This is a genomic window from Sphingopyxis sp. FD7 (assembly GCF_003609835.1).
GTDB lineage: Bacteria > Pseudomonadota > Alphaproteobacteria > Sphingomonadales > Sphingomonadaceae > Sphingopyxis.
Genome location: NZ_AP017898.1, coordinates 1,191,798 through 1,249,468 on the forward strand (window position 1 = coordinate 1,191,798; position 57,671 = coordinate 1,249,468).

Consider the following 57,671-nt stretch of genomic DNA (forward strand, 5'->3'; position numbering starts at 1 on the left):
ATCTGGAAGCGCGCGCTCGCGAGCCAGATGGCGTCGGCGCGGCTCGAACGCACCAGCGTCGATCTGTCCGACGGCACCGGCAAGACGGTGCTGCGCGCGACAGGGCAGGTGGTGAAGTTCCCCGGCTTCCTCGCCCTTTATGACGAGGGCCGCGACGACAGTTCCGACGACGACGACGCGCGCCTGCTGCCCGCGATGGCAAAGGGCGACGCGCCGGCCAAAACCGGCGTCGAGGTCGAACGCCACGAAACGCAGCCGCCGCCGCGCTATTCGGAGGCGAGCCTCGTCAAGAAGATGGAAGAGCTCGGCATCGGGCGCCCGTCGACCTATGCCTCGATCCTCCAGGTGCTCAAGGACCGCGCCTATGTGACGGTCGAAAAGAACCGCTTCATTCCCGAAGAGAGCGGGCGATTGCTGACGGCGTTCCTCGAACGCTTCTTCACCCGTTATGTCGGTTACGACTTCACCGCGGGGCTCGAGGAAGAGCTCGACGATGTGTCGGGCGGCCGCGCGCAGTGGCAGGCGGTGCTCGAACGCTTCTGGCGCGATTTCAAGCCGCGCACGGGCGAGGTGATGGAGCAGAAGCCGTCGGAGATCACGGCGGCGCTCGACGAGTTCCTCGGCCCCTATCTCTTTCCCGACAAGGGCGACGGCAGCGACCCCCGGCTCTGCCCCAATTGCGGCACCGGCAAGCTGGCGCTGCGCGGCGGCAAGTTCGGGCCGTTCATCGCATGCAGCAACTATCCCGACTGCAAGTTCACGCGGAAGTTCGCGCAGCCGGGCGGCCATGGCGAGGCGGATAACGGCCCCGAGACGCTGGGCACCGATCCCGACAGCGGACTGGAAGTCACCCGGCGCAGCGGGCGCTTCGGCCCCTATATCCAGCTCGGCGAGGGCAAGGAGGCAAAACGCTCGTCAATCCCCAAGGACATTCCGGTCGAGGATTTCGACCTTGATTATGCGCTGCGGCTCTTGAGCCTGCCGCGCGAAGTCGGGGTGCATCCCGAAACGGGCAAGCCGATCGTCGCGGGGCTGGGACGCTATGGCCCCTATCTGCTCCACGACGGCAAATATGCGAAGCTTTCCAGCACCGCCGAAATCTTCGACATCGGCATGAACGCCGCCGTCGTGCGCATCGCCGAGGCGGCGAACGGCGGCGGGCGCGGGCGGACCAAGGCGGAACCGCTCAACAGTTTCGGCCCGCACCCGGTGAGCGGGGGCGAGATGAAGCTGATGGAAGGACGCTTCGGTCCCTATGTGACCGACGGCACGACCAATGCGACCTTGCCCAAGACCGCCGACCCCGCGACACTGACGATGGAGGAAGCGATCGCGCTGATCGACGCGCGCGCGGCGAAGGGACCGGCGAAGGGCAAGAAAAAGGCGGCAGCGAAGAAGAAGACCCCGGCAAAAAAGCCCGCCGCGAAAAAGGCGCCGGCAAAGAAGAAGGCCGGAGGGTAGCAGCGGTCTCGCCCCCGCGGACCGGAGCGGCCGGATGCGACCGGAAGCTGCCCTCAACTCTATCGTCATCCCGGCGAAGGCCGGGATGACGGATAAGGGAAAGGCCGGAATCCACCCCACACCGGCCACCAAAAACGCTGTCCTACATCGCCCGGCTGTGGCAGCCTTCATCCCGGCGCTTTCAAATGTGGACAAATGCCATGCCCGGCAGGCCTGTGGACGCGCGCAGGAACCGACTGCGGCCATCCGACGGGAGCCGCAGAACGGCGGCCGCATCGGGCTGACTTTTCCTGACATTTGAAAGGGCGGCGCGCCTCAGCAGGTAGAGTGCGGCGCCAACCTTAATCCACCCAGTCGAGCCCCATGTCGCGATAGACGCTGCGGTCCTCGTCCCAATTTTCCTTGACCTTGACGTGCAGGAACAGATGGACCTTGCGGCCCATCAACTCGCTCAGCTCGGCGCGCGCGCGGGCGCCGATTTCCTTGATGCGCGCACCGCCCTTGCCCAGCACGATCGCGCGCTGATTGTCGCGCGCGACATAGATTTGCTGATGGATTTCGGCGCTGCCGTCGGGGCGCGTCTTGAACAGCTCGGTCTCGACGGTCGATTGATAGGGCAATTCCTCGTGGAGCTGGCGATAGAGCTGCTCGCGCGTGATTTCGGCGGCAAGCATCCGCTCGGGGGCGTCGCTGACCTCATCCTCGGGGAAATGCCATGGGCCTTCGGGCATCAGCTTCGCCAGATGCGTCTTGAGTTCGTGAACGCCGTCGCCGCTGCTCGCCGAAATGAAGAAGGTTTCGTCAAAGGCGACCCTGGCGTTCAATTCGGTCGCGATGGCGAGCAGCTTGTCCTTCCTGGTCAGGTCGATCTTGTTCAGGATCAGATATTTCTTCTCGGACCGCCCCGCGACGCCTTCGAGCACGCGCTCGACGCGGCCGGTCAGTCTCGCCGCGGCATCGACCATGACAAGGATCGCTTCGGCTTCCTCGAGGCTGCCCCAGGCGGCGGCGACCATCGCGCGGTCGAGGCGGCGGGTGGGAGCGAATATGCCCGGTGTGTCGATCAGGATGATCTGCGTCTCGCCCTCCATCGCGACGCCCATCAGCCGCGTGCGCGTGGTCTGCGCCTTGGGGCTGACGATCGCCACCTTCTGGCCGACAAGCGCGTTGACGAGGGTTGATTTGCCCGCGTTGGGCGCGCCGACGACCGCGACGAAACCGCAGCGCTGGGTCATTTTTCCTGTCCTTCGAGTTCGGCGAGCAGCGCCGCCGCCGCTGCCTTTTCGGCGGCCTGTTTGCTCGCGCCCTCGGCTTCGGCGCGCGCCAGCTTGCCGACGCGAACGGCGACGCGGAAGCGCGGGGCGTGGTCGGGGCCTTCGCGCGACACGATCTCATATTCGGGCGGGCGGCGACCGCGCGCGAGCGCCCATTCCTGGAGCGCGGCTTTCGGATGCTTCGGTGCGGCCTGCTGCCCGTCGATCATTGCGCCCCACTCGGCGAGGATGAAGGCGCGCGCCGCGTCGATGCCCCGGTCGAGATACAGCGCGCCGATCAGCGCCTCGATCGCGTCGGCGGCGATATTGTCGCTGTAGCGGCCGCCATCGCTCCGCGCCTGCGCGCCGAAGCGGATGAGCGACGGCAGATCGAGCCGCTGCGCGATCGCGGCGCAGGTCGCGCCCGATGCCAGCACATGCAGCCGCGACGACATCTCACCCTCGCTCGCGGCCGGAAAGCGCGTGTAGAGTTCGGATGCCAGCACCAGCCCCAGCACGCGGTCGCCCAGAAACTCCAGCCGCTGATAATCGGCGCGCCCGGTGCTGCCGTGCGTCAGCGCAAGGTCGTAAAGCGTAGGGTCGTCCGGGGTGCAGCCGATGATCTCGGCGAGCGCCCTGGTGTCGAGAGGGTCGCTCAAAAACCGTCCCCGATGCGATTCCAGCGCGCCGCGGTGAACCAGCTGATCGGATTGATCCAGCTCGCCGAGCCGTCGGTCGAGAACATGCTGACGAGCGCGTGTCCCACCAGATTTTCTTCAGGAACCAGGCCGATGCCCTGATTTTCCATCGCCGGAAAGCGGCTGTCGGCGCTGCGGTCCCGATTATCGCCCATCAGGAACAAATGTCCTTCGGGCACGATGATGAGCGGCACATTGTCCTCGGCGATGGGCACGATGTCGAGGATCGCATAGCTCTTGCCGTTCGGCAGCGTTTCGCGGAACTGCCTGTAGCGGCACTGGCGCTGGCCGTCCGGCCCGACCTCCTCGAACTCCATCGCATAGCAGGGCAGCGTGCCGGATGCGCGCGCGGCTTCGATCATGTTCGGCGTCACCGGGATCACGAAATCGGGCATGGGCTCGCGTGGCAACGGCTTGCCGTTGAGCCAGACGATGCCGTCACGCAGCTCGACACTGTCGCCGGGAAGGCCGATCACGCGCTTGATATAGTCATTGTCGGCCGCCGGCGGCGCTTTGAACACCACGACATCGCCGCGTTCGGGTGTGCGCGGGAAAATGCGGCCAGGGATCAGCGGCAGGCTGAACGGCAGGCTATGTTTGGTGTAGCCATAGGCCATCTTGTTCACGAGCAGATAGTCGCCGATCAGCAGCCGCGGCTGCATCGATTCCGATGGAATGTTGAAGGGTGACAGGAAAAAGCTGCGGAACAGCAGCACGGCGATGGCGAGCAGCGCGAGGAAACGCACCGTGTCGACGGCCTCTTCCTTCGCCGACGCGGGCGCGGGCGTCGGCGCGGACGGCGAGGGGGAATTATCGGCGGCAAGGCTGGCTTCGGTCATGCCGCGGCATTGGCGATGAATAGGATGCCACGTCAAGCGAATATCGGCGGATGACGCTGGCGCCGTGCGAGTGGCGAGCCTAGAGAGGAGCCGACATCTCACCCCGTTCGCATCGAGCGAAGGCGAGATGCCCATCGTCGTGGCGCCGTGCTTCGGGTGTCCCGGCGTTGTTCGACGCGAACGGATAATCAAGGACGATTCCATGACGACCGCCTCCGACGCCTGGCAGGCCCTTGCCGACTGGCATCCGCAGAAACTGACAGATCTGGTCGCCGCCGACCCCGAAGCGCGCTTGCAGGTGCTCGTGCGCAACGTCGCCGACATCCGCTTCGACTTCGCCAAGACGCATCTCGACGGCGCGGCTCTCGCAATCCTGTCGGGCCTCGCCGAGGCGCAGGATTTCGGCGGGCGGCGCAAGACGCTCTTTTCGGGGGGTATCGCCAATCCGACCGAGAACCGCGCCGCCGAACATAGCGCCGAGCGTGGCGATGGCGCGCCCGAAACGGTCCATGCCGCGCAGGCGCTGCATCAAAGAATGCGAATGATGATCGACGCGATCGAGGCAGGGGCGTTCGGCGAGATCCGCCACCTGCTCCACATCGGCATCGGCGGCTCCGCGCTCGGTCCCGACCTGCTCGTCGATGCGCTCGGCCGCCACAGCGACCGCTATGACGTCGCGGTCGTCTCGAACGTCGATGGCGCCGCGCTCGACGAAGCGTTTGCGAGGTTCAGTCCTGAACATACGCTCGTTGCCGTTGCGTCCAAGACCTTCACCACCACCGAAACCCTGCTCAACGCCAATTCGGCGCTGCAATGGCTCGACGAGGCGGGGGTCGCCGATCCGGTCGGCCGTTTCATCGCGCTCACCGCCAATCCGGGCCGCGCGATGGAATGGGGGATCGACGAAACGCGCATCCTGCCGTTCAGCGAGACCGTCGGCGGGCGTTATTCGCTCTGGTCGTCGATTGGCTTTCCCGCGGCGCTTGCGCTCGGCTGGGACGCCTTCGCCGACCTGCTCGAAGGCGCGGCGGAAATGGATCGCCACTTTCGCCTCGCCGATGGCGCCGACAATATCTGCCTGCTCGCCGCCTTCGCCGACCAGATCTACGCCAACCGCCTCGGCTGCCAGACGCGCGCGGTCTTTGCCTATGACGAACGGCTGCGGCTGCTTCCCGACTATCTGCAACAGCTCGAGATGGAATCGAACGGCAAGTCGGTCACGCTGGACGGCAAGCCGCTCGCGCGGCAAAGCGCGCCGATCACCTGGGGCGGCGTGGGCACCGATGCCCAGCATGCGGTGTTTCAGCTGCTCCATCAGGGCACGCAGCTGGTGCCGGTCGAATTCGTCGTCGCGCGCGAGCCCGATCACCTGCTCGACGAAGCGCATCACGAAACGCTTGTCGCCAATTGCATCGCGCAGGGTGCCGCGCTGATGACCGGGCGCGCGAGCGACGACGGCGCGCGCAACTATCCGGGCGACCGTCCTTCAACCACGATCCTGCTCGATCAGGTCACCCCGCGAAGCCTGGGCGCGCTGATCGCCTTTTACGAGCATCGCGTCTTCGCCAATGCCGTGCTGCTCGGCATCAACCCGTTCGATCAGTTCGGCGTCGAGCTGGGCAAGGAGATGGCGAAGGGGCTTGCCGAAGGGACGGCCGACTTCGATCCGGCGACGCTAGCGCTGATGAAAGCCGCGCTCGGCGATTAGCCTGACCGCAGAAATCGATTGGCATCGCGCCCGCGCGTAACCACATAGGCGCGGGCCGCGAATGGCTGTGCGATCTATCAGGGGTTTCCTTCATGTCCGATTTCGACTTCGATCTCTTTGTCATCGGCGCGGGTTCGGGCGGCGTGCGCGCGTCGCGCATCGCGGCCTCGCACGGCGCGCGCGTCGCCGTGGCGGAGGAGCATCGGGTCGGCGGCACCTGCGTCATCCGCGGCTGCGTGCCCAAAAAGCTGCTCGTCTATGGCGCGCATTTCGCCGAAGACCTGAAGGACGCGCGCAAGTTCGGCTGGGACGTTCCCGATTGCCGTTTCGACTGGGACGTGCTGCGCGATAATGTGCTCGCCGAGGTCGACCGGCTCGAGGGTCTTTATGGCCAGACGCTCGACAACCACAAGGTCAGGGTCTTCAAGACCCGTGCGACCGTTGTCGGACCGCAGAAGGTCCGCCTCGCCGACGGGCAGGAACTCACCTCCGAACGGATCCTGATCGCGACCGGCGGCTGGCCGCACGTTCCGGATTTTCCGGGCAGCGAATATGCGATCACGTCGAACGAGGTGTTCCATCTCGAAACGCTGCCAAAGCGCGTCGTGATCGCGGGCGGCGGCTATATCGCCAACGAGTTTGCCGGCATCTTCAACGAGTTCGGCAGCAAGGTGACGATCGTCAACCGCGGCGACACGATCCTGCGCGGCTATGACGAGCAGATCCGCGACCGCTTGCTCCAGATTTCGATGACCAAGGGCATTGATTTCAAGTTCAACGCGCCGTTCCGCTCAATCGAAAAAAATGACGACGGGTCGCTCACCGTGCTGCTGGAGAATTGCGAGCCGATCGTCGCCGATGCGGTGCTGATGGCGACCGGACGTGTCCCCAACACCAAGGGACTCGGTCTGGAAGACGTCGGCGTTGCGCTCGATGCGGCGGGCGCCATCAAGGTGGATGAGCAAAACCAGTCGTCGGTACCGAGCATCTATGGCGTCGGCGACGTCACCAACCGCATTCAGCTGACTCCGGTGGCGATCCGCGAGGGGCAGGCCTTTGCCGACAGCGTCTATGGCGGCAAGCCCACCGTCGTCGATTACGCCAACGTCCCGAGCGCGGTGTTCAGCCACCCGCCGATCGGCGCGGTCGGCATGACCGAGGCCCAGGCGCGCAACAAGCTGGGCTCGATTCGCGTCTACACCAGCGATTTTCGTGCGATGAAAAATGTCCTTGCGGGTCGTAACGAGCGCGCACTCTACAAGATGATCGTCAACGCCGCGACCGATCAGGTCGTCGGCCTGCACATGATTGGCCCCGACGCGCCGGAGATATTGCAGGCCGCGGCAGTCGCGGTGAAAGCTGGGCTGACCAAGGCGGATTTCGACGCGACGGTGGCGCTGCACCCGAGCATGGCCGAAGAGCTGGTGTTGCTGAAATAGGACGGGACAAGATCCAATCCCGTTCGTGTCTCGACGTCGCTCGACACGAACGGGCTTTGGGGCAGTTTTAGCTTCCTTCACCCAATCCGGTACGGCACCACATCGCGCCGGTCCGGATCGACCAGGATCGGCCGGTCGCTTGGCGGAAACGCACGCTGGTCGCAGTCATCGCGCGGGCAGATACGGCACGAGGAGCCGATGCGCGTTGCGGCCTGCGGCGCGCCCACATCCACCCCGTCGGCATAGACGAAATCACCGGCATATTGCGCCTCGCACCCCAAAGCCACGGCGTAGCGCCGCGGGGACCGCGCATAGCTGCCCGACGGTTTCACCAGCCCCTTCGCCATCGACACATAGCGGAGGCCATCGGGCGTTTCGGCGAGCTGGAACAGGATGCGGTCGGGGATCGCGACCGCTTCATGGACAATCCACAAGGGACAGGCGCCGCCGAAGCGGGCGAATTGCAGCCGCGTCGCGCTGTGCCGCTTGGTGATATTGCCCGCCATGTCGACGCGGCAGAAGAACATCGGGATGCCGCGCGCGCCGGGACGCTGGAGCGTCGAGAGGCGGTGGCACGTCTGCTCGAAGCTCACGCCATATTCGAGCCGCAGCCGGTCGATGTCATGGCGCACCGTGCGCGCACTGGCGCGGAAGGGGGCGTAGGGCATGAGCAACGCGCCCGCGGCATAGTTGGCGAGGCCGACGTGGAGCAATTGCCGCGCCGCCGCGGTGCGCAGCGGCGAGGCCTCGACGACTGCCGCAATGTCCTCGGCGAGCGCAAGCGCGGCGAGCTGGTGTGCCAGCTGGAAACGGCGACTCTCGGCGGGCTGCGACGGATCGACGACGAGGTGACGCATCGTCGCGTCATAATCGCGGAGCGCAGGAGCCTGGCGATAGACAATCGAAATGCCGAGCGCGTCGCGGAGCCGTTGTTCGATCCGTTCGACGGGCGGCGAGGCGGCTTGTCCACGGATCTGGCTCGCAAGTGCCTCGGCGGCGCGGTCGAGCCGGTCGACATAATTGCCCGCGTCGTGGAACCAGTCGCGCACCTCTTCCCACGGCAGGCGGCTGCCCTCGGCCGTGCCGCCGGTGAGCGCCTCGTCGATGATCTGGAGCCGCTGGCCTGCGCGGCGATAGGCGGCGTGGAGGGCGACGAACTGGTCGGCGAGCTGCGGCTGCTGGAGTGCCGCACGCTCGAGCTGGTCGGGGGGCAGAGGCGACGCCGCAAACAGCGGATCGGCGGCCGCTTCGCGCAGCGCGCCAGCGCGGCGGTCGCCCGCGTCGCTCGCGACCTCTTCCCATTCGAGCGGGAAGAGCTTTTGCAACCGGTCGAGCAGTGCCGGGGTCAGCGGGCGATCGTCATGCTCGATCTGACTGAGGTAGGAGGTCGAGATGCCGAGCGTCGCGGCGAACTCGGCCTGTTTGAGACCGCGATCGAGGCGCAGCGCCTTGAGACGATTTCCCGCAAAGATTCGTTGGCGCACCGCAAATCCTCCCCTGAAAGGGGAGGGGGATCACCCGAAGGGTGGTGGAGGGGCACGCGAGCTGTTTCCCGGCCTAGAAGCGCTGCGAATATCCGCGCGTGCCCCTCCATCATGCTTCGCATGGTCCCCTCCCCGTGCTGGGGAGGATAGTTTGCAAACTGGCACTTTGCAACTTTGCAAGTTCGCATTTGCCTCGCGCTCGCCGAACGGGCAGGGGAGCTTTTCGCATTCATCCGGAGAGCCGCATGTCCGCCAATATCGCCGAAATGGAACGCCGCCGCGCCGCCGCCGCGCTGGGCGGCGGGCAGAAGCGCATCGACGCGCAGCACAGCAAGGGCAAGCTGACCGCGCGCGAGCGGCTCGACGTGCTGCTCGACGAGGGATCGTTCGAGGAGCTCGACACCTATGTCGAGCATGACTGCGTCGATTTCGGGATGCAGGACCAGAAGATTCCCGGTGACGGCGTCGTGACCGGATCGGGGACGATCAACGGCCGTCTCGTCTATGTGTTCAGCCAGGATTTCACCGTTTTCGGCGGGTCGCTGTCGAAACGCCATGCCGAGAAGATCTGCAAGGTGATGGACAAGGCGATGCTGGTCGGCGCGCCGGTCATCGGCCTGAACGACAGCGGCGGCGCGCGTATCCAGGAGGGCGTCGCGTCATTGGGCGGCTACGCCGATGTGTTCCAGAAGAATGTGCTGGCGTCGGGCGTGGTGCCGCAGATCAGCCTGATCATGGGGCCTTGCGCGGGCGGGGCGGTTTACAGCCCGGCGATGACCGACTTCATCTTCATGGTGAAAGACAGCAGCTATATGTTCGTCACCGGTCCCGACGTCGTGAAGACGGTGACCAACGAGGTGGTGACGCAGGAGGAGCTCGGCGGCGCGATCACGCACACGACGAAAAGCTCGGTCGCCGACCTCGCGTTCGAGAATGACATCGAGGCGCTGCTCAGCGTCCGCGATTTCTTCGATTATCTGCCCGAAAATAACCGCGCCGGGGTTCCCGTACGCCCGACGAGCGACCCGTTCGATCGCGCCGAAATGAGCCTCGACACGCTGATCCCGCCCAATGCGAACCAGCCCTATGACATGCACGAGCTGATCCGGAAGACCGTCGACGAGGGTGATTTCTTCGAGGTGCAGCCGGCGCACGCCGCAAACATCATCTGCGGCTTCGGGCGGATCGAGGGGCGCACGATCGGCATTGTCGCCAATCAGCCGATGGTGCTCGCGGGCGTGCTCGACATCAATTCGTCGAAGAAAGCCGCGCGCTTCGTGCGCTTCTGCGATGCGTTCGAGATTCCGATCGTCACCTTCGTCGACGTCCCCGGCTTCCTGCCCGGCACCGCGCAGGAGTATAACGGCATCATCAAGCATGGCGCGAAACTGCTCTTCGCCTATGCCGAGGCGACCGTGCCGAAGATCACGGTCATCACGCGCAAGGCCTATGGCGGCGCCTATGACGTGATGGCGTCGAAGCATCTGCGCGGTGACCTCAACTATGCCTGGCCGACCGCCGAGATCGCGGTGATGGGCGCGAAGGGCGCGGTCGAGATCATCTTCCGCAGCGACATCGGCGACCCCGAAAAGATTGCCGAGCGCACGAAGGAATATGAGGACCGCTTCGCCAACCCCTTCGTCGCGGCGCAGCGCGGCTATATCGACGAGGTGATTTACCCGCACTCGACGCGGCGGAGGATCGCGTTGGGGTTAAGGAAGCTGCGGAACAAGCAGTTGGGGAATCCGTGGAAGAAGCATGACAATATTCCGCTGTGATATGATCCTCCCCGAAACGGGGAGGGGGACCATGCGAAGCATGGTGGAGGGGGGTGTCGGCCTTGCGCGACGTGGCGTCAGGACGCGAACCCCCTCCGTCAGCGCTTCGCGCTGCCACCTCCCCGCAAGCGGGGAGGATTAAGGAAACATCATGAAACTGGGCCGCCTCAACCATATCGGCGTTGCGACGCCGTCGATTGCCGACAGCATCGTCTTTTACCGCAAACTGACGGTTGCGACGACTCCGTCTCAACATTATAATGATCTTATAATGTGAAGGAGTCTGCCATGCAAACCGAACGTGTTACGTTCCTGACGAGCCCGGATCATAAAAAGGCGCTCGATGCCTTCGCCGCCAAGCGCGGTGAATCGGTCGGCAATGTCGTGCGCGAGGCCACGTCGCGCTATATCGCCGGGCGAGTGTCCGACGACGAAGAAGAAGCGTTGAAACTGCTCGCGCAGGAACTGAATGAAGCCGTGCCCAAAATGCGCGCCAGTCTGGAACGGTCGATCACCAAGCTGGAAAAGACGCGCAAGGAAGTCGACAAGATGCTGCGCGATGCGGGTGTGCGGAAATGAGCACGGTATCCGACATTCTGAAGTCCATTCGCGAGGTGCTCCTGCTGCAATCGCAGGTCGAACGCCTTGAGGAACAGATCGACGAACAGATTAATGAGCTGAAACAGGTGTCGCGCGACATCATCGCCTTGGACAAGCGCGTCGTTCGCATCGAAACGATGATCGAAATGTCCGGCCGCGGCGGTGGTCAACCGAGGATCGAAGGATGAAACTAGGCCGCCTCAACCACATCGGCGTCGCGACGCCGTCGATCGCCGACAGCATCGTCTTTTACCGCGACGTGATGGGCGCGACGAAGATCCACGAGCCGTTCGACCTGCCCGAGCAGGGAGTGAAAGTGTGTTTTGTCGATACGCCGGGTGCGGGCGGGGCGATGGACGGCACGCAGATCGAGCTGATCGAGCCTTTGCCCGGTAACACCTCGATCGCGGGGTTTCTGGAGAAGAACCCGGCGGGGGGGCAGCATCATGTCTGTTACGAGGTGCCCGACATTCATGCGGCCAGGGCGGCGTTCGAGGCGCTGGGCAAGCGGGTGCTGGGGGAGCCGCGGATCGGGGCGCATGGGACGCTGATTTTCTTCCTGCACCCCAAGGATATGGGCGGGGTGCTGACCGAGATTATGGAGACGCCGAAGGGGGCGCATTGACCTGTTTTGCTTCGTCACCCTGAACTTGTTTCAGGGTCCATGGCCCGCCGTTTCCTTGGACTCGGCGTAAAATTCGAACTCCGGCCATGGATGCTGAAACAAGTTCAGCATGACGAGTTTTAGAGGGCGGCAACCCTCACCAACTCCGCCTAGGCCTGTGGCCAAGGCTTCATATCCTCTCCCGGTGGGAGAGGAGATATGGAACGAGACCGCATATGACCGACAAACCCACCCTCGACCAATGGGCCGAAGCCGCCGCCAAGGAAGTGAAGGGCAAGGACCTGACCTGGCACACGCCCGAGGGGATAGCGGTCAAGCCGCTCTACACCGCCGAGGACGTGCGCGAAGACCCCGGCCTCCCCGGTTTCGCGCCCTTCACGCGCGGGGTGCGGGCGTCGATGTATGCGGGGCGGCCATGGACGATCCGTCAATATGCGGGCTTTTCGACCGCCGAGGAATCGAACGCCTTTTACCGCCGCAACCTCGCGGCGGGGCAGAAGGGGCTGTCGGTCGCCTTCGACCTCGCCACCCACCGCGGCTATGACAGCGACCATCCGCGCGTCGTCGGCGACGTCGGCAAGGCGGGGGTCGCGATCGACACGGTCGAGGATATGAAGATCCTCTTCGACGGCATCCCGCTCGACCAGATGTCGGTCAGCATGACGATGAACGGCGCGGTGATCCCGATCCTCGCCTTCTTCATCGTCGCGGGCGAGGAGCAGGGGGTCGACCGCAAATTGCTCGACGGGACGATCCAGAACGACATCCTCAAGGAGTTCATGGTCCGCAACACCTATATCTACCCGCCCGAACCCTCGATGCGGATCATCAGCGACATCTTCGGCTACACGTCGCGCGAGATGCCCAAGTTCAACAGCATCTCGATCAGCGGCTATCATATGCAGGAAGCCGGCGCGACGCAGGTGCAGGAGCTGGCCTTCACCATCGCCGATGGGGCGGAATATGTGCGCTATGGCGTCGCGTCGGGGCTCGACATCGACAAGTTCGCCGGGCGCCTGAGCTTCTTCTTCGCGATCGGCATGAACTTCTTCATGGAGATTGCGAAGCTGCGCGCCGCGCGTGTGCTGTGGCACCGTGTTATGACCAACCTTGGCGCCAGGGACGAGCGCAGCAAGATGCTGCGCACCCATTGCCAGACGTCGGGGGTCAGCCTGACCGAGCAGGACCCCTATAACAATGTCATCCGGACGACGATCGAGGCGATGGCGGCGATGCTCGGCGGGACGCAGAGCCTGCACACCAACGCGCTCGACGAAGCGATCGCGCTGCCGACCGATTTTTCGGCCCGCATCGCGCGCAATACACAGATCGTCATCCAGGAAGAAACGGGGATGACCAAGGTCGTCGATCCGCTCGGCGGCTCTTACTATGTCGAAGCGCTGACGCAGGAACTGGTCGACAAGGCGTGGGAGATTATCGAGCGCGTCGAGAGGGAGGGCGGCATGGCCAAAGCCGTGGCGGCGGGCTGGCCCAAGGCGATGATCGAGGAAGCCGCCGCCGCCCGGCAGGCGCGCGTCGACCGCGGCGAGGATGTCATCGTCGGGGTGAACAAATATCGTCTGAAGGACGAGGATCTGCTCGAAACGCTCGAGGTCGACAACACCAAGGTCCGCGAGGCGCAGGTCGCGCGCATCAATCGCGTGAAGGCGAGCCGCGACGAGGCGGCGTGCCGGGCGGCGCTAGATGCGCTGCGGAGGGCGGCGGCGGCGCCGCAATCGATCGAAACGAACCTGCTGGCGCACGCCGTTGAAGCCGCGCGTGCGCGTGCGACGCTGGGAGAAATCTCGTCGGCGATGGAGGAAAGCTTCCAGCGTTACGCCACCCAGCCGACGCCGGTGAAGGGCGTCTATGCCGCGCCCTATGAAGGCGACGATCGCTGGCAACAGGTGCTCGACGGGGTGAAGGCGGTCGAGCGCCGGATGGGGCGCAAACCGAAGCTGCTCGTCGCCAAAATGGGGCAGGACGGGCATGACCGCGGCGCCAATGTGATCGCTTCGGCGTTCGGCGACATGGGGTTCGATGTCGTGTCGGGACCGCTGTTCCAGACGCCCGAAGAGACGGTGGTGCTGGCGCTCGAAAACGAGGTCGATGTCGTCGGCGCATCGAGCCTGGCGGCGGGGCACAAGACACTTATCCCCGAACTTATCCACAAGCTGAAGGAAGCGGGACGCGGCGACATCAAGGTGATCGCGGGCGGGGTGATCCCGCCGCAGGATTATCAATATCTGCGCGACGCGGGGGTGCAGGGGATTTACGGGCCGGGATCGAACGTCGTGGAATGCGCCGCCGACGTGCTGCGTTTGTTGGGGCATAATATGCCGCCTTTGGAGGATGCTGCGTGAGTAATGAAACTGAATCCCCCTCCCGCTTGCGGGAGGGGCTAGGGGTGGGCGCGAGCGAAGCGAGCTCCGGCACCCGAAATGCCCACCTCGCTGCGACTAGCGAACTGCGTTCGCAAGTCTCGCTGCCCCTCCCGCAGGCGGGAGGGGAGAGCAGGACCGATTGGACCCGCGAAGAAATCGCCGAGCTGTTCGACCTGCCGTTCGACGAACTGATGTGGGAAGCGCAAAGCGTTCACCGCCGCCACCACGCGCGCGGCGAGATCCAGCTTTGCACCCTGCTCAGCATCAAGACCGGCGGCTGCGTCGAGGATTGCGGCTATTGCTCGCAAAGCAAATCCGCCGACAGCGGCCTGAAGGCCACTAAGCTGATGGACGTGCGCGCGGTGCTGCAGGCGGCGGCGCAGGCGAAGGATTCGGGGTCGAAGCGCTTTTGCATGGGCGCCGCCTGGCGCAATCCCAAGGATCGCGACATGCCCGCGATCGTCGAGATGATCGAGGGCGTGCGCGCGATGGGCATGGAAACCTGCATGACGCTGGGGATGCTGACCAGGGAGCAGGCGCAGACGCTGGCGGTCGCGGGGCTCGATTATTACAATCATAATATCGACACCTCGCCCGAAAATTACGGCAATGTCATCACGACGCGGACGTTTCAGGACCGGCTCGATACGCTGGAGGAAGTGCGCGCGGCGGGGATCAATGTGTGCAGCGGCGGCATCGTCGGCATGGGCGAGACGCGCGCCGACCGGGTGGGCTTCATCCACGCGCTCGCGACCCTGCCCGAACATCCGGGCAGCGTGCCGATCAACGCGCTGGTGCCGGTGAAGGGCACCGTGCTCGGCGACATGCTGGCGGACACCCCGCTCGCCAAAATCGACGACATCGAGTTCGTCCGCACGGTGGCGGTCGCGCGCATCACCATGCCGCGCAGCATGGTCCGGCTGTCGGCGGGGCGCGAGAGCATGTCGGAGGCGACGCAGGCGCTCTGCTTCATGGCGGGCGCGAACAGCATCTTCACCGGCGACAAGCTGCTGACGACGGCGAACGCCGGAGACAGCGCCGACGCGGCGCTGTTCGCGAAACTCGGCCTCAAGCCGATGGAGAGCGAAGAGCCGATGCGCCAGAGCGCGCAGATGGAGGCGGCCGAGTAAAGTCCCCCTCCCGCTTGCGGGAGGGGTTAGGGGTGGGCTGACACCCTTTGCAGTTTTCACATTTCGCGAGCGGAGCAGGCCCACCCCCGGCCCCTCCCGCAAGCGGGAGGGGAGTAAAGAGTGTTTAAGAGTCTGATTCAAAATTATCGCGATAGATTTCATGTGACCGGCCCCCACCGAGTGGTCCGGGCTATATGTTAGTGCATTGACGCCTCCATCGCCAGTGTCGGCCGTAGGTGGAGCGAAGCGGAACCGGAGGGCGACACTGGCGATGGAACGGCCTCCGGCGCGGGTGGTCGGTATCCCAGCGAGCTGTGCGGCCGGACGGTGTTGTAATGTCGCCGCCAGGCCTCGATCAGGATCCGGGCCTCGGCGAGCGAGTAGAAGATTTCGCCGTTGAGCAGTTCATCACGCAGCGATCCGTTGAAGCTCTCGCAATAGCCATTCTCCCATGGTGATCCGGGCGTGATATACAGCGTCTTCACGCCGATCTGGGCGAGCCATTGCTGCACCGCCGTCGCGATAAACTCCGGGCCATTGTCGGACCGTATGTGCGCTGGTGGCCCACGCGTGACGAACAGCTCGGCGAGCGCCGCCAGAACGTCATCGCTCCTGAGCTTGCGTGCCACCGGCAACGCCAGGCACTCCCGGCTCGCCTCGTCGATGATCGAAAGGATCCGGTATTTGCGACCATCGTGGGTCCGCCCTTCGACGAAGTCGTAGGACCAGACATGGCCGGGATACTCGGGCCGAAGCCGGATGCACGATCCGTCGTTCAGCCAGAGCCGCCCGCGCTTCGGCTGCCTTTGCGGTACCTTCAGCCCCTCGCGCCGCCAGATGCGCTCGACCCGCTTGCGGTTCACATGCCACCCCGCATCGCGCAGCAACGCCGTCACCCGGCGATAGCCATAACGACCATATTGCCGGGCCAGCGCAATGATGTCCTCGGTCAGAGCTGCTTCGTCGTTCGCCCCGCGGGGCGCCTTGCGCTGTGTCGATCGATGTTGCCCGAGCACACGGCACAGCCGCCGCTCAGACACCGGCATCATCATTCTGATGTGATCGATACAGCGCCTTCGGCGCGCGGGGCTCAGAAGTTTCCCCGGGCAGCCTCCTGCAATATCAGCTTGTCCAGCGTCAGGTCCGATATCGCACGCCGAAGCCGCGCATTCTCTTTCTCCAAGTCCTTCATCCGCCGCGCCTGGTCGGTCTTCAGACCGCCATATTCCTTACGCCACCGATAATAGGTCTGTTCCGTAACGCCGATCCGGCGACACGCTTCAGCCGTCGTCGCCCCCTGCGCCAACACGACCTCCGCTTCACGCAGCTTGCCGATAATCTCTTCCGGGCGATGCTTCTTGGCCGGCATTCATATTCTCCTTCGTCATCCAAAATATCATCAATTTTGGACCACTCAGAAGGGGGCAGATCACATGCTCTTGCGATACGGCGGACGAAGAGCTGAATTGAGGCGATGAACAGCCACGCGGTTGCCGATGCGATGGTCTGCTCGAAGTCTTTGGCGAGGCGGCGGTTGCGACCGAGCCACGCAAAGGTCCGCTCGACCACCCAGCGTCTGGGCAGGACCTCGAAGCCCTTGGCATGGTCGGATCGCTTGATGATCTCGACCGTCCACTTCCCGATCTTGCGCAGCGCCTGGCGAAGCTTGTCGCCAGCATAGCCGCCATCGGCGAAGATGTGCCTGAGCCAAGGGTGACGGCGGATGATCTCGGCCAGAACAAACGGCGCGCCATCGCGATCCTGCACGTCAGCGGTGTGGATCACGGCATGAACGAGATTGCCCTCGGTGTCGGTCACGATGTGTCGCTTGCGGCCCTTGATCTTCTTGCCTGCGTCATAGCCGCAAGGCCCGCCGCTTTCCGTGGTTTTCACGCTTTGGCTGTCGATGACCCCAGCGCTCGGAGAAGCCTCGCGCCCGAGGGCTTCCCGCCCGATCAGCAGCAGGGCGTGATTGAGCGAGAGCCACAGACCATTGTCGCGCCACAGATAGAACCAGCGCCGCACCGTCGAGACCGGAGGAAAGCAGGGCGGCAACATCCGCCAGGGCAGCCCACCGCGCAGCAGATACAGGATCGCCTCGATGATCCGCCGCAGCGGCCATTTGCGCGGTCGCCCTACACAGCAAGGGCCCGGAAGTAACGGCTCCAGCACGGCCCATTCCGCATCGGTCAAATCGCTTGGCAAAGCCAGGTCGGCACGGGCATACTGCGCCCGGGTGGTGTCGGTCCACATCGTTGAACTCCCGAAGTTTGTTGCAAAACCCCGTGAATCAGCGACTTGGGCTCGCGTCAAGCTAACCCGCTGGCACCACTCAACTTAATTTCGGATCAGGCTCTAAGAAAATCCTGATCGCCAACCGCGGTGAAATCGCCTGTCGCGTCATCAAGACCGCGCGGCGCATGGGCATCGCGACCGTCGCCGTCTATTCGGACGCCGATGCGCGCGCGCCTTTCGTGCGACAAGCCGACGAGGCGGTGCATATCGGACCGTCGCCCGCTTCCGAATCCTATCTGATCGCCGACAAGATCATCGCGGCGTGCAAGGCGACGGGCGCCGAGGCGGTGCATCCGGGCTATGGCTTTCTGTCCGAGCGCACCAGTTTCGCCGAGGCGCTGGCGAAGGAAAATATCGCCTTCATCGGCCCGCCGGTGAACGCGATTGCGGCGATGGGGGACAAGATCGAGTCGAAGAAGCTCGCGAAGGAAGCGGGCGTGAACGTCGTCCCCGGCTTCGTCGGCGAGATCCGCGATACCGAACATGCGGTCCAGATCAGTAACGAGATCGGCTATCCGGTGATGATGAAGGCGTCGGCGGGCGGCGGCGGCAAGGGGATGCGGCTCGCTTATAGCGAGCAGGACGTCCGCGAAGGGTTCGAGAGCGTTAAGCGCGAGGGGCTGAACAGCTTCGGCGACGACCGGGTGTTTATCGAGAAGTTCATCCTCAATCCGCGCCACATCGAAATCCAGATCCTCGGCGACCAGCATGGCAACATCCTCTATCTCAACGAACGCGAGTGCAGCATCCAGCGCCGCCACCAGAAGGTCGTCGAGGAAGCGCCGTCGCCCTTCGTCACGCCGAAGATGCGCAAGGCGATGGGCGAGCAATGCGTCGCGCTGGCGCGCGCGGTCGGCTATTACAGCGCAGGCACGGTCGAGCTGATCGTGTCGGGCGCCGACCCGACCGGCGAGAGCTTCTATTTCCTCGAAATGAACACGCGGCTGCAGGTCGAGCATCCGGTGACCGAGGCGATCACCGGCATCGACCTCGTCGAACAGATGATCCGCGTCGCCGCTGGCGAAAAGCTCGAAATGACGCAGGATGATGTGAAGATCGACGGCTGGGCGATCGAGAACCGTGTCTATGCCGAAGACCCGTATCGCGGCTTCCTGCCCTCGACCGGGCGCCTCGTCCGCTATCGCACCCCGGTGCCGGCGTGGGAGGGCGATGAGCGCGGCGTCGATGGCGTGCGCGTCGATGCGGGCGTGGAAGAGGGGGGCGAGGTGTCGATCTTCTACGACCCGATGATCGCCAAGCTGGTGACCTGGGGCAAGACGCGCGACGAGGCGGCGGATTTGCAGGTCGCGGCGCTCGACCGTTTCGAGATCGAGGGGCTCGGCCACAATATCGATTTCGTCTCGGCGATCATGCAGCATCCGCGCTTCCGCTCGGGCGAGCTCACGACCGGTTTCATCGCCGAAGAATATCCCGAAGGCTTCCAGGGGGCGCCGACGGAGGCGAACGTGACGCGCGCGCTCGCCGCCATCGCCGGCTTCATGGCGTCGGCCGACGCCGACCGCGCCCGCCGCACCGACGGCCAGCTCGGCGACCGGTTGGACCCGCCCGGCAAATGGCAGGTGACGATCGGCGGCAGGGACCACAAGGTGAAGGTCGGCCACAAGCATATCAAGGTCGACGGCGACAAGCTCGACATCGCGCTGGAATATACGCCGGGCGACCGGCTGGTGGTGGCCGAGATCGACGACGGCGAACTGGCCGTGAAGGTCATCAGAACGCGCACCGGCTGGAAGATGACGACGCGCGGGCGCATCCATGACGTCCGCGTCCTGCCCTGGCATGTCGCACCGCTGGCGTCGTACATGATCGAGAAAATCCCGCCCGACCTGTCGAAATATCTCATCTGTCCGATGCCGGGGCTTCTGGTGGCGCTGCACGTCGGCGAAGGCGACAAGGTCGAGGCCGGGCAACCGCTGGCGACGGTCGAGGCGATGAAGATGGAAAATATCCTGCGCGCCGAGAAGGCGGGCGTGGTGAAAAGCGTCAAGGCGGCGCAGGGCGACAGCCTGGCGGTCGATGCGGTGATTCTGGAGATGGAGTGATTCCCCAACCCGGCCATGCCGAGCTTGTCGAAGCACCGCTCTTTCTTTTGCCGGCGCTGAAGCAGGGAACAGCCCTTCGACAGGCTCGGGACGAACGGAGTTGTGCAAATGCACCTCATCCATGAAAAAGGCGCCCCGGACGCCGACCTTATTACTGCCTCGCTGCGTAAACCGCCAGCGGCCCCCGCCTGCGCGGGGGCGACGGCTGGTTCCGGTCGTTAGCGGCCGTGCGGGCTCAATCCTCCATCAACGCCACCGCGCGGATCCATCCCGCGCTTGCACGCTCTATCTTCACCGGAAAGCAACTGACGGTGAAACCCGTCGCGGGGATCGCCGACAGGTTGGTGAGCTTTTCGATCTGGTAATAGGGATGGATGCGTCCCGCCTTATGCCCTTCCCAGATGATCGACGGGTCGCGCGTTTCGGCCCAGCGCTTTGCCGTGTGGCTGAACGGCGCGTCCCAGCTCCACGCATCGGTGCCGACAACCTTTACCCCGCGCTGGGTCAGATACAGCGTCGCCTCGGCGCCCATGCCGCAGCCCTGATCGGTGAAATTGTCGGTGCCGTAGATCGCGCCCGACTGGACGAGCACGATGTCGAGCGGTTGCAGGTCGTGCCCGATGCGCGCCAGCTCGGCCTCGACCTCGGCGCCGCTCACGACATGGCCGTGCGGACGGTCCGAAAAATCGAGCTTCACGCCAGGGCGAAAGAAAAGATCGAGTGGGGCTTCGTCGATCGATGGGGCAGGACTGGCGCCGCTGTCGGTCGTCGAATGATAATGCCACGGCGCGTCCATGTGGGTGCCGTTGTGCGTGCTCAGCGACAGCATCTCGACCGCCCAGCCTTCGCCATCGGGCAGGTCGTCGCGCGTCAGGCCGGGAAAGAACATCGCGATCTGTTCCCACGTATGCTCGTGGGTCATATAGGTGATCTGCGGGCGCATCACCGGCGGGTCGGAGACGACATCGTTGGTGATCGGGATCGAAAGGTCGATGAACTGCATGGGCCACAGCCTGCCACCGAAATGACGCTACGCCAAGAAGACTTGCACAGCGCCGCCGGCCAGCTAAACCCACCCAAACCCGTTCGTATCGAGCGAAGTCGAGACACGCTTTGGTCGCGCATGTCTTCAAGGCATCTCGACTTCGCTCGACACGAACGGGAGGGGAAGGCCCGCAGGGGGCAAGGGAGAGAATATGACCGACGCAGCTGCCGTCGCCGATCATGGCGCGGTCTATCAGCCGACGCAGAAGGACATCCGCATGGTCATTGCCGCCTCGTCGGCAGGGACCGTGTTTGAATGGTATGATTTCTTCATATACGGCACGCTCGCAGCGATTATCGGCAAGGCCTTTTTCCCCAGCGACAATGCGACGCTCGAAACGCTGCTCGTCTGGGCGGGATTTGCGGTCGGCTTCGGCTTCCGTCCGCTCGGCGCGGTGCTGTTCGGATTCCTTGGCGACCGGCTGGGGCGTAAATATACCTTTCTCGTCACCGTCACGCTGATGGGCATCGCCACCGCGGGCGTCGGCATGATCCCGTCGGCGGCGACGATCGGCATCGCGGCGCCGATCATCGTCATCCTGCTGCGGATATTGCAGGGCCTGGCGCTCGGCGGCGAATATGGGGGCGCAGCCATCTATGTCGCCGAACATTCGCCGCCCGGAAAGCGCGGCTTCTATACCAGCTTCATCCAGGCGAGCGTCGTCGGCGGATTCGTGCTCAGCCTGATCGTCGTGCTCGGCTGCAAGGCGATGATGCCCGACGCGGTTTGGGAAAGCTGGGGGTGGCGCGTGCCCTTTCTGCTGTCGCTGATCCTGCTGGGTATTTCGCTGTGGATGCGACTCAAGCTGTCCGAAAGCCCGGTGTTCCAGGCGATGAAGGCAGAAGGTGAACTGGCCAGGAATCCGCTGAAGGAGAGCTTCACCTATCCGGGCAATCCGCGGCGCATCTTCATCGCGCTGTTCGGCATTGCCGCCGGGCTGACGGTGATCTGGTACACCGCGATGTTCTCCGGCCTCTCCTTCCTCAAAGGTCCGATGAAGGTCGAGGATACCGCCGCCGAAATCATCGTCGGCGCCGCCGCAGCGATCGGCATGGGCTTCTTTATCTGGGCAGGGCGCCTGTCCGACCGCATCGGGCGCAAGAAGCCGATCGTCTGGGGTTATGGCGCGACGCTGGTGCTGCTGTTCCCGCTGTTCTGGTGGATGGGGAGCGTCGGCAATCCCGCGCTGACCGCCGCGGCGGCGAAGGCGCCGGTTGTCGTCACCGGCTCGCAGTGCAGCTTTGATCCTTTCGCGCAGAGCCAAGCTACGGTGTGCGGGCGGACGCTGGGCGAACTGACGAAGCTCGGCGTGCCCTATGCCGTGGTCGAGGCGCCGGGCGGCCTTGACAGTGTCGCTGTCCGCATCGGCGGCCGCGAAGTCGCGGGGGAGGATCCCGCGCTGCTCCGGCCCGCGCTCGAGGCGATGGGTTATGATTTTGCCAAGCAGGTGCCGGACGCGGGCGGGATCGCGATCATCTTCCTCGCGCTGCTGGGGCTCAGCGCGCTGTCGGGCTTTACCTATGGCCCCGTCGCGGCGCTGCTGTCCGAAATGTTCCCGCCGCATGTCCGCTATTCGTCGCTGTCGATTCCCTATCATATCGGGACCGGCTATTTCGGCGGATTCCTGCCGCTGATCGCCAGCTTCATCATCGCCAAGACGGGCAATGCCTACGCCGGGCTCTGGTATACCTGGGCGGTCGTGCTTGCGGCGTTTCTGATCACCGCCGTCATGCTCAAGGATCCCGTCGCGGGCCAGTGGGATCGGGCGAAGGACAGGGTGTCTCCCGCGAACTGACGCGCCCCATTGGCGCGGCGCGCGAAGCCGTATAGGGGCGGGGGGATGATAGCCATCGCTCCGCCGCTCCGCCTCCGCCTCGATTCCGCCGCGCTCGTCGCCAACTGGCGCTGGCTCGCCGCGCAAGGCGGCGCGGCGGCGTGCGGCGCGGCGATCAAGGCCGACGGCTATGGACTCGGCGCGTGCGCGGTGATGGCGCGGCTCGCTGCCGCGGGTTGTCGCGACTTTTTCGTCGCGACCTGGGCCGAGGCCGCGGCGCTGATGCCGCTACCCCAGGGCGTTTCGCTATCGGTGCTCCACGGCATCGGACCTGACGATATGGTCGCGGCGCGGCTGCTCCCCGCGCGGCCCGTGCTGAACAGCGTCGAACAGGTGCAGCGCTGGCGCGAAGCGGGGGAGGGGCAGCCGTGCGACGTGATGGTCGATACGGGGATGAACCGCCTCGGCCTGCGCGTCGAAGAAGCGTTGGGCGGCGCGCTCGACGGGCTGGCCATCGACACATTGCTGAGCCACCTCGCCTCGGCGGATGAGGACAGCGAGCAGAATGCAAGACAACTCGCGGCCTTCCGCGCCCTTCGCGCGCGCGTTCGGGCGCGGCGCTACAGCCTGGCGAACAGCGCGGGAATCTGTCTTGGCGTCGATTACGCCTTCGACCTGACGCGCCCCGGTATCGCCCTTTATGGCGGCACGCCGCGAGAGGAAGCGCGAGGCCATATCCGGCAAGTCGCCTATCCCGAAGCGCGCGTGCTGCAACTGCGCGAGGTTCGGGTGGGCGAAAGCGTCGGCTATGGCGCGACGTGGCGCGCGGCGCGCGATACGCGCGTCGCGATCGCCAACATGGGCTATGCCGACGGCTATCTGCGCTGCCACGCAGGTTCGGGCGGTGCAACATGGCACGGCCGCGCGCTGCCGCTGATCGGGCGGGTATCAATGGATTTGACCGCGTTCGACGCGAGCCGCGCAGAAGGGTTGCGCGAAGGCGACTGGCTGGCGATCGATTATGATCTGCCGACGCTGGCGATCGGCACCGGCTTGTCGCAATATGAACTTCTGACCGGGCTGGGGCCCCGGTTCGGACGTTTTATGTGTTGATTACAATGAAGGGGCCGTCTTGCGACGACCCCCCAGAGAGTTCGACCGATCCAACCTTACAGTGAAGCTTGGATACCTGCATAGAAAAAGCGTCCCTGAACTGGGAAAATGCCACTGCCAGCGCCCGTCCCAGTCAAGTCGAATGGGGGGCGTGAATTGAAAACATTGTCGACGCCAAAATAGAAACGATACTTATCGTCCGGTTCGAAACCGACACGGAACGCATGGTACAGCCGATCCGGATATTTTCTGAACGGGAAAGCGTCCGGGTTCGTCGGTGGGCGGCCCTGATGCGAGTGTTGGACTTCCCACGCATCGACCGATTGCTTGCCCACATAACGTGCACTGTAACCTACGTCGATTGTTCCGAAGTCAATATTTGCGTTGAAGTTTGCTGCCCAGATCGGGTCACCCAATGTTCCGTGGATGCGCGTTGAGCGCGAAGGATCCGTAATAAAAGAGAAATCTTCGCGATTGATATTGTATGTCGCGACGCCACGCAGGTTAAGCATGATTCCATTATCGAACGTGCGACGATAAGAAACGTCGAAATCGATACCTTCCGCCTTGCGTGCCGCAAAGTTGAAGGGTTGGTTGAGGAATGCCGGTCCCAGAACCGGAAAGTTCAGTGTCGGCTGACCGGGTGCAGGGATGCGGTTCGCTTGCCCATCGAAGGTGAAGTCGATAAGCGGGTTAGGGTCGCGGCGGCGGAAAACAGCCGCACAGAACGGATTGTCGAGTCCAACCGGATCATCATAACAACGATTGATAATCGCCTGTCCAGTCAGCCCTTGGATCACGTTGGTAACCTTGATCCGGTAATAGTCGACGGTGATCGCGAGACCCGGAACAAACCGGGGCTGGAACACGCCGCCGATCGTGAGGCTCTTTCCGACTTCGGGGACGAGGTTGGGATTGCCTTGGTTGAAGCCCGACACGCCCGACGCTGCCGTGTTCACCCAAGGAATAGTGTTGCCGTCGACTACCATCGTCGTGGGAATGCCAGCTGCGGCGCAGTTACGGACACGGTTCGGGTTGTCGTTAATCACCGTCTGACTGCATGGATCGATGAGCCCGTTTGCAAACGTCTCCGACCGGGTAGCGAACAGATTGCCGAGGTTTGGTGCACGAACAGATCGAGCATAACCCGCGCGGAAACGTATATCCGGAATCGGCGCCCATATGCCGCCGAAGTTATACGCCCAGACGCCACCTACCGATCCGCCATAGTCCGAATAGCGGGCGGCACCTTCCAGCGTCAGTTCATGCGCCAGCGGAACGTCGCGCAGCATCGGAATCCGCAACTCGCCGAACAACTCCTTGATTTCGACCGACGGGGGTTCAAAGACCGCGATCGCGTTGAGGAAGGTTGCGCCTGAACGTGTAAAAGGGTCGAACGCTGAATAAGCGTCTTCCCGACGATATTCTCCACCGAAGGCGAAGCCAACCGGGCCGCCTGGAAGGTTGAAAAAGCCCTCGGTATTGCCCGAGAGATATGCGACAGCGTTGATCTGCTCAGCCCATTGCTCTCGGGATGACGTGTAGAGAACGTAATCCTTCGCAGCCTGCGACGGCGCTCCGAAGCCAAACGGGTTCAGCGGAGCGCAGGCAGGGTCGTCGTTCGCCGGGTTGGCGTCAGCATTGACTGCGCAAACAATCTGTCCCGCAGAATTGCGCACAGCATTGGTCGCGCGGTTGAACTTGGCGACGTCAACATTGCCGCCAGTTTCATAATAGGTTTCGGTCCGGCCATAGTTGAACGCAACTTCATAGGTCAGATTCGAACTGGTGCCGAGATCCCCGCGCACACCGGCAACGATCCGGTAGGTTTCGCGGCGATGGTCTTCAGCCCGCGTGCCAAGGTCGTTGTTGAAGCGCTGCATCTGAAACGTCGTCGCGCCCGGAGCGAGAATCGTCTGCAACGTCTGGCGCGCCTGGTCCGTCAGAAACGGATTGTTGATCGAGAAGATCGGGTTAAGCGCGCTGGCGATGAATGTCGGCTGCGTCGACTGCTGCGTTGCGTTGATTCTGACATATTTGGCCTCGACGAAAGGCACGAAGGCCGACGATATCTCTACATGGGAAAGCAGATTGACGGCGATGCGCTCGATCCCAGGCAACAGCATTGCGTCTTCCACACCTGACGCACCCAAGCCGAACAGCGCCGAGCCGCCCGCGCCACGGTTGTCGACGAGGCCATTTTCTGGCCCGTTGCGAAGCAACGTGCCGTCGGGTTGGAACGCATAATTGTATGAGAAACGGCCCCCCGATGTCGGGGAAAGTTCCCCGGTACAAACGGCAGCGACTCTCGCCGCATTGGTGGCGGTCGGCGCCGGGCAGCTGGTCAACACCATGCCCCCAAGCGACACGGTATTGAAGGTGAAACCGGCCGGAAGGAAGCGCGTATTGGGTACGCCATTATCGTTGCGGTTGGGCACGGGCGTTGGAACGCCATTTACCAGTCGGAACGCCGGCTCGACAACTTCGAAGCCCGCCGGACCCACACCGGTCTGGGCGCCAAGATATTCACGATCTGAAAAAAAGACCGGGTTTGCACGAGCATACTCTACGGCTACCGCAACATTTGCCCGGCCGTCCATGAAGTTTTTACCAGCGATACCCGAAATGAAATAGGAGCCACGATCGCCGTAGGTCGAAACGCCCCCCTGACCACGGAGCTTGATGCCGTCGAAATCGCGCTTGGTGATGAAGTTCACTACCCCGGCGACGGCATCCGAGCCATAGATCGCAGAATTACCCCCGGTGATGACGTCAACTCGTTCAAGCAAGTCGACCGGGATTGTGTTGGTATCCACATCGTATGAACCCGGTGACGAAGTGACATGACGCCGTCCATTGACGAGGACCAGCGTACGTTCGGTGCCAAGACCTCGAAGATCGAGCAGATTGATGCCGGCCGTGCCGATAAAGCGCGTCGAGTTCGCCTGACTGAATGTTGCGCGCAACGATGGCAGTTCGTTCAGCGCGTCGCCAAGTTGAATGTCGCCGCGGTCGGTAAGATCGCCTACCGGCACAGCCGTCAGCGGAACACTCGATTCCAGATTGGGGCGCGCAATACGTGAGCCGGTGACAACGATAGCGCGCTCGGGAGGGACTGTCAGGAATTTCGTGTGTGGGCGGGCGGTTGAACATTAGGCCGCCATGGCCTTGATGAAGCGCTCACCGAACAGGACGGCGAACTGGGCCTTGGCCATGGACCACTCACGTGGCGGCATTCTCCACTCTTTCTCGGAGCGGTTCAAGATCAGATAGAGTAGCTTGGTTGCTGCTTCGTCGCTGGGGAAGTGCCCCCTGGCCCTCACCGCCCGCCGAAGCTGGGCGTTCAGAGCCTCGATAGCATTGGTCGTGTAGACGATCCTGCGGACCTCCTCCGGGAAGGCGAAGAAAGGTATGACCTCGCTCCATGCCCGGCGCCAGCTCTGGCCGATGGCAGGGTATTTTTGGCCCCATTCGCTGGCCTCGAAGGCGGTGAGTGCCTCCTCGGCAGCTTTGGCATCAACCGCGCGGTAAATGCCCTTCAGAGCAGCCGCCAGCGGCTTGCGGTGCTTCCAGGAGACGAAGTCCATCGAGTTGCGCAGCAGGTGCACGATGCAGGTCTGGACGATCGCCTCGGGGAACACGGCGGTGATCGCATCCGGGAAGCCCTTGAGGCCGTCGACGACGGCCAGCATGATATCTTCCACCCCGCGGTTCTTGAGCTCGTTCATCACGCGCAGCCAGAACTTGGCGCCCTCGTTCTGTTCGATCCACAGGCCCAGCACGACCTTGGTGCCGTCGGCCATCACGCCGAGCGCGATGTGGATCGCCTTGTTGCGGACCATGCCTTCATCGCGGATCTTGACCCGGATGGCATCGAAGAACACCAGCGGATAGGCCTGATCGAGCGGCCGGGCCTGCCAGGCGGCGACCTCCTCGAGCACGGCGTCGGTGACGGTCGATATCAGGTCCGGCGAGACGTCGATGCCATACAGCTCGCGCAGATACCCGGTAATCTCCCGGGTGCTCATCCCGCGGGCATACATCGAGATGATCTTGTCGTCGAAGCCCGGGAACCTGCGCTGATACTTGGCGATCAGCTGCGGATCGAAGCTGCCCTGCCGGTCGCGCGGGATCTCGATCTCGATCTTACCGGTGCCCGTGGCAACCGTCTTGCGGCCATAGCCATTGCGGCTGTTGCCAGCCTGCTCTTCGTGGCCGAGATGATGATCCATCTCGGCATTAAGCGCGCGTTCGGCCAAGGCCTTCTTCAGCGAATCCAGCAAGCCGCCTTGCTGCAAGGCCGCAGCAGCATCACCGCCAGCCAAAAGTTGATCCAGCAAATCAGACGGGATCACAGGTTCTTTGCGTCGAGACATAGTGGGACTCCTTCTCACCCATTATGCCCGCCCACACACGAAATTCCTGACAGTCCCGCTCGGGATTGTCTGCGTCCTCGGTTGCCTCGGTCGAATCTTCCGTTTGCTGCGCAAAAACGGGCTGGCTGACAGATATGGCTACTGCAAAGGCAGCAGCACCCATAAGCAGGTGCGACTTCGTCATTGAATAACTCCCCGGTTGGCCCGTTCGAAATCAGAGAGGAACGGATTGCCTCTCAGAAAGACCGAAAATGCCCCAGGCACAAGCCCTTCATGGCAATTTTGTGTCACAAGGTTGTGAACTGAAAACGTCTGTGACATTCGCGCAACAGTGCCGCAACCGCCCAACGCGAGGCGGTAGATAATATGGTTAGCCGGACGCGACAGGAATGCACGTCATAACCGGTTCGTGTGAGGAAATATTGCTTACTCATGGTTGCCGGAGTAACTAAATTGCATCGAAGGTTGTGAAGCGCGGCGTGGCATCACTGAAGCAGGCGCCGAAAGGCCCCTGCTTTGTCGGCACCATGGGAATCGGCCACTATATCGTGCAGCGACCGCGAACCTGGCGAAAGGGCGCGCGCGCCGAGTCGCCGAAATCATCCCCGCCGCATGTTGCGACGCATCATCATTTGGTGCTAACGCCCCGGCTTGTCCGGAACGGCGCGGTCGCCATGAAACCGGGATGTGCAGGAGCTGAGATCATCATGGCGAAGTCCAAGGGGACGGCCGACGACGATGTCGTCACGATCAAGAAATACGCCAACCGGCGGCTCTATGACACCGAGCGCAGCTGCTACATCACGCTCGACGATCTTGGTGCAATGGTGCGCGACGGCCGCGAGTTCCGCGTCGTCGACGCCAAGAGCGGCGAGGACATCACGCATAATGTGCTGACGCAGATCATCATGGACACCGAAACGCGCGGCGAGACGCTGTTGCCCGTGTCGTTCCTGCGTCAGTTGATCGGCATGTATGGCGACAAGATGCAGGCGATGGTGCCGCAATATCTGGAAGCGTCGATGGCGGCCTTCCGCAAGAATCAACAGGATGTCCGCGCGGCGTTCGAGGGGGCTTTGGGCGCCAACCCGCTTGCCGAGCTGACCCGGCGCAACATGGAAATGTTCCAGCAGGCCGCGGGCGCGTTCATTCCGGGAGCGAGCAAGGCAAAGGATGCCGAAATCGCCGCGCTGAAGGCCGAGATCGCCGAACTCAAGGCCGAGCTCGCCGGGAAGAAATGAGCGGGACGCCGTTCCGCGCCCGAGTATAGAAACAGGACCGATGATCAAACATGCGCTCAGCGTAACCCGTCAGGCCGACTTTGCGGCCTGGTATCAGGACGTGATTGCCGAAGCCGACCTCGCCGAGGAATCGGGCGTGCGCGGCTGCATGGTCATCAAGCCATGGGGCTATGGCATCTGGGAACGCATCCAGACGGTGATGGATGCGAGCATCAAGGACGCGGGCGTCCAGAACGCCTATTTCCCGCTTTTCATTCCCTTGAGCTTCTTTGAGAAGGAAGCCGACCATGTCGATGGTTTCGCAAAGGAAATGGCGGTTGTCACGCACCACCGGCTGATCGCCGACGGCAAGGGTCGGCTTGTTCCCGATCCGGAAGCGAGGCTGGAAGAGCCGCTGATCGTGCGTCCGACTTCGGAAACCGTCATCGGCTCGGCGATGAGCCGCTGGGTACAGAGCTGGCGCGACCTGCCGCTGAAGGTCAACCAGTGGGCCAATGTCGTGCGCTGGGAAATGCGCACGCGCATGTTCCTGCGGACGAGCGAGTTTCTGTGGCAGGAGGGCCATACCGCGCACGCCGACAGGGACGGCGCGATGGCCGAGACGCTGCGCGCGCTCGAAATGTATCGCGCCTTTGCCGAAGATGTGCTCGCGATGCCCGTGATCGCGGGCGAAAAGCCGGAGAATGAGCGCTTTCCGGGCGCGGTCGCGACCTATTCGATCGAGGCGATGATGCAGGACGGCAAGGCCTTGCAGGCCGGCACCTCGCATTATCTGGGCACCGGTTTCGCCGAGGCGGCGAACATCCGGTTCCAGGACAAGGACGGCGGCCACAGCCTCTGTCATACGACGAGCTGGGGCACGTCGACGCGGATGATCGGCGGCGTCATCATGACGCACGGCGACGACGACGGGCTGCGCTGCCCACCGCGCATCGCGCCGTTTCAGATCGTCATCGTCCCGATGCTGCGCGACACGCAGGAGGACGCCGCGATCCTCGATTATTGCCGCGACCTCGAGGCGCAGCTCAAGGCGCTCGACGCCTTCCGCGAGCCGGTGCGCGTGCTGCTCGACACCGGCGCGAACAAGGCGCAGTCGAAGCGCTGGGGCTGGGTCAAGAAGGGCGCGCCGATCATCGTCGAGGTCGGTCCGCGTGATGTCGCGGGCGGCAATGTCGCGGTGATCCGCCGCGACCGGCTGTACAAGGACGATGGCAAGCTCAACAGCGCGTTCATCGCCAAGAGCGATTTCGTCGCCAATGCCGCGCAGACGCTGGAGGATATTCAGGCGAGCCTGTATGCTGAGGCGCGCGAACGGCTGCATGCCAATATCCGCCGCGACGTCACCGACCTTGCCGCGCATTTCGGCGGCGATGACAAATTCGTCGGCTGGGTCGAGGTGCAGTGGTCGCGCCCGACTGGCGCCGCGCTTGACAAGATCGTCGAGCAGTTGAAGGCGCTGAAGCTCACGATGCGCAACACCCCGCTCGATGCGGCCCCTGCCGACGGATTGTGCATTTTTACCGGCGCGCCTGCTGTCGAGCGCGTGCTGATCGGGCGGACCTATTGATTTTGTTCGCGCGGAGACGCGGAGACGCGGAGAGGTCGTGCCCGCCGCGAAGCGGCTCTCCTCGTCCAGCGCTGCGGCCAGCCGCGTCGCGGGATGAAGTGCGGGGCCTGTCGGCCCGATCCATTCTCTCCGCGTCTCCGCGTCTCCGCGCGAACCCGTTGGACGAAGCGCAATGAAAAAGCCCAAGCCGCAACCCGGCCTGCCCTCGCGCGAGCAGATTTTGCGGTTCATCGAGGACAGCCCCGGCGCGATCGGGAAGCGCGAGATTGCCAAGCATTTCGGCGTACGTGGCGCCGACAAGATCGCGCTCAAGGCCTTGCTCAAGGACATGACCGACGAAGGGCTGGTCGACATGGCGCCGGGGCGTGCCTTTCACAAACATGGCGGGTTGCCGCGCGTCACCGTGCTGCGCGTCGCGGCGGTCGAGGGCGATGCCGTCTGGGCGGTGCCCGATCGCTGGGAGGGCGCCGGGGCGCCGCCGCGGCTGCGCGTGATGGAGAAGGGACGGCGCGGGGCGCTCGGGGTCGGCGACCGCATCCTCGCGCGCACCGAGGAGCGCGGGGGCGGGCATGTCGCGCACCCGATGAAGACATTGCAGGCGGGCGGCGAGACGATCATCGGCGTGCTCGTCGCCGACACCGGCCCCGGCGGCAAGCCGATGACCTGGCTGCGCCCTGCCGACAAGCGCGCGCGCTTCGACTTCGCGGTGGCGGACATGGGCGATGCCGCGATCGGCGACCTGGTGCGCGCCGAGCTGTCGGGGCGTGGCCCCGCGACCAAGGCGCGCGTGATCGACCGCATCGGCGATCCCTTCGCGCCGCGCTCGCTCAGCATGATCGCGATCGCGAAGCATGAAATCCCGCACGTCTTTGGCGACGAGGTCATCGACGAGGCCGAGCGCTCGGCGACACTGCCGCTGACCCCCGACGGGCGTGAGGATCTGCGCGATCTGCCCATCCTTGCGATCGACCCCGCCGACGCGCGCGACCATGACGATGCCGTCTGGGCGATCCCCGACGACGATCCCGGCAACAAGGGCGGGTATCGCGCCATCGTCGCGATAGCCGACGTCAGTTTTTATGTCCGTCCCGACGGCGCGCTCGACCGCGAGGCGCGGCGGCGCGGCAACAGCGTCTATTTCCCCGACCAGGTCGTACCGATGTTGCCCGAGACGCTGTCGGCGGGCGTGTGTTCGCTGAAAGCCGGGCAGGATCGCGCCGCGATGGCGTGCCACCTGACCGTCGACAGGCATGGCAAGGTGACGTCATGGCGCTTCACGCGCGCGCTGGTGCGGCTGCGCGCGAACATCGCCTATGAACGCGCGCAGGCAGCCTTTGATGCCGACGTGCCTGACGCGGGATGGGACGAGGATGTGCTTCCGGCGCTCCGCCAGCTCTGGGCGTGCTGGGCGCTGCTCGCCAAGGCGCGCGCGGCGCGGGCGCCGCTCGACCTCGACCTGCCCGAGCGGCAGGTCATCCTCGACGAACAGGGCGGCATCGCCGAAATCCGCGTGCGCGAAAGGCTCGACGCGCACCGGCTGATCGAGGATTATATGATCGCGGCGAATGTCGCGGCGGCGAAGGCGCTGGAGGCGAAAAAGTCGCCCGTGATGTACCGCATCCACGAACCGCCGAGCCGCGAGAAGCTGGTCAGCCTGAAGGATTATCTGGAGACGTTCGAGCAGAGCTTTGCGCTGGGGCAGGTCATTACGCCCGCGGTGTTCAACCGCCTGATCGACGGCTTTTCGGGCGACGATCGCCTGCCCGAAATCATGGAGGCGATTTTGCGCAGCCAGACGCAGGCCTATTACGGCCCCGCCAACTCGGGGCATTTCGGGCTCGCGCTCGGCTCCTACGCGCATTTCACCTCGCCGATCCGCCGCTACGCAGACCTGATCGTCCACCGGGCGCTGGTTGATTCCTGGCGGCTCGAAGTGCCGGGCAAGCCCAAAGGCCTGCCGGCGAAAACCGGGTTGGGCGAAGCCGACGCCAAGGGCTTGTCGCGCATCGGCGAAGCGATCAGCGCGCTCGAACGGCGGGCGATGGAGGCCGAACGCGAGACGATCGACCGCTATGTCGCGGCATATCTGGCGGGCAAGGTGGGAGAGATCGTCGCGGCGCGCATCACGGGGGTGCAGCCGTTCGGCTTTTTCGCCACCGTCGACGGGCTTGGCGGCGACGGGCTGGTGCCGGTGTCGACGCTGGGCAGCGAGCGCTTCTTCTATGACGAGGCGGCGCGGACGCTCGACAGCGAGCATGGCCGCGTCAGCTATAGCGTCGGCCAGCGGCTCGAACTCAGGCTGATGGATGCCAATCCGGTAAGTGGCGCGCTGCGCTTCGCATTGCCCGACGCGCCCGAAGGGGGGTTCCGCAATCGGCCGCCGCGGCGCGACGGGGTGAAGAAGGCAGGCAAGCCTATGGTCGGCAAACGCGGGCGGCCTGCGAATATCAAGCATAAGGGCAAGCGTCGCTGATCCATCCCTTCGGCATTCCCGCGAAAGCGGGAATCCAGAGCGGGTGTCGGCTGATTCCTCCCTGGGTTCCCGCTTTCGCGGGAATGACGATGTTATTCTATTGCCCAGCCATTTTCCGCAACAGCGCCGCGCTTTCCGCATCCGCCGGGAAAAAGGCCTCGATCGCCAGTTCGGACAGGGTGATGTCGACCGGCGTGCCGAAGATCGTCACCGTGGAGACGAAGCGGATCTGCCCCAGGGGCGTGTCGAGGATCAGCGGCACCGCGATCCCGTTCGCCGCGCTACCATCATGTCCGGCCGCTCCCTTGCCATAGTCCGCCAGCTCGGTCCGCAACGCGACCAGCCCCGCATCGGCGCTCGCGTCGATCTGGTGATCGAGCCGTTCGAGCAGGTGCGCGCGCCATTCGCCAAGGTTGACGATATGTCGCTTCAGCCCGTCGGGGTGCAACGCGACGCGAAGCACATTGACCGGCGGTTCCAGCAGTTCGGGCGCCGCGAGCTGGGTGAGCAGCGCGACCGCGCCATTGGCGGCGATCATGTTCCAGTGCCGGTCGACCGCGAGCGCGGGATAGGGCTCGTGCCCCTTCAGCACATGGTCGACGATCGCCTTCATGCCCGCCATTTCGGGGCTGTCCAGGTCGCGTTCGCGATAATCGGGGGCATAGCCTGCCGCCAGCAGCATCGCATTGCGCGCGCGGTTCGGCACTTCCAGGCAATCGGCGATGCGTTGCAGCATCAGCGCGCTCGGCCGCGAGCGCCCGGTTTCGATGAAGCTCAGGTGCCGGGTCGAAATCTCGGTATCGAGTGCGAGGTCCATCTGGCTCATCCGGCGCCGGATGCGCCATTCGCGAAGCTGTTCGCCGACGGGTGCGGGGGTCATGGCCTGTCTCCTTCGTAAGCGCAGCTATACCTCGGCCTTCGCTTTTTCCATTACCTTGGGCGTAATCGACGCCATTCGCTTTCGGGCCCAATTGGAGCGGGTCGAAAGGAGAATCACCATGTCGATCCGCAATCTCAAGACCATTCTTATCGTCGATGCCGTCACCTGCGCCGGGGTTTTTGCCGCAGGCCTGCTGGCCGCGGTGCCCGTCGGTGCGCTGCTCGGCCTGCCCGCGCAGGTCGTTTCGATCGGCGGCTGGATCTGCCTCGCCGCCGCGCTGCTGATGATCGTCGCCGCGCGGCAGGCGGTGCCGAGCGCCGCGCTCGTCAAGCTGATCGCGATCGGCAACCTGGGCTGGGTTGCCGCGAGCTTTGCGGTGATCGCGACTTTCGCGGGCCAGATGACCGGCATCGGCATCGCAGTCGTAACCGTTCAGGCGCTCGGTGTGCTCGGCTTTGCGATCCTCGAATGGAAGGGCGCCGTCGCGCCCGCCGCTGCCGTTACCGTCTGAACGCGCCTCAGCTCAACGCATCGAGCCGGGCGAGATCGATCCCGCCCGGCACCAGCATCACCGGACAGGGGAGCGTGCCCGCATCCTGTCCGGTGAAATGCGATACCAGCGGGCCGGGCGCGCCGGTCGCCGCGGTGGCCAGCACCAGCGCGGCAATCTCGTCGCTCGCGCCGATGACTTCGCGCACGACATCGACGGGCTTGCCCGACTTCACCATGATCTGCGGCGTCACGCCGGCTTCCTGCACCACCGCATCGGCGGCGGCGGCGACCAGTTCCTCGGCATGTTCGCGCGCCTCGGCCTCGATCGTCGCCTGGACGCCGCCGAACGCGACGAAATCCTGCGGAGGGACGATGGCGAGCACCATGACGCCGCCGCCCGTCCGCGCCGCGCGCCGCGCCGCAAAGCGCAGCGCCAGCGACGCCTCGGGGCTGTCGTCGATCACCACCAGATATGTCCGCATCGCCCCGACCCCCGATATTATCCTTGATGCGAGACTGCGTCACATTCGTATGAAACGCAAGTTTGGCCCGCTGGACCTTGACCGGCGCACGGCTTATGGCGAGGAAGAATCCGTAGCGGCAGGCGCGGCCTGCAAGACTGACAGGGACACGCCTAGACATGCCAATCGAACTCAAAATGCCCGCTCTCTCGCCGACGATGGAGGAGGGCACACTCGCCAAATGGCTGGTGAAGGAGGGCGATGAGGTCAAGTCGGGCGACCTGCTCGCCGAGATCGAGACCGACAAGGCGACGATGGAGTTCGAAGCGGTCGACGAAGGCGTGGTGAGCCAGATCCTCGTCGCCGAGGGGACCGATGGCGTGAAGGTCGGCACCGTGATCGCCGTGATTGCGGGCGAGGGGGAGGATGCGGGCGAAGCGAAGGCGACGCCTGCTGCTGCGCCTGCGCCGGTTCCGGCAAAAGACGTCGCCCCAGCGGAAGCTGGGGCCGCTACCGTCAGTGCACCTCCGCCAGCGGTCCCAGCTTCCGCTGGGACGACGAATGTGGGCGACCGCATCAAAGCCAGCCCGCTCGCCAGGCGCCTCGCCGCCGAACAAGGCATCGACCTCAAAAAGCTGACCGGCACCGGCCCCGGCGGCCGCATCGTCAAGGCCGACCTCGAAAGCGCGCCCACAGGCGCCGCTGCATCCACTGCCGTCGCCCCCGCGCAGGCGGGGGCCGCTGTCGGCACGGCGCCCGCTGCCGCACCGGCCCCCGCAGGCCCGATCCCCGATTTCGGCATCCCGCACGAGGACGAAAAGCTCAGCGGTATGCGCAAGACGATCGCGCGCCGCCTGACGCAGTCGATGCAGGAAGCGCCGCACATCTATCTGACCGTCGACATCCGCCTCGACGCGCTTTTGAAGCTGCGCGGCGAACTCAACGCCAGCCTTGCCGATCGCGGCGTCAAGCTCAGCGTCAACGACATGCTGATCAAGGCGCTCGCGGTGGCATTGGAGCGCGTGCCGCAGTGCAACGTCAGCTTCGGCGGCGATGTGATGCGCAAATACAGCCGCGCCGACATTTCGGTCGCGGTCAGCATTCCGGGCGGGCTGATCACGCCGATCATCGTCGATGCGGGGGCCAAGTCGCTGTCGAAAATCTCGACCGAAATGGCCGAGCTGGCGGGCCGCGCCAAGGAAGGCAAGCTGCAACCGCATGAATATCAAGGCGGCACCGCCAGCATCTCGAACATGGGCATGATGGGGATCAAGCAGTTCACCGCTGTCATCAACCCGCCGCAGGCGATGATCATGGCGATCGGCGCGGGCGAGAAGCGGCCCTATGTGGTCGACGACGCGCTGGCGATCGCCACGGTCATGTCGGCGACCGGCAGCTTCGACCACCGCGCGATCGACGGCGCCGACGGCGCGCTGCTGATGAAGACCTTCAAGGAACTGGTGGAAAGCCCGCTGGGGCTGGTGGCGTAACATGCCCGCGAGGGGCCAAAGCCCCTCTCCCCTTGCGGGAGAGGGGTTGGGGAGTGGGGTCCGCGCCGCGTCTGCGGCGCACAAGACGGTAACCGTCGCTCTTGCCCGCAAGGCCCTGTTGCTGGAACGCGCCCGCGCGATGCGGTCGAACCCGACCGATGCCGAACGTCGGTTATGGTCGATCCTGCGCGCCGGACGGCTCGACGGCCTGAGATGGCGGCGTCAGGCGATCATCGACGATTGCTACATCGCCGATTTCATCTGCTTCGAACATCGCCTGATTGTCGAAGCCGACGGCGGGCAACACGCCGAAAATAAGCATGATGCCGCCCGCGACGCCTATCTGACCGCGCAAGGTTTTCGCATCCTGCGTTTCTGGAACAACGACATTCTGGCTAGCAGCCAGGGCGTTGCCGAAACGATATTGGATGCCATCGATTCTTCTGGCGCGCAGACGCGCGCCGTCCCCACACCCCAACCCCTCTCCCGCAAGGGGAGAGGGGCTTTTGAAGGAGCCCATAATGGCTGACACCAATTACGACCTCATCGTCCTCGGCTCCGGCCCCGGCGGCTATGTCGCGGCGATCCGCGCGGCACAGCTCGGCCTCAAGACCGCGATTGTCGAGCGCGAGCTGCTCGGTGGCATCTGCCTCAACTGGGGCTGCATCCCGACCAAGGCGCTGCTGCGCTCGGCCGAAATCTATCATTATATGAGCCACGCGGACGCCTATGGGCTGAAAGCCGCCGAGATCAGCGCCGATATCGATGCGGTGGTGAAGCGGTCGCGCGGGGTCGCGAAGCAGCTCAATCAGGGCGTTACGCATCTGATGAAGAAGCACAAGATCAGCGTCCATATGGGCACGGGCAAGCTGACCGCGCCGGGCAAGCTGGAGGTCAAGGGCGAGAAGGGCACCGAAACCCTGACCGCCAAGAATATCATCGTCGCGACCGGCGCGCGCGCGCGCGACCTGCCGTTCGCGCCTGCCGACGGCAAGCGCATCTGGACCTATCGCCACGCGCTCGTCCCGCCCGAAATGCCCAGGAAGCTGCTCGTCATCGGGTCGGGGGCGATCGGGATTGAGTTTGCGAGCTTTTACAGCGATATGGGCGCCGAAGTTACAGTCGTTGAGATGCTCGACCGCCTCGTACCCGTCGAGGACGCCGACATTTCGGCCTTCCTCGAAAAACAGCTGAAAAAACAAGGCATGACGATCCACACCGGCGCCGGGGTCGAGGAGCTGAAGGCGACCGCGAGCGGCGTTACCGCGAAGATCAAGGGCAAGGACGGCAAAGTCGAAAGCGCCGAGTTCAGCCACGCGATCGTCGCCATCGGCATCGTCCCGAACACCGAGAATATCGGCCTCGAAGCGCTCGGCGTCAAAACAACCAGGGGCCATATCGACACCGACGCGACGTGCCGCACCAACGTCCCCGGCATCTGGGCGATCGGCGACGTCACTGCGCCGCCGTGGCTCGCGCACAAGGCGATGCACGAATCGATCATCGCGGTCGAGGCGATCGCGGGCAATCACCCGCACGCGATGGACGTGCGCAACATCCCCGGCTGCACCTATTGCCGCCCGCAGATCGCCAGCGTCGGGCTGACCGAAGCGAAGGCGAAGGAACTCGGTTACGAGGTCAAGGCCGGCACCTTCCCATTCATCGGCAACGGCAAGGCGATCGCGCTGGGCGAGGCCGAAGGCTTCACCAAGACCGTGTTCGACGCGAAGACCGGCGAGCTGCTCGGCGCGCATATGATCGGCGCCGAGGTCACCGAGCTGATCCAGGGCTACACCATTGGCAAGACCGCCGAGCTGGTCGAGGATGACTTCATCGGCACCGTTTTCCCGCACCCGACGCTCAGCGAAACGATGCACGAAGGGGTGCTCGCGGCGTTCGGGCGGCCGCTGCATATCTGAGCGGCGGTCGCTCCCGCGATTTTCCGCTGTCCTAATCGGTGCGCCTTTGCCATCTAGGCAAAGGGCATCAACAAGGGACGGTCGCGATATGCAATTCAGAATGAAGTTGCGCAGTTTTCTGCGGGTTATGGGAATCGGCAGCATCGCGCTTCTGGGCGCGGCGGGCACCGGCATCGCGGCACAGGATGCGCCGTCGCAGACCGTCATCACCGCGGCGCGTTATATCGATGTGCTGACCGGCAAGACGGTCGAGCATCCCGCCATCTTCGTCGGCGCCGACGGCCGCATCACCAATATCGCCGATGCGCGCACCGTGCGCTGGGGGAGCGACGTCAAACATATCGACCTGGGCGACAAGACGTTGCTCCCCGGCCTCATCGACATGCACGTCCACCTCGACGGTCCCGCCGACATCGGCGGTTATCGCGGGCTGGAGTTTACCGACAGTTTCTGGGGCATGACCGCGGTCAAGAATGCGCGCGACATGCTCGACGCCGGGTTCACGACGGTGCGCAACGTCGGATCGGGCGACCGCAACGACATCGGGCTGAAGCAGGCGATCGATTCGGGCTATGCCACGGGGCCGCGGATCGTTCCCGCGGGCTATGCGCTGGGCGCGACCGGCGGTCATTGCGACAGCACCTTCCTGCCGCCCAGCCTGGAAAAGAAGGACGGCAAGGAGGAGGGGATCGGCGATACGCCCGACGAGCTGCGCTATCAGGTGCGCCGCCAGCGCAAATATGGCGCCGAGGTCATCAAGGTGTGCGCAACGGGCGGCGTGTTCTCGCGCAACACCGAGCCGGGTCAGTTGCAGGTGCCCGAAAACGAACTGCGCGCCATCGCCGACGAGGCGCACCAGTGGGGGCTGCGCGTCGCCGCGCACGCGCATGGCGCGGCGGGCATCCGCGCCGCCATCGCTGCGGGGATCGACACGATCGAACATGCGAGCCTGGTCGATGACGAGGGTATCCGCATGGCAATCGCCCGCAAGCAGCCCGTGTGGTTCGCGATGGACATCTACAACACCGAATATACGCAGGCCGAGGGCGCCAAGAACGGCGTGCTGGAGGATAATCTGCGCAAGGATCGCGAGATCGCGCAGATCCAGCGCGACAATTTCCGCAAAGCGCACCGCGCAGGGGTGCGGATGGTGTTCGCGTCGGACGCGGGCGTGATGCCGCACGGTGACGTCGGCAAGCAGTTCCGAGTGATGGTCGAATATGGGATGACGCCGATGCAGGCGATCCAGGCCGCGACGAAGAATGCGGCCGAAGCGCTGGGGCGCGAAATGGACGTCGGGGCGATTGCGGTGGGGCGCTATGCCGACCTTGTTGCCGTCGATGGCGACCCGCTGGTGAATGTCCGCGAGCTGGAAAGCGTCGATGCCGTGGTGAAGGGCGGGGTGCTGGTGAAGGGGGAATGACCTCTAAACTGAGGAGCAACCTCTAACCTGTCGTCATCCCGGCGAAGGTCGGGATCTTGCCCTGTCGTCTTGACGCACCGTCGAGATCCCGGCCTTCGCCGGGATGACGGACTGGGTTCGCAGGCTTTAGGTCGGATGGCTCAGTAAACCACCAACCGATCCACCAGCGCCTCGCGCATCGTGGGCGTGAAGTTCAGCACCGCCTCGGCATAGCTTGGCACATCGCCATGATCGCGGCGCACGGTGGCGAGTGCTGCGTCGAGATAGGCGGGGTTGACCGACATCAGCGCGCGGATCGCATCGTCGTGGATTTCGGTGCCATAGCGCGACCGGATATGCGCCGCGCCCTGCGCGATCCGCTCCTCGATCTTGCCCGCGGTGTTGGTGAGCAGATAATCGTGCATCAGATCGTCCTCATGGACGCCGAGCAACCGGTGCACGATCGCGACCGCAAAGCCCGTGCGGTCCTTGCCCGCGACGCAGTGGACCAGGCTGGGCGCATCATATTCAGCGAGCGCCGCAAGATAGAGGCGCAGCGTCGCGACGAGCGCGGGGCGATAGGGCATTCCGGCATAGGTGTCGATCATCCGCGCGCGCGCCGTTTCGACATCGATCGTCCCGCCCGCCGCCTGCAGGTGCGGCGCGAGGCCCGCTGTCACGCCGCCTGCAAAGAGCACCCGCGCCGAAAAATTGTCCGACCGGCGACACGGGTGCATCGCGCGCTCGTCGTCGCCGCGCAGGTCGATGACCGTTTCGATCCCCAACTGGTCGAGCATCGCCAGATCATCGTCGGTCGCGGCTTCATGGTGCGCCGAGCGCCACAGCATCGCATCGCGCAGCCGCCCGCCGCCTTCGACCGCATAGCCGCCATAGTCGCGGAAATTATGGATGCCGGACAAGGGCAGGACGCGCTCGGCGAGCATGGTCATTCTCCTGTGAACACGGGGGACCGCTTTTCGACGAACGCATTGATCGCCTCGCGGTTATCCGCGGTTTCGTGGACGATCGCCTGATAGGCCGCGCTCAGTTCCAATATATCGCTCATCCGGCTGTGCTGCGCCTCACGCAGCAATCGCTTCGTCAGGCGCAACGCCCGCGGCGGGTTGCAGACGATCCGCTCGGCGATGGCGATCGCGCGGTCCAGCAGCTCCGCATCGGGCACGACGTCAGTGACCAGACCATATTCCTTTGCCTGGGCCGCGTCAAAGCGATCGCCGGTCAGGAAAAGTTCGGCGGCGCGCGGATAACCGAGTATTTTCTGAAGCAGCCAGGCGCCGCCGTCGCCGGGAACGATTCCGACCTTGATGAAACTGCACGCGAACTTCGCGCTTTCGGCCGCAATGCGGATGTCGCAGGTGCAGGCGAGATCGCAACCAAGGCCGATCGCGTGGCCGTTGACCGCGGCGATCATCGGCACCTCGCAGTCCATCAGCGCGCGGATCACCGCCTGCACCCCCTTGCGGTAATTGGCGCGCGTCGAGTCGGGCTGGTCGAGCACGCCGATGCCGGTGCGGTCCTGCATCCCCTTCAGGTTGCCGCCCGCGCTGAACGCCTTGCCGCTGCCCGTCAGAATGATCGCGCTGACGCTGCGGTCGTCGCCCAGCTCCCGCAACGTGTCGATGATGTCCCGGCAATCCTCATGCGTACCGATCGCGTTCATGCTTTCGGGCTTGTTCATGGTCAGGATCGCGATCCTGCCCCGCCGCTCGACACTCAAAAACTCGCCCATCGCCAATTATCCTTTGCTGCTCCCGAAAAGCTATTGCATGGCTGGCGCGACATGCAAGGCTTTGCGCTCTATCCCTTCGATCCGCCCGGTGACGCGGCCGCGCTGCGCTGCGAACTGCGCGGTTGGCTGGCGGCGAACCAGCCGACGGGCGACATCGTTGCCCGCGCGAATTGCTGGGCGAGTTTCGACCCCGATTTCAGCCGCGCGCTGGGCGCGGCGGGCTATATCGGGATGACGCTGCCGTCGCGCTATGGCGGCGGCGACCGGCATCCGCTTGAACGCTATGTGGTGATCGAGGAACTGCTCGCGGCGGGCGCGCCGGTCGGGGCGCACTGGATCGCCGATCGCCAGACGGGACCGCTGATCCTGCGCTATGGCAGCGAGGAGCAGCGGCAGCGCTATCTGCCGGGGATCGCGCGCGGCGAGCTTTATGCCTGCATCGGACTGTCCGAACCCGGCGCGGGGTCGGATCTGGCGGCGGTGCGAACGGCGGCGCGGGAGACCGCCGAGGGCTGGCGGCTCAATGGTTCGAAGATATGGACGACCGGCGCGCATCTGTCGCACATCATGCTGGCGCTGGTGCGCATCGAGGAGGGGAGCGAGCGAAATGCAGGCCTGAGCCAGCTGCTGATCGACCTCGACACCCCCGGCATCACGATCCGCCCGATCATCGACATGGCGGGGCGCCATGATTTCAACGAGGTGTTTTTCGACGATGTGCTCGTCCCGCACGGCGCGCTCGTCGGGGAACGCGGGCAGGGGTGGAAACAGGTTACCGCCGAACTCGGCCTCGAACGGTCGGGACCGGAGCGTTACCTGTCGAGCCATGCCCTGCTCGTCGCGCTGATCGACGCGGCGGGCCCCGATCCCGACCCGGCGGTGGCCGCGCTGATCGGCGAACTCAGCGCCGAGATGTGGACGCTGCGCCAACTGTCGATGTCGACTGCGGCCAGGCTGGCGGCGGGTGAGGATCCGATGGTCGAGGCGTCGGTGGTCAAGGAACTGGGCAATGCGTTCGAGCAGGACATGCCGCGCCGGGTGCAGGCGATCGTCGATTGCCCGTGGGACGATGCAAGCGATCTTGGCCGGTTGCTGCGCGCCTTGCTGATCGCCTCGCCCAGTTTTTCGCTGCGCGGCGGGACGCGCGAGGTGATCCGCGGCATCATCGCGCGCGGACTGGGCCTCAGATGAGCGCGGCGCGCGAAATGCTGTGCGACACCGCGCGGGCGGTGTTTGCCGAGGCGGCAACGGCGGGGATGGCGCCGGTCGAAGCGGCGGGCTTTGCCCTGCTGCTGGTGCCGGAGGGCGAGGGCGGTTTCGGCGGCGACTGGGGCGACGTCAATGCGGTATTGCAGATCGCAGGGGTGATGGTGCCCGACCTGCCGATCGCCGAACGGCTCGCCCCCGGAGACTTGCAAGCCGCCGCGACGATCAGCCTGATGGCGGGCGCGATGCGAGAGGCGCTTGCCTTGTCGATCGAGCATGTGAACACCCGCCACCAGTTCGGGCGGCCGCTGGGCAAGTTTCAGGCGGTGCAGCAATCGCTTGCCGTCATGGCGTGCGAGGTGCGTGCGGTGGAGGCGGCGGCAGCGGCGCTGGCGGCGCGGCTCGATGCCGTCGGGCTCGATCCGGCGGCCGCCGTTTTTGAAATCGCTGCGGCCAAACTCCGCGCAAACCGGGCGGTCGGTGTCGTGACCTCGATCGCGCATCAGGTGCACGGCGCGATCGGCTTTACCCGCGAATATGCGCTGAACCGGGTGACCATCCCGCTGATGCGCTGGCGCGGGGAGCATGGGAATGACGCCTATTGGGCGGCGACGCTTGGGCGGCAGGTTGCGGGGCTGGGCGGCAAGGGGTTGTGGGAAACAATCACCAGACGGTCGGACGACTGCCGAAAGGCCTGATCAGGAAGGCGTGCGCTCCCTTGGAGGCGGGAGCCAATCACCCGTTCGCGCCATCTGGAACCAGTCGGCGATGCGTCCACGCCTTCGCGGAGACATCGAGGCTTTTATTTTACCGCGCCGCCTTCGCGCAGCGCCGCTATTCTGCCCATGTCATAACCGAGCGCCGCCAGCACCGCATCGCCATCGGCGCCGACCGCGGGAGCGGGGCGCGGCGCGTCGTTGACCGTGACCGAATAGCGCGGGGCGGGGGCGGGCTGGATTGCGCCGCCGATTTCCACGAACGTCGCGCGCGCGACATTGTGCGGATGCCGCGGCGCCTCTTCGAGCGAGAGGACGGGAGCGAAGCAGATGTCGGTCATCTCCATGATAGCACACCATTCGTCGCGGGTTTTCGTCGCGAACAGCGCGGTGAGCTTGTCCTTGAGCCATCCCCATTTCGATGGATCGAGCTGGGCGTCGAAATCGGGGTCGGCGTCGAGGCCGGTCTTTTCGCGGAGCAGGGCGTAAAACTGCGGCTCGATCGATCCGATCGAGATGAACTTGCCGTCGGCGCAAGCATAGGTGTCGTAAAAATGGGCGCCACCGTCGAGCATGTTGACCCCGGCCTCGTCCTTCAGCCGTCCCATCGCCTTGAAGCCCCATGTCATGCCCGCGAGCAGCGCCGATCCGTCGGTCATCGCGCAGTCGATCACCTGGCCCTCGCCCGTCCGCGCGGCGTGGAGCAGCGCGCTCGTCATGCCGAACGCCAGCATCATGCCGCCGCCGCCGAAGTCGCCGACATAATTGACCGGCGGCACAGGCTTTTCGCCCGCGCGCCCTATGCCGTGGAGGACACCCGACAGCGCGATATAGTTGATGTCATGCCCGGCGGCCTGCGCATAGGGACCATATTGGCCCCAGCCGGTCATGCGGCCGTAAACGAGCCGGGGATTGTCGGCGAGCAGCACATCGGGACCGAGCCCGAAGCGCTCCATCACGCCGGGGCGATAGCCTTCGATGATCGCATCGGCGCCACGGCAAAGATCGCGCGCGACCTGCACCGCATCGGGGTTCTTCATGTCGAGCGCGATCGAGGTGCGGTTCCGCGACAGCGGGTCGCGCGGATCGAGGAAGCCGCCGGGCCGGTCGATACGGATCACCTCGGCGCCATGGTCGGCGAGCATCATCGCGCAGAAGGGGCCGGGGCCGATCCCGGCGAACTCGATGATCTTGATGCCGTTCAGCGGACCCGTCATATCCAACTCCTCATTGTTACAATCCATCGGGGTCGCCTCGTGCGGTTGCCCCGGCCTTGTCATATTTGCGCCCTAAGGCGCGCCAAACCAGAAACCTGCAGGGACGCTGCCATGATTGATCGCCGCAACTTCGCACTTGCCGCTCTTGCCTTCGGGGGGCTGGCGATCCAGTCGCGCGCGACCGAGAAAGGGCTGATGCCGACGGCGCCGGGCTATGGCCCGTTGCAGCCCGATCCCGCCGGGCTGATCGACCTGCCGCCGGGCTTTTCCTATCGTGTCATTTCCTCGCTGGGCGAGGCGATGAGCGACGGGCACCGCGTCCCCGACCGCGCCGACGGCATGGGCTGTTTCCAGCTGGGCGGCGGCAGGATCGCGCTGGTGCGCAATCACGAGCTTCAGCCGCGGCACGGCAAGGACGGGCCGTTCGGCAAGACTGCGGCGCTGCCGACGGAAGCCTTCGACAGCCGCGCGGGCGCGGCGCTGCCGGGCGGAACGACGACGCTGGTGCTCGATCCCGACAGCCTGGCGGTGGAGAAACAATATCTGAGCCTGGTCGGCACGATCCGCAATTGTGCGGGGGGCATCACGCCCTGGAACAGCTGGCTGACGTGCGAGGAAAGCGTCGATGGCCCCGATCAAGGCGTCGGGCGGCCGCACGGCTGGATCTTCGACGTCCCCGCCGACGCCGGAAAGCTGGTGAAGGCCGATCCGCTCAAGGCCATGGGGCGCTTCGTCCGCGAGGCGGCGGCGGTCGATCCGCGCACCGGCATCGTCTATATGACCGAGGACCGCGACGACAGCCTCTTCTATCGCTTCATCCCCGACGTGCCGGGGTCGCTCCAGCGCGGCGGCCGCTTGCAGGCGCTGGCCTTTCACGACGAGTCCATCCGCGACAGCCGCAACTGGGGCGAGCGACGCATTGCGCCGGGAAGCTGGCTTTTCGCGCGCTGGATCGACCTCGACGACCCCGAAAGCCCCGCCGACGATCTTCGGCATCGCGGCGCCAGACAGGGCGCGGCGGTCTTTGCGCGCGGCGAGGGCATCCATTGGGGCGCCGACGAGCTTTATTTCACCTGCACTTCGGGCGGCGCGGCAAAGCAGGGGCAGATCATGCGTTACCGTCCCTCGCGGCACGAGGGCACCGACGGCGAACGCACGGTTCCCGGCCGGATGCAGCTGTTCCTCGAATCGACCGATCCCGCTCATTACAGCTTCGGCGACAATCTGACGGTCGCCCCCAACGGCCATCTGATCGTGTGCGAGGACCAGTATCTCGATACGGTCGACAATCATCTGCGCGGCGTCACTCCCTTTGGCGAAGTCTATCCCTTTGCCCGGATCCGGGTTCAGACTGAACCGGCGGGCGTCTGTTTTTCGCCCGACGGCAAGACGATGTTCGTCAACCTCTACAGCCCGACCAAAACGCTCGCGATCCGCGGCCCCTTTTGATCAGAGCCGCTCGATGATGATCGCGGGCGCCATGCCGCCCGCGGCGCACATGGTAACCAGCCCATAGCGGCCGCCCGACCGCTCAAGCTCGTCGAGCGCGGTGCCGATCAGGATCGATCCCGTCGCGCCGATCGGATGGCCGAGCGCCATCGCGCCGCCGTTGATGTTGACCTTGTCGCGGTCGAGGTCGAGGTCGCGGATGAACTTTTCGGCAACGACCGCAAAGGCCTCATTGATTTCCCAGACGTCGATGTCGTCCTTGGCGAGACCGGCCTTTTCCAGCACCTTCCTTGCCGCGGGGACCGGCGCATTGAGCATCAGCGTCGGATCGTCGCCGATATTGGCATAGGCGACGACGCGCGCGCGGGGCTTCAGGCCGTGCTTGTCGGCATAGTCCTTCGAGGTGATGAGCAGCGCCGCCGCGCCGTCGACGACGCCCGACGAGTTGCCGGCATGGTGGACATGCTGGATTTCAAGGTCGGGATAGCGGCGGTTGATCTGCTGCCGGAAGGTGAAGCCGCCCATGTCGAAATCGGCAAGCGCGGCAAAGCTGGGTTTCAGCGCGGCCAGGCCCTCGGCGGTGGTTTCGGGACGCGGAAACTCCTCATGGTCGAGTGCGACGCTGCCGTCTGGGTTGAGCACCGGGACGACCGATTTGGCGAAGCGCCCTTCCTTGATCGCGCGGTCGGCGCGCTGCTGGCTGACGAGCGCGAGCGCGTCGAGATCCTCGCGGCTGATCCCTTCGATCGTTGCGATCGCGTCGCCGCAGACGCCCTGATGCGATTGGGGGTGCAGCTCATCGAGGGCCTGGTGACCCGATCCCATCAGGCGGCGCGGCAGGCCGGCGTTCGCCTGTTCGGCGGCGAAGGCGCTGGTATAGCTCATCATCTCGGTGCCGCCCGCGATGACGCAATCTTCCATGCCCGACATGACACTTGCGGCCGCAAAGTTCACCGAACTGATGCCGCCGCCGCAAAAACGGTCGAGCGTCGTGCCGCTGGCCTTGACGTCATAGCCCGCCGACAGCGCCGCCATGCGGCCAAGATCGCCGCCTTGCTTGCCATTCTGCGACGAGGTCGACCAGACGATGTCGTCGACCGTCGCGGTGTCGAGATGATTGCGGTCGCGGATCGCGGCAAGCACCGTCGCGGCAAGGTGTTGCGGGTGCAGGTGCGACAGCGCGCCCTTGCCGGGCTTGCCAATCCCGCGCGGGGTGCGGACGGCGTCGATGATATAGGCTTCGGGCATTTCAAACTCCTTGTGCATATCGTCATTGCGAGCGTCGCGAAGCAATCCAGAGCAGGTTTACGCTACTCTCGATTGCTTCGCTGCGCTCGCAATGACGGGCAAAACATCAGCGGGGGGCCATGCGGATCGCGCCGTCGAGGCGGACAGCCTGGCCGTTGAAATAGGTATTGCGGACCATCTCCATCGCGAGGCTCGCATATTCCTCGGCCTTGCCGAGCCGCTTGGGAAAGGGAACCGAGGCTTCGAGGCTTTCCTTCACCTTCGGGTTCATGTTGTTGAGCAATGGCGTCCCGAACACGCCCGGCATGATCGCGTTGACGCGAATGCCAAGGTCCATGAGGTCGCGCGCCATCGGCAGGACGAGGCCGTTGACCCCCGCCTTCGCCGAGCCATAGATGACCTGGCCGATCTGACCATCCTGCGCCGCGACCGAAGCGGTGAGGATGATCGCGCCGCGCTCGCCGTCCTCCATTTCGGGCAAGCTGGCCATGCCTTCGGCGGCGATCGACGCGACCCGATAGCTCGCGGTCAATATGCCTTCGACCCCGAAGGCATAATCTTCGGTTGGTGTCCGGCGATAACCACCCGTTTCCTTGTCATAGGCGAGCGTCTTGCCGCGCCGCGAGGTCATCGCGCAGTGGACGCAGATACGCTCCTGCCCATGCGCGGCGCGCGCCCTGGCATAGCCATCGAGCACCGATTGTTCGTCGGTGATGTCGACATGCACGAACAGCCCGCCGATCGACGCCGCGACCTCCTCGCCGAGCGCATCGTTGATGTCGAAAATGGCGACCTTGACGCCCGATGCGGCGAGCGCCTCGGCGGTCGCGCGGCCGAGGCCCGAAGCGCCGCCGGTGACAACGGCAGACAGGGTCGAGTCGATTTTCATGGCGAGCCTCCTCAGGCGGGGATCTGGTTGAAGGGAATGCCCTTGTCGGGGCGGTGATCCTGCGGCAGGCCGAGGATGCGTTCGGCGATGGTGTTGAGCAACGTCTCGTCCGATCCACCCGCGATGCGGCCCGTCGGCGCGTTGATCCAGCTCGACGCCCAGTCATCCTTGGGCGAGGCATGTTCGTCGAACGCGAAGGCGCCCGTGCCTTGCAGGTCGAGCGCGAGTTCGGACAGTTTCTGGCGTGAGCGCACCGCGATGAGCTTGTTCAGCGAGCCTTCGGGGCCGGGAGTCATTCCCGCCTGCATCATCAGCCGCGCGCGCATGTTGATGGAATCGAGCCCCGCGCGCATCGCATGGTTGCGCGCGATCTGCTGACGGATGCGCCCGTCCTCGATCGCGGGACGACCGTTGAGTTTCACCTCTTTCGCGAGTTCGACGAAGAGGCCCAGATGCGGCCCGAAACCCGCGCTGTCCGTCGCGACATAGCGCTCGATCATCAGCGTCGCCATGGCGACGGCAAAGCCGCCGCCGACCGGCGACATGCGGTGATCGTCGCCGATCTTCACATCGTCGAAGAAAACTTCGTTGACGTGGCTGTCGCCGCCGGCGAGCCTGATCGGGCGCACGGTGATGCCCGGCGCCTTCATGTCGACCCAGAAATAGGTCAGCCCCTTGTGCTTGGGGACCGTCGGATCCGTTCGCACGACGATGACGCCATAATCGCTGTATTGCGCCCAACTCGTCCAGACTTTTTGGCCGTTGATCTTCCACCCATTGCCGTCGGGTTCAGCGCGGGTACGGAGGCCCGCAAGGTCGGTGCCGCCCGACGGTTCGGAGAACAGCTGGCACCAGATTTCCTCGCCCTTGAGCGCCTTGATGACTCGTTCCTTGACGAACGCGCGATCCGACCCGAACTGCATCAGCACGGGCACCGGCATCCCCAGCGAAATGCCGAAATAGACGTTGGGGAAGCCGTGCTTCATTTCCTCGGCTTCAAAGCTGATCTTCTCGATATGGCCCAAGCCCTGGCCGCCATATTCGGTCGGCCAGTTGATTCCCGCAAAGCCGGCGTCAAACTTGGTTCGCTGATAGCGGCGGCCGAGTGCGAGATCCTCCTCGACGCTCAGCCCCTTGCGAGCTGCTTTTCCGAACTCGGCCACCATCGATTCACACCAGGCCGCAGCCTTGGCGCGCCAGGCTTCCAGATCGGTCATGCGCCTTCTCCTGCAAGACGGTCGACGAGCACATCTTCCCAGAAGAAGCTGCTCCCTTGTTCGAGCGCGAGCGTTCGCGCGCGGCGCATGTGGAGGTGCAAGCCGATTTCCCACGTAACGCCGATGCCGCCATGGATCTGGACACAGTCGCGCGCGGCGGTGTCATAGGCTTCCGTCGCCGAAAGGCGCGCCGCGGCGGCGGCGATGATGAAATCATCCTCCCCCTCGCGCGCCGCGGCGTGGATCGCATTGGCGCGCGCGAGTTCTACAAGGCCGTAAAGCTCGGCGATACGGTGCTTGATCGACTGGAAGGCGCCGATCGGCTGGCCGAACGCCTTGCGCGTCACGGCATAATCGCGCGCAATCTCCATCAGGGCCTCGGCGCCGCCGGTCTGTTCGTGCGCGGTCACCACCGCCTGCAGCGCAAGGATGTGGAGCGCCGCCGTGCGCGCCGCGTCGCCGGTGACGAGCGCGTCCGCCGACGCGTCGGCAAACAGGAGGTCGGCGATGCAGCGGCTGTTGTCGAAGCTGTGGACGGCCTTGCGTTCAACGCCCGCGAGGTCGACGATCAGCAGCGCGGGTGCTCCGCGGTCTTGCGCAAAAAGGATCGCGACGTCTGCGAACAGTCCGCCCGATACGCCCGGAGCCGTTCCCGCGACCTGACCGGCCCTCCATGTCACCGAAGGTTTAGCGGGCAGGGCATCCGGCCCCGAAGCAAAGGCGATGGCGCCGATCATCTCGCCGCTAGCAAGGCCTGGAAGCCAGCGTGCCTTCTGCTCTTCGCTACCGTAAAGCTCGATCGCCTTGGCCGCGCCGAAACTCGATGTGAGAAAGGGCGCGCCGCTCAGTGTCCGCCCTGCTTGATGCGCGATCAGCCCGAGTTCGACGAGACCGAGCGCGAGCCCGCCGAAGGCTTCGGGAAGCGCAAGCGCGGTCCAGCCCTGCTCCTTCGCCGTGGTCCAGAAACCCACATGATATTGCCCGCGGGCATCGAGCAGCGGCAGCAGATCGTCCTTGCTTACCCTGGCTTCGAGCGCCCGCCGCGATTCGGTCGCGATCGCCTGTTGTCCTTCGTCGTGCAAGATCGACATCGGCTCGTTTCCTCTACCCCAATGGTGCTCCGCTATCATTCGGACGTTAACGTAAACGTCAAGCGCGTTGCTGCGACCCCGGAGCAAGGGTCAACTGGCGTCCGCGTCAGGTGGCCACGGCGCGTCTCTCTTCATTCTCTCTCACCGGGCATGACTGTTTCGCGGACAAAGGCTTCGACCACAGCGGCAATTGGCCGGGCGCGATCCGATATGCCCGTATGTTCCGCCATGTCGATCCCCTTCGCTTCCTAACCATTCTGTCAGTCAACCCGACGTTGACGTAAGCGTCAAGTTATTTCATGGGTCGCTCGACGGTGCCGCACGGGCAGGGTGAGCGAGGAGGGATATTATGGCTTTCAAGACGCGCATTACCGAAATGCTGGGCATCGAACATCCGATCGTTCAGGGCGGGATGCAGAGCGTGGGCTATGCCGAACTGGCCAGCGCGGTGTCGAACGCCGGCGGCCTCGGCATATTGACCGCGCTGACGCAGCCGACGCCGGAAGCATTGCGCAACGAGATCGAGCGTTGCCGCGCGATGACCGACAAGCCCTTCGGTGTGAACATGACCGTATTCCCGACGATCAACGCGCCCGACTACAAGGGCTATGCCCAGGCGATTATCGACGGCGGGGTCAAGATCGTCGAAACTGCCGGCACGCAGGCGGTGCGCGAGATCTGGGAGATGCTGAAGCCGCACGGTGTCACGATCCTGCACAAATGCACCGCGGTACGCCACGCGCTCTCCGCCGAGCGCGCGGGCTGCGACATCATTTCGATCGACGGTTTCGAATGCGCGGGACATCCGGGCGAGGACGATATTCCCGGCCTGATCCTGATCCCCGCCGCCGCCGACAAGGTAAAGATCCCCATGCTGGCGTCGGGCGGTTTCGGCGACGGGCGCGGGCTGGTCGCGGCGCTGTCGCTGGGGGCCGAGGGAATCAACATGGGCACGCGCTTCTGCGCGACGGTGGAGGCGCCGATCCACGACAATGTGAAGCAGGCCTATATCGACAATGACGAGCGCGGAAGTTTTCTGATCTTTCGCAGCCTCAAGAACACCGCGCGCGTTGGCAAGAGCGCGGTGAGCGAGGAAGTCGTACGCCGCCTTGCGGTTCCCGGCGCCACCTTTGCCGACGTTGCCGAGCTGGTGAACGGCAAGGCAGGCCGCGAACTGCTCGAAACGGGCGATCTCAGCAAGGGCGTCTTTTGGGCCGGCATGGTTCAGGGGCTGATCCACGATATCCCGACCTGCAAAGACCTGATCGATCGGATCATCGCCGAAGCCGACGCAATCGTCGACAACCGCCTGGCGGCGATGCGCGCGTGATACGCCTGCGCGCTGGCGCGCCCCGCTGGCTTTCGATATGATCCGAATCCTGACAGTCCGATTGCATCGAAGCCCGCCGACACAACGGCCCGTCGGCGCAAGGGGGATATTTGAGCCTTACACAATATAAGGGTTTCGGCGGGGCCAGCCTGTCCGCCGACATGCTGGGCGACGAAAATGATCCCGCGGTGCTGCTGGTGCCCGACATTGGCCAGCGCCGCGCGATGTGGCGCGATGTCGGCGACGCGCTGGTGCTCTCGGGTCGCCGTGTCGTCAATCTCGACCTGCGCGATGATGCCGGCCCGGCGGAGGGGCGGTCGCTCGCGCCATATGTCGAGGATCTGCGCGCCGTGCTGGCGCAAATGGGGTCGCGCCCCGTCGTCGTCGCCGGCGGGCGCGGCGGGTGGATCGCTGCGCGCGCGCTGGGGCTCGACGGTGCGCATCTGGCGGCGGGCCTCGTCCTTGTTGACCTGCCGGTGGATGAGCAGGGGTCGTTGGACGACGTAGCTGCACGGCTTGCGCTGCCGACGCTGGTGGTGCGCGGCGGGCTTGCGCCCGTCAATGATGACACCATTCCCAATGCCTTCGATGCCGCGCTACCGCTCGGCGAGACGGCGCATATCGACGATTGCGACCTCGCACTCGCCTCCGACCGCAAGGAGGCGCTGCTCGGCCAGCTTCTTGAGTTCCTCGAACGCCACCAGCCCCGCGAGGCAATGGAGTTCAAGGCCGGATCGGACCCGCGCACGCTGCGCGATGCGATGGGCTGTTTCGCGACGGGCATCACCATCGTCACCGCGCTGGGCGCCGACGGTGCGCCGGTCGGGCTGACGGCGAACAGCTTTACCTCGGTCTCGCTCGACCCGCCGCTTCTGCTGGTGTGTATCGCCAATTCGGCTGGAACCGCCCCGACGCTTCGGGCCGCCAGGCATTTCGGCGTCAATGTCCTTCAGATCGGTCAGCAACCGACGTCGAACCGCTTTGCGGCGAAGGGCGAGGATCGTTTTGCGAACCAGCCATGGGCGCCGGGGCAGACAGGCGTGCCGCTGCTCGGCGGCTCGCTCGTGTCCTTCGAGTGCCAGCACGAATCGCTGCACGAGGCCGGCGACCATTTCATCCTGGTCGGCCGCGTCGTGCGCGCGCAGTTTGAACCGCACCGCGATCCGCTGCTCTATTTCCGCGGCAAGTACCGACGGCTGCACTTTGCGTAAGTGGCGGACAGGGTGGTTTTGTTAAGTTAAACCTATGTATTTGAAATAATTTTTCAAAATACGTCCGCTTAATTTCGGACCCACACGGTTCCACCGCGCGCCTGAATTCATGATTCAGTCCGTGCAACTGCTCTGCCATTTAACGCTGCATTTGTCTAATGATTTCTACATTACTCCATCGCTTGCGGCGTGAAAACTCGTTGGGCCTAAGTGACGGCTCGCTATCGTGTCAGTTGGCTTTTGGGCGATAGCCATTTTCTCATGCGGGACCGACGGACAGCCACGAGTTGGACTAACCGCGAATGTCTATCAGGGCACCTGCATCTAAGACGACGCGAACCGTCAATCTCCGATTCGAAAGGAAGGAAGTGGAAGCGAGATGATGGACGGCCTCAGCGGAAGTCTTTCGATCGACTTTGCGACCTGAGACTTCTTACCACGATCAAGCTATGGCGCGCGTAGATGATCTGCCCCCTTCTGAGTGGTCCAAAATTGATGATATTTTGGATGACGAAGGAGAATATGAATGCCGGCCAAGAAGCATCGCCCGGAAGAGATTATCGGCAAGCTGCGTGAAGCGGAGGTCGTGTTGGCGCAGGGGGCGACGACGGCTGAAGCGTGTCGCCGGATCGGCGTTACGGAACAGACCTATTATCGGTGGCGTAAGGAATATGGCGGTCTGAAGACCGACCAGGCGCGGCGGATGAAGGACTTGGAGAAAGAGAATGCGCGGCTTCGGCGTGCGATATCGGACCTGACGCTGGACAAGCTGATATTGCAGGAGGCTGCCCGGGGAAACTTCTGAGCCCCGCGCGCCGAAGGCGCTGTATCGATCACATCAGAATGATGATGCCGGTGTCTGAGCGGCGGCTGTGCCGTGTGCTCGGGCAACATCGATCGACACAGCGCAAGGCGCCCCGCGGGGCGAACGACGAAGCAGCTCTGACCGAGGACATCATTGCGCTGGCCCGGCAATATGGTCGTTATGGCTATCGCCGGGTGACGGCGTTGCTGCGCGATGCGGGGTGGCATGTGAACCGCAAGCGGGTCGAGCGCATCTGGCGGCGCGAGGGGCTGAAGGTACCGCAAAGGCAGCCGAAGCGCGGGCGGCTCTGGCTGAACGACGGATCGTGCATCCGGCTTCGGCCCGAGTATCCCGGCCATGTCTGGTCCTACGACTTCGTCGAAGGGCGGACCCACGATGGTCGCAAATACCGGATCCTTTCGATCATCGACGAGGCGAGCCGGGAGTGCCTGGCGTTGCCGGTGGCACGCAAGCTCAGGAGCGATGACGTTCTGGCGGCGCTCGCCGAGCTGTTCGTCACGCGTGGGCCACCAGCGCACATACGGTCCGACAATGGCCCGGAGTTTATCGCGACGGCGGTGCAGCAATGGCTCGCCCAGATCGGCGTGAAGACGCTGTATATCACGCCCGGATCACCATGGGAGAATGGCTATTGCGAGAGCTTCAACGGATCGCTGCGTGATGAACTGCTCAACGGCGAAATCTTCTACTCGCTCGCCGAGGCCCGGATCCTGATCGAGGCCTGGCGGCGACATTACAACACCGTCCGGCCGCACAGCTCGCTGGGATACCGACCACCCGCGCCGGAGGCCGTTCCATCGCCAGTGTCGCCCTCCGGTTCCGCTTCGCTCCACCTACGGCCGACACTGGCGATGGAGGCGTCAATGCACTAACATATAGCCCGGACCACTCGGTGGGGGCCGGTCACGACGTCCATGAAGAAATAGCGGCCGTGGGCGAGGCCGTCGTTCACCTCCTGCAGGGTGTGAACGATGAAGTTGACTGGCGTCTTGAGCGTCTTGTCGATGGCGAGTTCACGGATGAGCCGGTCTTCAAGCTTCTCCCAGAAATCGACCTTCTCGGTAAGACGCTTGTCGTTGACGATGATGAGGAGATCGAAATCCGAGCGATAGCCCTTGGCGGTATGCGGTTCGTCGACCCAGCCGCCGCGCGCGTAGCTGCCGTAAAGAATGATCTTGTCGATCCGACCCTTCTTCTTCCAGCTCATCGTGCCGAGCGCCAGCGCATCCTCGAATTCCTCGAAGATGATTTGCTTCACGCGATCGAGCTCGCGCTGCTTGTTGGCCGGAAGATGATCGAGGTCGGTTTTCATCGCTGGCGGCACCCTGTCGGCGCGGCGGCTGCTTGGCAAGGTCTAGGCGGACTTATCGCCCCCAGAATTGCCACCACCTACGGTTCTTGCTGTCGACCGATTGGGCGATGAACCGCAAACTGCGGATCATCGCTTCCTCGACTTCTACGACGCTAACGCCGTGACGCTCGGCCAACTGGCGATAGCTTAGCTCCTCCACGCGGTGTCCGAGGAAGATGGCGCGGTCGGCCTCGTCAATCCGATCGACGGCGCGCTCATACTGGTGGAGCAGGTGGCGCCGCGCGCGCGTGTAGCGGCTCACCGTTTCCTCCCGTCGCAATAGTTCGCCCAATCCTCCATCATGAGGCGGCGCTTTTCGAGGAGATTGCCGCGCCGGTATGCTGCCTCGACCTTGTTCGCCACCGTGTGGGCGAGGGCGGCTTCGGCGACGTCGCTCGGGTGGTTGGTTTCTTCGCTCACCCAATCGCGGAAGGACGAGCGGAACCCATGGGCCGTGTAAGGCTCGCCCATTTCCTTTAGCAGCTTGGTCAGCGTCTGATCCGACAGCGGGCGATTGCGCCGCATGCCGGGAAAGACAAGGTCGCAGCCCTTGATGCGAAGCCGCGCGCACCGCTCGACGATACGCAGCGGGCGGCGGGTGAGTGGGACGACATGCTCCCGATAGGCCTTCATGCGGTCCTTGGAGAGCTTCCACAGGCCCTTTTCCAGATCGAACTCACCCCATGTGGCGCCGCGAACTTCGCCGGACCGTGCGGCCGTGAAAATGGCAAATTCGAGCGCGAGGCGGCTGAAAGATTCCCGCTCTCGCAGTCGCTGCACGAAGGCAGGCACATCTTCATATGGCATCGCGGCAAAATGATTGTCGCGGCGCGGCTGGCGGGGCAGGCCTTTCGTAATCGCGCGCATCGGGGCGTCACTGTCGCGATAGCCTGATGCGTAGGCCCAATCGAGGACGGCGCCGATCCGCTGCCGGACGCGGCGCGCCGTCTCCGGCTTCGCCAGCCAGATGTCCGCGAGCAGGTCGCGGATCATCGGGCCGGTGATCTGATCGACCTTGAATTTTCCGATGTGCGGGAAGGCGTAAAGCTCCATCGTTCGCATCCATTGCGCGTGATGCTTGCCGTTGCGCCACGTCTTCGAGTGTATCTCGTAGGTTGTGACGGCGGCGTCCTTGAAGGTCGGCACTGCCTGCCGCTTCCGCCGCTCAATTTGAGGATCAACGCCCAGTTCGATCTGGCTGCGAATTTCCTGCGCCATTTCGCGCGCCTGAGCCAGACTGACTTTCTGGCAGCTGCCAAGGCCGAAGTCGCGGCGCACGCCATCGCTCTGGACCCGGCACACCCAGCTGCTGGTGCCTCCCGGTCGTTCGAGGCGCATGAGGCCGTCGCCGAGACTCACGCGCCGCTGTTTTTCCTTGGGCTTCGAGAGCCCGTTCGAAGTGTTTTTCATCCCTCTGATCATAAAATTTGTTCCCACATTGGCAAAAATGTCGGCCTGGATCATGTGGGACGCGCAGGGATACGAATCGCATCTCAAACCCGCAGCTAAGCTGGGGTTTCGGAGACGGTTCGGGAAAGAGTGGGATTGAAACCTGGCGGACAGGGTGGGATTCGAACCCACGGTGAGCTTGCACCCACGGCGGTTTTCAAGACCGCTGCCTTAAACCACTCGGCCACCTGTCCGGTGGCGTCGCCATAGCGCGCGGGCAGAGGGCGGCAAGCAAAACCTTGTCCCAACGGTCCATCTTGCGAATGATTCGGCTCGTCCCGCGCCCGCCTAGCCAAGCGGCTCGCTTCTGTGCGACACCGGCCCTATGGGTGGGCCATGACAAACGCTACTGATTTCAAAGTCCGACGGTTTCTTGTGCTTCTGGCCGCGACTCTGTCGGCGTGGATGCTCACGGCCTCCGCTCCGCTCCTTGCGCAGAGCGGTGACGCGGGGTTCGATGCCTATGTCCAGTCGCTCTGGCCCAAGGCCGAGGCGCGCGGCGTGTCGCGCGCGACGTTCGACCGGGTGACCGCCGGGCTACGCTATAACGCCAGGGTCGTCGCGCTCGACCGCGACAATCTGGGGTCACCGCCCACCCCGAACACGCCGATTCCGGCCTTCGCGCCCTACAAGGCGCGGCACGTCGACGCGGCACGTATCAACGGCGGGCGCCGTGTCCACAACCGGCTGCTGCCGCTGCTTTCGCGTATCGAGGCGCGAACGGGCGTGCC

The 57,671-nt window shown here is 64.4% G+C and carries 47 protein-coding genes, 1 tRNA gene and 3 pseudogenes (2 of these 51 cut by a window edge); 28 read left to right on the forward strand and 23 right to left on the reverse strand.

The features are described 5' to 3' along the window. Positions 1-1,461 carry the 3' portion of a type I DNA topoisomerase gene (gene topA / locus SPYCA_RS05570; protein ID WP_120219280.1) on the forward strand. It extends 1,092 nt beyond the left edge of the window, so the window shows 1,461 of its 2,553 coding nt (coding positions 1,093-2,553); its start codon lies off the left edge, out of view; the stop codon is at positions 1,459-1,461. A gap of 341 nt (positions 1,462-1,802) precedes the next feature. Here the strand turns inward: topA and era are convergent, their stop codons facing one another. Genes era through lepB form a run of 3 tightly spaced genes read right to left on the reverse strand, consistent with a single transcriptional unit; the run spans position 1,803 to position 4,251 of the window. Then, complete coding sequence (era, locus tag SPYCA_RS05575) at positions 1,803-2,696, reverse strand: GTPase Era (protein WP_120219281.1); 894 nt, start codon at positions 2,694-2,696, stop codon at positions 1,803-1,805. Continuing rightward, positions 2,693-3,373 (reverse strand): ribonuclease III, encoded by a 681-nt coding sequence (rnc, locus tag SPYCA_RS05580; RefSeq protein ID WP_120219282.1) that lies wholly within the window; start codon positions 3,371-3,373, stop codon positions 2,693-2,695. Before rnc ends, era begins: the two co-directional genes overlap by 4 nt. Then, on the reverse strand, positions 3,370-4,251 hold the full coding sequence (gene lepB / locus SPYCA_RS05585; RefSeq protein WP_232003537.1) for a signal peptidase I: 882 nt from the start codon (positions 4,249-4,251) through the stop codon (positions 3,370-3,372). Before lepB ends, rnc begins: the two co-directional genes overlap by 4 nt. Positions 4,252-4,453: 202 nt before the next feature. Between lepB and pgi the strand changes: the two genes are divergently transcribed. Both pgi and gor read left to right on the forward strand, forming a co-directional pair. Then, complete coding sequence (gene pgi, locus SPYCA_RS05590; RefSeq protein ID WP_120219283.1) at positions 4,454-5,959, forward strand: glucose-6-phosphate isomerase; 1,506 nt, start codon at positions 4,454-4,456, stop codon at positions 5,957-5,959. A 92-nt stretch (positions 5,960-6,051) separates the two neighbouring features. Then, on the forward strand, positions 6,052-7,398 hold the full coding sequence (gene gor / locus SPYCA_RS05595) for a glutathione-disulfide reductase (RefSeq protein WP_120219284.1): 1,347 nt from the start codon (positions 6,052-6,054) through the stop codon (positions 7,396-7,398). Between the two features lie 77 nt (positions 7,399-7,475). Here the strand turns inward: gor and SPYCA_RS05600 are convergent, their stop codons facing one another. Continuing rightward, positions 7,476-8,882, reverse strand: coding sequence for a helix-turn-helix domain-containing protein (locus SPYCA_RS05600; protein WP_120219285.1), 1,407 nt, complete (start codon positions 8,880-8,882; stop codon positions 7,476-7,478). A 245-nt stretch (positions 8,883-9,127) separates the two neighbouring features. Between SPYCA_RS05600 and SPYCA_RS05605 the strand changes: the two genes are divergently transcribed. The 7 genes and pseudogenes from SPYCA_RS05605 (at position 9,128) to bioB (ending at position 15,399) form a co-directional block, all read left to right on the forward strand. Further along, complete coding sequence (locus tag SPYCA_RS05605) at positions 9,128-10,660, forward strand: acyl-CoA carboxylase subunit beta (RefSeq protein WP_120219286.1); 1,533 nt, start codon at positions 9,128-9,130, stop codon at positions 10,658-10,660. A 151-nt stretch (positions 10,661-10,811) separates the two neighbouring features. Next, positions 10,812-10,901: pseudogene (locus SPYCA_RS05610) on the forward strand (methylmalonyl-CoA epimerase); the annotation flags it as partial. Positions 10,902-10,948: 47 nt separating this feature from the next. Beyond that, positions 10,949-11,239, forward strand: a complete 291-nt coding sequence (locus SPYCA_RS05615) for a hypothetical protein (RefSeq protein ID WP_120219287.1) — start codon at positions 10,949-10,951, stop codon at positions 11,237-11,239. Continuing rightward, positions 11,236-11,448 (forward strand): hypothetical protein, encoded by a 213-nt coding sequence (locus tag SPYCA_RS05620; protein ID WP_120219288.1) that lies wholly within the window; start codon positions 11,236-11,238, stop codon positions 11,446-11,448. Before SPYCA_RS05615 ends, SPYCA_RS05620 begins: the two co-directional genes overlap by 4 nt. Further along, positions 11,445-11,885 (forward strand): methylmalonyl-CoA epimerase, encoded by a 441-nt coding sequence (gene mce, locus SPYCA_RS05625; protein WP_120219289.1) that lies wholly within the window; start codon positions 11,445-11,447, stop codon positions 11,883-11,885. The genes SPYCA_RS05620 and mce overlap by 4 nt, the downstream gene beginning before the upstream one ends. 215 nt (positions 11,886-12,100) lie before the next feature. Next, complete coding sequence (scpA, locus tag SPYCA_RS05630) at positions 12,101-14,248, forward strand: methylmalonyl-CoA mutase (protein ID WP_120219290.1); 2,148 nt, start codon at positions 12,101-12,103, stop codon at positions 14,246-14,248. Between the two features lie 122 nt (positions 14,249-14,370). Beyond that, complete coding sequence (gene bioB / locus SPYCA_RS05635; RefSeq protein WP_120222168.1) at positions 14,371-15,399, forward strand: biotin synthase BioB; 1,029 nt, start codon at positions 14,371-14,373, stop codon at positions 15,397-15,399. Positions 15,400-15,596: 197 nt separating this feature from the next. Here bioB and SPYCA_RS05640 read toward each other — a convergent pair. Together SPYCA_RS05640 and SPYCA_RS05645 are read right to left on the reverse strand one after the other, a co-directional pair. Next, positions 15,597-16,768, reverse strand: a protein-coding gene (locus tag SPYCA_RS05640) for an IS3 family transposase (protein ID WP_120218721.1) whose coding sequence is annotated in 2 segments (ribosomal slippage) — positions 15,597-16,504 and positions 16,504-16,768 — 1,173 coding nt in all. Because the reading frame shifts where the segments join, the coding sequence is not laid out codon by codon here. A gap of 68 nt (positions 16,769-16,836) precedes the next feature. Continuing rightward, positions 16,837-17,652 (reverse strand): annotated as a pseudogene (locus SPYCA_RS05645) (IS5 family transposase); the annotation flags it as partial. Between the two features lie 110 nt (positions 17,653-17,762). On the opposite strand from SPYCA_RS05645, the gene SPYCA_RS05650 reads away from it, so the two are divergent. Next, entirely contained in the window at positions 17,763-19,757 is a 1,995-nt protein-coding gene (locus SPYCA_RS05650) for an acetyl-CoA carboxylase biotin carboxylase subunit (RefSeq protein WP_120219291.1), read from the forward strand. Between the two features lie 235 nt (positions 19,758-19,992). Here the strand turns inward: SPYCA_RS05650 and SPYCA_RS05655 are convergent, their stop codons facing one another. Beyond that, complete coding sequence (locus SPYCA_RS05655; protein ID WP_120219292.1) at positions 19,993-20,760, reverse strand: cyclase family protein; 768 nt, start codon at positions 20,758-20,760, stop codon at positions 19,993-19,995. Between the two features lie 193 nt (positions 20,761-20,953). Between SPYCA_RS05655 and SPYCA_RS05660 the strand changes: the two genes are divergently transcribed. Together SPYCA_RS05660 and SPYCA_RS05665 are read left to right on the forward strand one after the other, a co-directional pair. After that, the gene (locus tag SPYCA_RS05660; protein WP_120219293.1) at positions 20,954-22,597 is read left to right on the forward strand and encodes an MFS transporter; all 1,644 of its coding nucleotides are present in this window, start codon (positions 20,954-20,956) and stop codon (positions 22,595-22,597) included. A gap of 45 nt (positions 22,598-22,642) precedes the next feature. Next, positions 22,643-23,689: an alanine racemase gene (locus SPYCA_RS05665; RefSeq protein WP_120219294.1), complete on the forward strand. Its 1,047-nt coding sequence runs from the start codon at positions 22,643-22,645 to the stop codon at positions 23,687-23,689. 56 nt (positions 23,690-23,745) lie between these two features. On the opposite strand, the gene SPYCA_RS05670 is transcribed toward SPYCA_RS05665, so the two are convergent. From SPYCA_RS05670 to SPYCA_RS18980, 3 genes are read right to left on the reverse strand one after another with little or no spacing between them, the layout of a single operon-like run. After that, positions 23,746-26,811 carry a TonB-dependent receptor domain-containing protein gene (locus SPYCA_RS05670; protein ID WP_331852526.1) on the reverse strand — a complete coding sequence of 1,022 codons (3,066 nt, stop codon included), beginning with the start codon at positions 26,809-26,811 and terminating at the stop codon, positions 23,746-23,748. A gap of 30 nt (positions 26,812-26,841) precedes the next feature. Beyond that, positions 26,842-28,065: an IS256 family transposase gene (locus SPYCA_RS05675; protein WP_120218713.1), complete on the reverse strand. Its 1,224-nt coding sequence runs from the start codon at positions 28,063-28,065 to the stop codon at positions 26,842-26,844. Continuing rightward, the gene (locus SPYCA_RS18980) at positions 28,031-28,249 is read right to left on the reverse strand and encodes a hypothetical protein (protein WP_146625089.1); all 219 of its coding nucleotides are present in this window, start codon (positions 28,247-28,249) and stop codon (positions 28,031-28,033) included. Before SPYCA_RS18980 ends, SPYCA_RS05675 begins: the two co-directional genes overlap by 35 nt. 523 nt (positions 28,250-28,772) lie before the next feature. On the opposite strand from SPYCA_RS18980, the gene phaR reads away from it, so the two are divergent. From phaR to SPYCA_RS05690, 3 genes are all read left to right on the forward strand, one after another. Continuing rightward, entirely contained in the window at positions 28,773-29,306 is a 534-nt protein-coding gene (phaR, locus tag SPYCA_RS05680) for a polyhydroxyalkanoate synthesis repressor PhaR (protein ID WP_120222169.1), read from the forward strand. Positions 29,307-29,346: 40 nt separating this feature from the next. Beyond that, positions 29,347-30,873 carry a proline--tRNA ligase gene (proS, locus tag SPYCA_RS05685; RefSeq protein ID WP_120219296.1) on the forward strand — a complete coding sequence of 509 codons (1,527 nt, stop codon included), beginning with the start codon at positions 29,347-29,349 and terminating at the stop codon, positions 30,871-30,873. Between the two features lie 172 nt (positions 30,874-31,045). Beyond that, on the forward strand, positions 31,046-33,346 hold the full coding sequence (locus SPYCA_RS05690) for a ribonuclease R family protein (protein WP_120219297.1): 2,301 nt from the start codon (positions 31,046-31,048) through the stop codon (positions 33,344-33,346). Between the two features lie 97 nt (positions 33,347-33,443). Here SPYCA_RS05690 and SPYCA_RS05695 read toward each other — a convergent pair whose 3' ends face one another. Continuing rightward, positions 33,444-34,226, reverse strand: a complete 783-nt coding sequence (locus SPYCA_RS05695; protein WP_120219298.1) for a helix-turn-helix domain-containing protein — start codon at positions 34,224-34,226, stop codon at positions 33,444-33,446. A gap of 118 nt (positions 34,227-34,344) precedes the next feature. Between SPYCA_RS05695 and SPYCA_RS05700 the strand changes: the two genes are divergently transcribed. Beyond that, the gene (locus tag SPYCA_RS05700; protein ID WP_120219299.1) at positions 34,345-34,737 is read left to right on the forward strand and encodes a hypothetical protein; all 393 of its coding nucleotides are present in this window, start codon (positions 34,345-34,347) and stop codon (positions 34,735-34,737) included. A gap of 7 nt (positions 34,738-34,744) precedes the next feature. Here SPYCA_RS05700 and SPYCA_RS05705 read toward each other — a convergent pair whose 3' ends face one another. Further along, on the reverse strand, positions 34,745-35,200 hold the full coding sequence (locus SPYCA_RS05705; protein WP_120219300.1) for a universal stress protein: 456 nt from the start codon (positions 35,198-35,200) through the stop codon (positions 34,745-34,747). Between the two features lie 158 nt (positions 35,201-35,358). Here SPYCA_RS05705 and SPYCA_RS05710 point away from each other — a divergent pair, with 158 nt between their 5' ends. The 4 genes from SPYCA_RS05710 (at position 35,359) to SPYCA_RS05725 (ending at position 40,011) form a co-directional block, all read left to right on the forward strand. Further along, positions 35,359-36,669, forward strand: coding sequence for a pyruvate dehydrogenase complex dihydrolipoamide acetyltransferase (locus SPYCA_RS05710; protein ID WP_120219301.1), 1,311 nt, complete (start codon positions 35,359-35,361; stop codon positions 36,667-36,669). A 118-nt stretch (positions 36,670-36,787) separates the two neighbouring features. Then, positions 36,788-37,198 carry an endonuclease domain-containing protein gene (locus SPYCA_RS05715; RefSeq protein ID WP_232003538.1) on the forward strand — a complete coding sequence of 137 codons (411 nt, stop codon included), beginning with the start codon at positions 36,788-36,790 and terminating at the stop codon, positions 37,196-37,198. Further along, the gene (gene lpdA / locus SPYCA_RS05720) at positions 37,191-38,588 is read left to right on the forward strand and encodes a dihydrolipoyl dehydrogenase (protein ID WP_120219303.1); all 1,398 of its coding nucleotides are present in this window, start codon (positions 37,191-37,193) and stop codon (positions 38,586-38,588) included. Before SPYCA_RS05715 ends, lpdA begins: the two co-directional genes overlap by 8 nt. Before the next feature lie 100 nt (positions 38,589-38,688). Continuing rightward, a complete protein-coding gene (locus tag SPYCA_RS05725) occupies positions 38,689-40,011 on the forward strand; it encodes a Xaa-Pro dipeptidase (protein WP_232003540.1) in 1,323 nt (440 codons plus the stop codon). A 140-nt stretch (positions 40,012-40,151) separates the two neighbouring features. Here the strand turns inward: SPYCA_RS05725 and SPYCA_RS05730 are convergent, their stop codons facing one another. Both SPYCA_RS05730 and SPYCA_RS05735 read right to left on the reverse strand, forming a co-directional pair. Continuing rightward, complete coding sequence (locus tag SPYCA_RS05730; RefSeq protein ID WP_120219305.1) at positions 40,152-40,940, reverse strand: tyrosine-protein phosphatase; 789 nt, start codon at positions 40,938-40,940, stop codon at positions 40,152-40,154. After that, the gene (locus SPYCA_RS05735; protein WP_120219306.1) at positions 40,937-41,740 is read right to left on the reverse strand and encodes a crotonase/enoyl-CoA hydratase family protein; all 804 of its coding nucleotides are present in this window, start codon (positions 41,738-41,740) and stop codon (positions 40,937-40,939) included. Before SPYCA_RS05735 ends, SPYCA_RS05730 begins: the two co-directional genes overlap by 4 nt. A gap of 51 nt (positions 41,741-41,791) precedes the next feature. On the opposite strand from SPYCA_RS05735, the gene SPYCA_RS05740 reads away from it, so the two are divergent. Then, positions 41,792-42,931 carry an acyl-CoA dehydrogenase family protein gene (locus SPYCA_RS05740; RefSeq protein WP_120222170.1) on the forward strand — a complete coding sequence of 380 codons (1,140 nt, stop codon included), beginning with the start codon at positions 41,792-41,794 and terminating at the stop codon, positions 42,929-42,931. Continuing rightward, complete coding sequence (locus SPYCA_RS05745; protein ID WP_120219307.1) at positions 42,928-43,644, forward strand: acyl-CoA dehydrogenase family protein; 717 nt, start codon at positions 42,928-42,930, stop codon at positions 43,642-43,644. The genes SPYCA_RS05740 and SPYCA_RS05745 overlap by 4 nt, the downstream gene beginning before the upstream one ends. Before the next feature lie 104 nt (positions 43,645-43,748). Here the strand turns inward: SPYCA_RS05745 and SPYCA_RS05750 are convergent, their stop codons facing one another. Further along, the gene (locus tag SPYCA_RS05750; protein ID WP_120219308.1) at positions 43,749-44,879 is read right to left on the reverse strand and encodes a CaiB/BaiF CoA transferase family protein; all 1,131 of its coding nucleotides are present in this window, start codon (positions 44,877-44,879) and stop codon (positions 43,749-43,751) included. Between the two features lie 111 nt (positions 44,880-44,990). Between SPYCA_RS05750 and SPYCA_RS05755 the strand changes: the two genes are divergently transcribed. Beyond that, positions 44,991-46,328 carry an alkaline phosphatase PhoX gene (locus SPYCA_RS05755; protein WP_120219309.1) on the forward strand — a complete coding sequence of 446 codons (1,338 nt, stop codon included), beginning with the start codon at positions 44,991-44,993 and terminating at the stop codon, positions 46,326-46,328. Here SPYCA_RS05755 and SPYCA_RS05760 read toward each other — a convergent pair whose 3' ends face one another. From SPYCA_RS05760 to SPYCA_RS05775, 4 genes are all read right to left on the reverse strand, one after another. Further along, positions 46,329-47,576 (reverse strand): acetyl-CoA C-acetyltransferase, encoded by a 1,248-nt coding sequence (locus tag SPYCA_RS05760; RefSeq protein WP_120222171.1) that lies wholly within the window; start codon positions 47,574-47,576, stop codon positions 46,329-46,331. Positions 47,577-47,682: 106 nt separating this feature from the next. Next, positions 47,683-48,465 carry an SDR family NAD(P)-dependent oxidoreductase gene (locus SPYCA_RS05765; RefSeq protein WP_120219310.1) on the reverse strand — a complete coding sequence of 261 codons (783 nt, stop codon included), beginning with the start codon at positions 48,463-48,465 and terminating at the stop codon, positions 47,683-47,685. Between the two features lie 11 nt (positions 48,466-48,476). After that, on the reverse strand, positions 48,477-49,682 hold the full coding sequence (locus tag SPYCA_RS05770; protein WP_120219311.1) for an acyl-CoA dehydrogenase family protein: 1,206 nt from the start codon (positions 49,680-49,682) through the stop codon (positions 48,477-48,479). Next, entirely contained in the window at positions 49,679-50,773 is a 1,095-nt protein-coding gene (locus SPYCA_RS05775) for an acyl-CoA dehydrogenase family protein (RefSeq protein WP_120219312.1), read from the reverse strand. Before SPYCA_RS05775 ends, SPYCA_RS05770 begins: the two co-directional genes overlap by 4 nt. A gap of 349 nt (positions 50,774-51,122) precedes the next feature. On the opposite strand from SPYCA_RS05775, the gene SPYCA_RS05780 reads away from it, so the two are divergent. The 3 genes from SPYCA_RS05780 to SPYCA_RS05790 all read left to right on the forward strand — a co-directional run bounded on the left by SPYCA_RS05780 (position 51,123) and on the right by SPYCA_RS05790 (position 55,012). Continuing rightward, positions 51,123-52,103: an NAD(P)H-dependent flavin oxidoreductase gene (locus SPYCA_RS05780; RefSeq protein ID WP_120219313.1), complete on the forward strand. Its 981-nt coding sequence runs from the start codon at positions 51,123-51,125 to the stop codon at positions 52,101-52,103. Between the two features lie 110 nt (positions 52,104-52,213). After that, the gene (locus tag SPYCA_RS05785) at positions 52,214-53,314 is read left to right on the forward strand and encodes a flavin reductase (RefSeq protein WP_120219314.1); all 1,101 of its coding nucleotides are present in this window, start codon (positions 52,214-52,216) and stop codon (positions 53,312-53,314) included. A gap of 526 nt (positions 53,315-53,840) precedes the next feature. Further along, positions 53,841-55,012 (forward strand): IS3 family transposase gene (locus SPYCA_RS05790; RefSeq protein WP_120218721.1). Its coding sequence is split into 2 segments (ribosomal slippage): positions 53,841-54,105 and positions 54,105-55,012, totalling 1,173 coding nucleotides; the frame shifts between segments, so codons are not numbered across the junction. Between the two features lie 35 nt (positions 55,013-55,047). Here SPYCA_RS05790 and SPYCA_RS05795 read toward each other — a convergent pair. From SPYCA_RS05795 to SPYCA_RS05810, 4 genes and pseudogenes are all read right to left on the reverse strand, one after another. Next, a pseudogene (locus tag SPYCA_RS05795) lies at positions 55,048-55,452 on the reverse strand (nucleotidyltransferase domain-containing protein); the annotation flags it as partial. A gap of 52 nt (positions 55,453-55,504) precedes the next feature. Further along, the gene (locus SPYCA_RS19205; protein WP_172594981.1) at positions 55,505-55,753 is read right to left on the reverse strand and encodes a sigma factor-like helix-turn-helix DNA-binding protein; all 249 of its coding nucleotides are present in this window, start codon (positions 55,751-55,753) and stop codon (positions 55,505-55,507) included. Next, the gene (locus tag SPYCA_RS05805; protein WP_232003542.1) at positions 55,750-57,072 is read right to left on the reverse strand and encodes a tyrosine-type recombinase/integrase; all 1,323 of its coding nucleotides are present in this window, start codon (positions 57,070-57,072) and stop codon (positions 55,750-55,752) included. Before SPYCA_RS05805 ends, SPYCA_RS19205 begins: the two co-directional genes overlap by 4 nt. Continuing rightward, positions 57,045-57,134: transfer RNA gene (locus SPYCA_RS05810), tRNA-Ser, on the reverse strand. Before SPYCA_RS05810 ends, SPYCA_RS05805 begins: the two co-directional genes overlap by 28 nt. Positions 57,135-57,276: 142 nt before the next feature. Here SPYCA_RS05810 and SPYCA_RS05815 point away from each other — a divergent pair. Further along, on the forward strand, positions 57,277-57,671 hold the beginning of the coding sequence (locus tag SPYCA_RS05815; protein ID WP_443029498.1) for a lytic murein transglycosylase. Its footprint extends 670 nt past the window's final position; only the first 395 of its 1,065 coding nucleotides appear in the window; its start codon is at positions 57,277-57,279; its stop codon lies beyond the right edge, outside the window.

Excerpts from the sequence above, each read along its gene's own strand:
- scpA (WP_120219290.1), top strand. The coding sequence starts at position 12,101 with ATGACCGACAAACCCACCCTCGACCAATGGGCCGAAGCCGCCGCCAAG.
- SPYCA_RS05695 (WP_120219298.1), bottom strand. The coding sequence starts at position 34,226 with ATGACCCCCGCACCCGTCGGCGAACAGCTTCGCGAATGGCGCATCCGG.
- SPYCA_RS05725 (WP_232003540.1), top strand. The coding sequence starts at position 38,689 with ATGAAGTTGCGCAGTTTTCTGCGGGTTATGGGAATCGGCAGCATCGCG.
- SPYCA_RS05755 (WP_120219309.1), top strand. The coding sequence starts at position 44,991 with ATGATTGATCGCCGCAACTTCGCACTTGCCGCTCTTGCCTTCGGGGGG.
- gor (WP_120219284.1), top strand. The coding sequence starts at position 6,052 with ATGTCCGATTTCGACTTCGATCTCTTTGTCATCGGCGCGGGTTCGGGC.
- SPYCA_RS05665 (WP_120219294.1), top strand. The coding sequence starts at position 22,643 with ATGATAGCCATCGCTCCGCCGCTCCGCCTCCGCCTCGATTCCGCCGCG.
- SPYCA_RS05740 (WP_120222170.1), top strand. The coding sequence starts at position 41,792 with ATGCAAGGCTTTGCGCTCTATCCCTTCGATCCGCCCGGTGACGCGGCC.
- SPYCA_RS05730 (WP_120219305.1), bottom strand. The coding sequence starts at position 40,940 with ATGACCATGCTCGCCGAGCGCGTCCTGCCCTTGTCCGGCATCCATAAT.
- pgi (WP_120219283.1), top strand. The coding sequence starts at position 4,454 with ATGACGACCGCCTCCGACGCCTGGCAGGCCCTTGCCGACTGGCATCCG.
- SPYCA_RS05760 (WP_120222171.1), bottom strand. The coding sequence starts at position 47,576 with ATGCCCGAAGCCTATATCATCGACGCCGTCCGCACCCCGCGCGGGATT.
- SPYCA_RS05710 (WP_120219301.1), top strand. The coding sequence starts at position 35,359 with ATGCCAATCGAACTCAAAATGCCCGCTCTCTCGCCGACGATGGAGGAG.
- SPYCA_RS05660 (WP_120219293.1), top strand. The coding sequence starts at position 20,954 with ATGACCGACGCAGCTGCCGTCGCCGATCATGGCGCGGTCTATCAGCCG.
- lepB (WP_232003537.1), bottom strand. The coding sequence starts at position 4,251 with ATGACCGAAGCCAGCCTTGCCGCCGATAATTCCCCCTCGCCGTCCGCG.
- SPYCA_RS05705 (WP_120219300.1), bottom strand. The coding sequence starts at position 35,200 with ATGCGGACATATCTGGTGGTGATCGACGACAGCCCCGAGGCGTCGCTG.
- SPYCA_RS05775 (WP_120219312.1), bottom strand. The coding sequence starts at position 50,773 with ATGTCGATCTTGCACGACGAAGGACAACAGGCGATCGCGACCGAATCG.
- SPYCA_RS18980 (WP_146625089.1), bottom strand. The coding sequence starts at position 28,249 with ATGACGAAGTCGCACCTGCTTATGGGTGCTGCTGCCTTTGCAGTAGCC.
- era (WP_120219281.1), bottom strand. The coding sequence starts at position 2,696 with ATGACCCAGCGCTGCGGTTTCGTCGCGGTCGTCGGCGCGCCCAACGCG.
- mce (WP_120219289.1), top strand. The coding sequence starts at position 11,445 with ATGAAACTAGGCCGCCTCAACCACATCGGCGTCGCGACGCCGTCGATC.
- SPYCA_RS05615 (WP_120219287.1), top strand. The coding sequence starts at position 10,949 with ATGCAAACCGAACGTGTTACGTTCCTGACGAGCCCGGATCATAAAAAG.
- SPYCA_RS05745 (WP_120219307.1), top strand. The coding sequence starts at position 42,928 with ATGAGCGCGGCGCGCGAAATGCTGTGCGACACCGCGCGGGCGGTGTTT.
- SPYCA_RS05675 (WP_120218713.1), bottom strand. The coding sequence starts at position 28,065 with ATGTCTCGACGCAAAGAACCTGTGATCCCGTCTGATTTGCTGGATCAA.
- proS (WP_120219296.1), top strand. The coding sequence starts at position 29,347 with ATGATCAAACATGCGCTCAGCGTAACCCGTCAGGCCGACTTTGCGGCC.
- SPYCA_RS05780 (WP_120219313.1), top strand. The coding sequence starts at position 51,123 with ATGGCTTTCAAGACGCGCATTACCGAAATGCTGGGCATCGAACATCCG.
- SPYCA_RS05605 (WP_120219286.1), top strand. The coding sequence starts at position 9,128 with ATGTCCGCCAATATCGCCGAAATGGAACGCCGCCGCGCCGCCGCCGCG.
- SPYCA_RS05765 (WP_120219310.1), bottom strand. The coding sequence starts at position 48,465 with ATGAAAATCGACTCGACCCTGTCTGCCGTTGTCACCGGCGGCGCTTCG.
- SPYCA_RS05655 (WP_120219292.1), bottom strand. The coding sequence starts at position 20,760 with ATGCAGTTCATCGACCTTTCGATCCCGATCACCAACGATGTCGTCTCC.
- SPYCA_RS05770 (WP_120219311.1), bottom strand. The coding sequence starts at position 49,682 with ATGACCGATCTGGAAGCCTGGCGCGCCAAGGCTGCGGCCTGGTGTGAA.
- SPYCA_RS05620 (WP_120219288.1), top strand. The coding sequence starts at position 11,236 with ATGAGCACGGTATCCGACATTCTGAAGTCCATTCGCGAGGTGCTCCTG.
- phaR (WP_120222169.1), top strand. The coding sequence starts at position 28,773 with ATGGCGAAGTCCAAGGGGACGGCCGACGACGATGTCGTCACGATCAAG.
- SPYCA_RS05750 (WP_120219308.1), bottom strand. The coding sequence starts at position 44,879 with ATGACGGGTCCGCTGAACGGCATCAAGATCATCGAGTTCGCCGGGATC.
- SPYCA_RS05700 (WP_120219299.1), top strand. The coding sequence starts at position 34,345 with ATGTCGATCCGCAATCTCAAGACCATTCTTATCGTCGATGCCGTCACC.
- lpdA (WP_120219303.1), top strand. The coding sequence starts at position 37,191 with ATGGCTGACACCAATTACGACCTCATCGTCCTCGGCTCCGGCCCCGGC.
- SPYCA_RS05690 (WP_120219297.1), top strand. The coding sequence starts at position 31,046 with ATGAAAAAGCCCAAGCCGCAACCCGGCCTGCCCTCGCGCGAGCAGATT.
- SPYCA_RS05735 (WP_120219306.1), bottom strand. The coding sequence starts at position 41,740 with ATGGGCGAGTTTTTGAGTGTCGAGCGGCGGGGCAGGATCGCGATCCTG.